The sequence below is a fragment of the Halobacillus aidingensis genome, from assembly GCF_900104185.1.
GTDB classification, from domain to species: Bacteria; Bacillota; Bacilli; order Bacillales; family Halobacillaceae; genus Halobacillus; species Halobacillus aidingensis.
The window spans coordinates 57,027-111,800 of the sequence record NZ_FNIZ01000007.1; the positions used below are offsets into that span (position 1 = coordinate 57,027).

General features: G+C 44.0%; 68 protein-coding genes, 2 pseudogenes and 1 riboswitch (2 of these 71 running past the window's edge). Of the genes and pseudogenes, 51 read left to right on the plus strand and 19 right to left on the minus strand.

Translation table 11 applies throughout. The features are described 5' to 3' along the window. The 4 genes from BLS23_RS08605 to BLS23_RS08620 all read left to right on the plus strand — a co-directional run. Positions 1–311: the 3' portion of a class I SAM-dependent methyltransferase gene (locus BLS23_RS08605; protein WP_089652144.1), read on the plus strand. Its footprint begins 451 nt before the window's first position; only the last 311 of its 762 coding nucleotides appear in the window; its start codon lies beyond the left edge, outside the window; the stop codon is at positions 309–311. A 297-nt stretch (positions 312–608) separates the two neighbouring features. Further along, the gene (locus tag BLS23_RS08610) at positions 609–3,005 is read left to right on the plus strand and encodes a M14 family zinc carboxypeptidase (RefSeq protein ID WP_208599173.1); all 2,397 of its coding nucleotides are present in this window, start codon (positions 609–611) and stop codon (positions 3,003–3,005) included. Between the two features lie 159 nt (positions 3,006–3,164). Then, positions 3,165–3,428 (plus strand): hypothetical protein, encoded by a 264-nt coding sequence (locus tag BLS23_RS08615; protein WP_089652146.1) that lies wholly within the window; start codon positions 3,165–3,167, stop codon positions 3,426–3,428. Positions 3,429–3,613: 185 nt separating this feature from the next. Further along, positions 3,614–4,324 carry a DUF459 domain-containing protein gene (locus tag BLS23_RS08620; RefSeq protein WP_167356047.1) on the plus strand — a complete coding sequence of 237 codons (711 nt, stop codon included), beginning with the start codon at positions 3,614–3,616 and terminating at the stop codon, positions 4,322–4,324. 40 nt (positions 4,325–4,364) lie between these two features. Here the strand turns inward: BLS23_RS08620 and crcB (BLS23_RS08625) are convergent, their stop codons facing one another. Both crcB (BLS23_RS08625) and crcB (BLS23_RS08630) read right to left on the minus strand, forming a co-directional pair. After that, entirely contained in the window at positions 4,365–4,733 is a 369-nt protein-coding gene (gene crcB, locus BLS23_RS08625) for a fluoride efflux transporter CrcB (protein ID WP_089652148.1), read from the minus strand. Beyond that, positions 4,733–5,107 carry a fluoride efflux transporter CrcB gene (gene crcB / locus BLS23_RS08630; protein ID WP_089652149.1) on the minus strand — a complete coding sequence of 125 codons (375 nt, stop codon included), beginning with the start codon at positions 5,105–5,107 and terminating at the stop codon, positions 4,733–4,735. The genes crcB (BLS23_RS08625) and crcB (BLS23_RS08630) overlap by 1 nt, the downstream gene beginning before the upstream one ends. A 128-nt stretch (positions 5,108–5,235) precedes the next feature. On the opposite strand from crcB (BLS23_RS08630), the gene BLS23_RS08635 reads away from it, so the two are divergent. Continuing rightward, complete coding sequence (locus tag BLS23_RS08635; protein ID WP_089652150.1) at positions 5,236–6,375, plus strand: FtsW/RodA/SpoVE family cell cycle protein; 1,140 nt, start codon at positions 5,236–5,238, stop codon at positions 6,373–6,375. 62 nt (positions 6,376–6,437) lie between these two features. Here the strand turns inward: BLS23_RS08635 and BLS23_RS21355 are convergent, their stop codons facing one another. After that, positions 6,438–6,932, minus strand: coding sequence for a hypothetical protein (locus BLS23_RS21355; protein WP_143015244.1), 495 nt, complete (start codon positions 6,930–6,932; stop codon positions 6,438–6,440). Between the two features lie 127 nt (positions 6,933–7,059). Here BLS23_RS21355 and BLS23_RS08645 point away from each other — a divergent pair, with 127 nt between their 5' ends. The 4 genes from BLS23_RS08645 (at position 7,060) to BLS23_RS08660 (ending at position 9,495) form a co-directional block, all read left to right on the plus strand. After that, positions 7,060–7,356: a hypothetical protein gene (locus tag BLS23_RS08645; protein WP_089652152.1), complete on the plus strand. Its 297-nt coding sequence runs from the start codon at positions 7,060–7,062 to the stop codon at positions 7,354–7,356. Positions 7,357–7,563: 207 nt separating this feature from the next. Next, positions 7,564–8,019, plus strand: coding sequence for a hypothetical protein (locus tag BLS23_RS08650; RefSeq protein WP_089652153.1), 456 nt, complete (start codon positions 7,564–7,566; stop codon positions 8,017–8,019). Beyond that, complete coding sequence (locus BLS23_RS08655) at positions 8,016–8,519, plus strand: GNAT family N-acetyltransferase (protein ID WP_089652154.1); 504 nt, start codon at positions 8,016–8,018, stop codon at positions 8,517–8,519. The genes BLS23_RS08650 and BLS23_RS08655 overlap by 4 nt, the downstream gene beginning before the upstream one ends. A gap of 79 nt (positions 8,520–8,598) precedes the next feature. Beyond that, a complete protein-coding gene (locus BLS23_RS08660) occupies positions 8,599–9,495 on the plus strand; it encodes a GNAT family N-acetyltransferase (protein ID WP_089652155.1) in 897 nt (298 codons plus the stop codon). Between the two features lie 103 nt (positions 9,496–9,598). Here BLS23_RS08660 and BLS23_RS08665 read toward each other — a convergent pair whose 3' ends face one another. Beyond that, a complete protein-coding gene (locus BLS23_RS08665) occupies positions 9,599–9,988 on the minus strand; it encodes a sporulation protein (protein WP_167356048.1) in 390 nt (129 codons plus the stop codon). 214 nt (positions 9,989–10,202) lie between these two features. On the opposite strand from BLS23_RS08665, the gene BLS23_RS08670 reads away from it, so the two are divergent. Beyond that, positions 10,203–10,457 (plus strand): hypothetical protein, encoded by a 255-nt coding sequence (locus BLS23_RS08670; protein ID WP_089652157.1) that lies wholly within the window; start codon positions 10,203–10,205, stop codon positions 10,455–10,457. 12 nt (positions 10,458–10,469) lie between these two features. Next, positions 10,470–10,724, plus strand: coding sequence for a hypothetical protein (locus BLS23_RS08675; protein WP_089652158.1), 255 nt, complete (start codon positions 10,470–10,472; stop codon positions 10,722–10,724). 30 nt (positions 10,725–10,754) lie between these two features. Here the strand turns inward: BLS23_RS08675 and BLS23_RS08680 are convergent, their stop codons facing one another. Continuing rightward, entirely contained in the window at positions 10,755–11,372 is a 618-nt protein-coding gene (locus BLS23_RS08680; protein WP_089652159.1) for an acetate uptake transporter, read from the minus strand. Between the two features lie 117 nt (positions 11,373–11,489). Here BLS23_RS08680 and BLS23_RS08685 point away from each other — a divergent pair, with 117 nt between their 5' ends. From BLS23_RS08685 to rpsN, 9 genes and pseudogenes are all read left to right on the plus strand, one after another. Next, complete coding sequence (locus BLS23_RS08685) at positions 11,490–12,116, plus strand: pyridoxamine 5'-phosphate oxidase family protein (RefSeq protein WP_244157137.1); 627 nt, start codon at positions 11,490–11,492, stop codon at positions 12,114–12,116. A gap of 14 nt (positions 12,117–12,130) precedes the next feature. Beyond that, positions 12,131–12,682, plus strand: a pseudogene (locus BLS23_RS08690) (GNAT family N-acetyltransferase). Next, positions 12,682–12,864, plus strand: coding sequence for a hypothetical protein (locus BLS23_RS08695; RefSeq protein ID WP_089652161.1), 183 nt, complete (start codon positions 12,682–12,684; stop codon positions 12,862–12,864). The pseudogene BLS23_RS08690 and the gene BLS23_RS08695 overlap by 1 nt, the downstream one beginning before the upstream one ends. A 9-nt stretch (positions 12,865–12,873) precedes the next feature. Continuing rightward, a complete protein-coding gene (locus BLS23_RS08700) occupies positions 12,874–13,308 on the plus strand; it encodes a hypothetical protein (protein WP_089652162.1) in 435 nt (144 codons plus the stop codon). A gap of 1 nt (position 13,309) precedes the next feature. After that, positions 13,310–13,552 (plus strand): hypothetical protein, encoded by a 243-nt coding sequence (locus tag BLS23_RS08705; protein ID WP_089652163.1) that lies wholly within the window; start codon positions 13,310–13,312, stop codon positions 13,550–13,552. Positions 13,553–13,570: 18 nt separating this feature from the next. Next, positions 13,571–13,828, plus strand: a complete 258-nt coding sequence (locus tag BLS23_RS08710; RefSeq protein WP_089652164.1) for a hypothetical protein — start codon at positions 13,571–13,573, stop codon at positions 13,826–13,828. 172 nt (positions 13,829–14,000) lie between these two features. Beyond that, a complete protein-coding gene (locus BLS23_RS21360; protein WP_143015245.1) occupies positions 14,001–14,327 on the plus strand; it encodes an MFS transporter in 327 nt (108 codons plus the stop codon). Between the two features lie 77 nt (positions 14,328–14,404). Then, on the plus strand, positions 14,405–14,944 hold the full coding sequence (locus BLS23_RS08720) for a GNAT family N-acetyltransferase (RefSeq protein WP_244157139.1): 540 nt from the start codon (positions 14,405–14,407) through the stop codon (positions 14,942–14,944). 216 nt (positions 14,945–15,160) lie between these two features. Further along, positions 15,161–15,430: a 30S ribosomal protein S14 gene (gene rpsN / locus BLS23_RS08725; RefSeq protein WP_089652166.1), complete on the plus strand. Its 270-nt coding sequence runs from the start codon at positions 15,161–15,163 to the stop codon at positions 15,428–15,430. A 362-nt stretch (positions 15,431–15,792) separates the two neighbouring features. Here rpsN and BLS23_RS08730 read toward each other — a convergent pair whose 3' ends face one another. Together BLS23_RS08730 and BLS23_RS08735 are read right to left on the minus strand one after the other, a co-directional pair. Continuing rightward, positions 15,793–16,404, minus strand: a complete 612-nt coding sequence (locus tag BLS23_RS08730) for a class I SAM-dependent methyltransferase (RefSeq protein WP_089652271.1) — start codon at positions 16,402–16,404, stop codon at positions 15,793–15,795. A gap of 99 nt (positions 16,405–16,503) precedes the next feature. Next, positions 16,504–17,028, minus strand: coding sequence for a peroxiredoxin family protein (locus tag BLS23_RS08735; protein ID WP_167356049.1), 525 nt, complete (start codon positions 17,026–17,028; stop codon positions 16,504–16,506). Positions 17,029–17,263: 235 nt separating this feature from the next. Between BLS23_RS08735 and BLS23_RS08740 the strand changes: the two genes are divergently transcribed. The 11 genes from BLS23_RS08740 to BLS23_RS08790 all read left to right on the plus strand — a co-directional run bounded on the left by BLS23_RS08740 (position 17,264) and on the right by BLS23_RS08790 (position 23,292). Continuing rightward, on the plus strand, positions 17,264–17,671 hold the full coding sequence (locus BLS23_RS08740; RefSeq protein ID WP_089652168.1) for a cytidine deaminase: 408 nt from the start codon (positions 17,264–17,266) through the stop codon (positions 17,669–17,671). 355 nt (positions 17,672–18,026) lie between these two features. Further along, the gene (locus tag BLS23_RS08745) at positions 18,027–18,398 is read left to right on the plus strand and encodes a hypothetical protein (RefSeq protein ID WP_089652169.1); all 372 of its coding nucleotides are present in this window, start codon (positions 18,027–18,029) and stop codon (positions 18,396–18,398) included. Positions 18,399–18,426: 28 nt separating this feature from the next. Next, entirely contained in the window at positions 18,427–18,843 is a 417-nt protein-coding gene (locus BLS23_RS08750) for a hypothetical protein (protein WP_089652170.1), read from the plus strand. Beyond that, positions 18,840–19,181 carry a hypothetical protein gene (locus BLS23_RS08755; RefSeq protein WP_089652171.1) on the plus strand — a complete coding sequence of 114 codons (342 nt, stop codon included), beginning with the start codon at positions 18,840–18,842 and terminating at the stop codon, positions 19,179–19,181. Before BLS23_RS08750 ends, BLS23_RS08755 begins: the two co-directional genes overlap by 4 nt. Before the next feature lie 20 nt (positions 19,182–19,201). After that, positions 19,202–19,945, plus strand: coding sequence for an SDR family NAD(P)-dependent oxidoreductase (locus BLS23_RS08760; protein WP_089652172.1), 744 nt, complete (start codon positions 19,202–19,204; stop codon positions 19,943–19,945). A gap of 11 nt (positions 19,946–19,956) precedes the next feature. Next, positions 19,957–20,898: a hypothetical protein gene (locus tag BLS23_RS08765; RefSeq protein WP_089652173.1), complete on the plus strand. Its 942-nt coding sequence runs from the start codon at positions 19,957–19,959 to the stop codon at positions 20,896–20,898. Between the two features lie 55 nt (positions 20,899–20,953). Further along, positions 20,954–21,427, plus strand: a complete 474-nt coding sequence (locus BLS23_RS08770; protein WP_089652174.1) for a GNAT family N-acetyltransferase — start codon at positions 20,954–20,956, stop codon at positions 21,425–21,427. A gap of 4 nt (positions 21,428–21,431) precedes the next feature. Beyond that, the gene (locus BLS23_RS08775) at positions 21,432–21,707 is read left to right on the plus strand and encodes a hypothetical protein (RefSeq protein WP_089652175.1); all 276 of its coding nucleotides are present in this window, start codon (positions 21,432–21,434) and stop codon (positions 21,705–21,707) included. 36 nt (positions 21,708–21,743) lie between these two features. After that, positions 21,744–22,256, plus strand: a complete 513-nt coding sequence (locus tag BLS23_RS08780; protein ID WP_244157155.1) for a GNAT family N-acetyltransferase — start codon at positions 21,744–21,746, stop codon at positions 22,254–22,256. A gap of 23 nt (positions 22,257–22,279) precedes the next feature. Beyond that, a complete protein-coding gene (locus tag BLS23_RS08785; RefSeq protein WP_089652176.1) occupies positions 22,280–22,933 on the plus strand; it encodes an alpha/beta family hydrolase in 654 nt (217 codons plus the stop codon). Continuing rightward, the gene (locus BLS23_RS08790; protein ID WP_089652177.1) at positions 22,930–23,292 is read left to right on the plus strand and encodes an ASCH domain-containing protein; all 363 of its coding nucleotides are present in this window, start codon (positions 22,930–22,932) and stop codon (positions 23,290–23,292) included. Before BLS23_RS08785 ends, BLS23_RS08790 begins: the two co-directional genes overlap by 4 nt. A 52-nt stretch (positions 23,293–23,344) precedes the next feature. Here BLS23_RS08790 and BLS23_RS08795 read toward each other — a convergent pair whose 3' ends face one another. Beyond that, on the minus strand, positions 23,345–25,108 hold the full coding sequence (locus tag BLS23_RS08795) for an ABC transporter substrate-binding protein (protein ID WP_089652178.1): 1,764 nt from the start codon (positions 25,106–25,108) through the stop codon (positions 23,345–23,347). Positions 25,109–25,205: 97 nt separating this feature from the next. Here BLS23_RS08795 and BLS23_RS08800 point away from each other — a divergent pair, with 97 nt between their 5' ends. Continuing rightward, the gene (locus BLS23_RS08800; protein ID WP_089652179.1) at positions 25,206–26,471 is read left to right on the plus strand and encodes an MDR family MFS transporter; all 1,266 of its coding nucleotides are present in this window, start codon (positions 25,206–25,208) and stop codon (positions 26,469–26,471) included. Between the two features lie 133 nt (positions 26,472–26,604). Next, positions 26,605–27,144: a hypothetical protein gene (locus BLS23_RS08805; protein WP_089652180.1), complete on the plus strand. Its 540-nt coding sequence runs from the start codon at positions 26,605–26,607 to the stop codon at positions 27,142–27,144. A 66-nt stretch (positions 27,145–27,210) separates the two neighbouring features. On the opposite strand, the gene BLS23_RS08810 is transcribed toward BLS23_RS08805, so the two are convergent. The 6 genes from BLS23_RS08810 to BLS23_RS08835 form a co-directional block, all read right to left on the minus strand. Further along, positions 27,211–27,990, minus strand: a complete 780-nt coding sequence (locus BLS23_RS08810) for an energy-coupling factor transporter transmembrane component T family protein (RefSeq protein ID WP_089652181.1) — start codon at positions 27,988–27,990, stop codon at positions 27,211–27,213. Continuing rightward, on the minus strand, positions 27,977–29,596 hold the full coding sequence (locus BLS23_RS08815) for an ABC transporter ATP-binding protein (protein WP_089652182.1): 1,620 nt from the start codon (positions 29,594–29,596) through the stop codon (positions 27,977–27,979). The genes BLS23_RS08810 and BLS23_RS08815 overlap by 14 nt, the downstream gene beginning before the upstream one ends. Beyond that, positions 29,593–30,171, minus strand: a complete 579-nt coding sequence (locus BLS23_RS08820; RefSeq protein ID WP_089652183.1) for an ECF transporter S component — start codon at positions 30,169–30,171, stop codon at positions 29,593–29,595. Before BLS23_RS08820 ends, BLS23_RS08815 begins: the two co-directional genes overlap by 4 nt. Further along, positions 30,168–30,770, minus strand: a complete 603-nt coding sequence (locus BLS23_RS08825; protein ID WP_089652184.1) for a YkoF family thiamine/hydroxymethylpyrimidine-binding protein — start codon at positions 30,768–30,770, stop codon at positions 30,168–30,170. The genes BLS23_RS08820 and BLS23_RS08825 overlap by 4 nt, the downstream gene beginning before the upstream one ends. Before the next feature lie 91 nt (positions 30,771–30,861). Next, positions 30,862–30,964, minus strand: a riboswitch (TPP riboswitch). Between the two features lie 116 nt (positions 30,965–31,080). Further along, a complete protein-coding gene (locus BLS23_RS08830) occupies positions 31,081–31,311 on the minus strand; it encodes a hypothetical protein (protein ID WP_089652185.1) in 231 nt (76 codons plus the stop codon). Between the two features lie 183 nt (positions 31,312–31,494). Then, positions 31,495–32,016 (minus strand): DUF420 domain-containing protein, encoded by a 522-nt coding sequence (locus BLS23_RS08835; RefSeq protein WP_089652273.1) that lies wholly within the window; start codon positions 32,014–32,016, stop codon positions 31,495–31,497. A gap of 169 nt (positions 32,017–32,185) precedes the next feature. Between BLS23_RS08835 and BLS23_RS08840 the strand changes: the two genes are divergently transcribed. Together BLS23_RS08840 and BLS23_RS08845 are read left to right on the plus strand one after the other, a co-directional pair. Beyond that, positions 32,186–32,827 (plus strand): hypothetical protein, encoded by a 642-nt coding sequence (locus BLS23_RS08840; protein WP_089652186.1) that lies wholly within the window; start codon positions 32,186–32,188, stop codon positions 32,825–32,827. Positions 32,828–32,935: 108 nt separating this feature from the next. Further along, positions 32,936–33,361, plus strand: a complete 426-nt coding sequence (locus BLS23_RS08845; RefSeq protein ID WP_089652187.1) for an RDD family protein — start codon at positions 32,936–32,938, stop codon at positions 33,359–33,361. Between the two features lie 93 nt (positions 33,362–33,454). Here BLS23_RS08845 and BLS23_RS08850 read toward each other — a convergent pair whose 3' ends face one another. Further along, positions 33,455–34,330, minus strand: coding sequence for a hydroxymethylglutaryl-CoA lyase (locus tag BLS23_RS08850; protein ID WP_089652188.1), 876 nt, complete (start codon positions 34,328–34,330; stop codon positions 33,455–33,457). A 16-nt stretch (positions 34,331–34,346) separates the two neighbouring features. Continuing rightward, complete coding sequence (locus BLS23_RS08855) at positions 34,347–34,988, minus strand: GntR family transcriptional regulator (RefSeq protein WP_089652189.1); 642 nt, start codon at positions 34,986–34,988, stop codon at positions 34,347–34,349. Between the two features lie 193 nt (positions 34,989–35,181). Here BLS23_RS08855 and BLS23_RS08860 point away from each other — a divergent pair, with 193 nt between their 5' ends. The 11 genes from BLS23_RS08860 (at position 35,182) to BLS23_RS08910 (ending at position 48,359) form a co-directional block, all read left to right on the plus strand. Further along, positions 35,182–36,387, plus strand: coding sequence for a CaiB/BaiF CoA transferase family protein (locus BLS23_RS08860; protein WP_089652190.1), 1,206 nt, complete (start codon positions 35,182–35,184; stop codon positions 36,385–36,387). 11 nt (positions 36,388–36,398) lie between these two features. After that, positions 36,399–37,010 (plus strand): isochorismatase family protein, encoded by a 612-nt coding sequence (locus BLS23_RS08865; RefSeq protein ID WP_089652191.1) that lies wholly within the window; start codon positions 36,399–36,401, stop codon positions 37,008–37,010. 23 nt (positions 37,011–37,033) lie between these two features. Beyond that, positions 37,034–39,088: a hydantoinase/oxoprolinase family protein gene (locus BLS23_RS08870; protein ID WP_089652192.1), complete on the plus strand. Its 2,055-nt coding sequence runs from the start codon at positions 37,034–37,036 to the stop codon at positions 39,086–39,088. Then, positions 39,085–40,854, plus strand: coding sequence for a hydantoinase B/oxoprolinase family protein (locus BLS23_RS08875; RefSeq protein ID WP_089652193.1), 1,770 nt, complete (start codon positions 39,085–39,087; stop codon positions 40,852–40,854). Before BLS23_RS08870 ends, BLS23_RS08875 begins: the two co-directional genes overlap by 4 nt. Before the next feature lie 67 nt (positions 40,855–40,921). Then, complete coding sequence (leuC, locus tag BLS23_RS08880; protein ID WP_089652194.1) at positions 40,922–42,343, plus strand: 3-isopropylmalate dehydratase large subunit; 1,422 nt, start codon at positions 40,922–40,924, stop codon at positions 42,341–42,343. Next, complete coding sequence (gene leuD / locus BLS23_RS08885) at positions 42,340–42,972, plus strand: 3-isopropylmalate dehydratase small subunit (RefSeq protein WP_089652195.1); 633 nt, start codon at positions 42,340–42,342, stop codon at positions 42,970–42,972. Before leuC ends, leuD begins: the two co-directional genes overlap by 4 nt. Positions 42,973–43,143: 171 nt before the next feature. Then, complete coding sequence (locus tag BLS23_RS08890) at positions 43,144–44,349, plus strand: CaiB/BaiF CoA transferase family protein (protein WP_089652196.1); 1,206 nt, start codon at positions 43,144–43,146, stop codon at positions 44,347–44,349. A gap of 192 nt (positions 44,350–44,541) precedes the next feature. After that, on the plus strand, positions 44,542–44,784 hold the full coding sequence (locus BLS23_RS08895) for a hypothetical protein (RefSeq protein WP_089652197.1): 243 nt from the start codon (positions 44,542–44,544) through the stop codon (positions 44,782–44,784). Between the two features lie 16 nt (positions 44,785–44,800). Beyond that, positions 44,801–46,303 (plus strand): sodium:solute symporter family protein, encoded by a 1,503-nt coding sequence (locus BLS23_RS08900; protein WP_089652198.1) that lies wholly within the window; start codon positions 44,801–44,803, stop codon positions 46,301–46,303. Between the two features lie 23 nt (positions 46,304–46,326). Then, on the plus strand, positions 46,327–47,574 hold the full coding sequence (locus BLS23_RS08905; protein ID WP_244157141.1) for an MFS transporter: 1,248 nt from the start codon (positions 46,327–46,329) through the stop codon (positions 47,572–47,574). Positions 47,575–47,756: 182 nt separating this feature from the next. Continuing rightward, positions 47,757–48,359 (plus strand): flavin reductase family protein, encoded by a 603-nt coding sequence (locus BLS23_RS08910; protein ID WP_089652199.1) that lies wholly within the window; start codon positions 47,757–47,759, stop codon positions 48,357–48,359. A gap of 176 nt (positions 48,360–48,535) precedes the next feature. Here the strand turns inward: BLS23_RS08910 and BLS23_RS08915 are convergent, their stop codons facing one another. Beyond that, positions 48,536–48,832, minus strand: a complete 297-nt coding sequence (locus tag BLS23_RS08915) for a hypothetical protein (RefSeq protein WP_089652200.1) — start codon at positions 48,830–48,832, stop codon at positions 48,536–48,538. Positions 48,833–49,263: 431 nt separating this feature from the next. Between BLS23_RS08915 and BLS23_RS08920 the strand changes: the two genes are divergently transcribed. Continuing rightward, positions 49,264–49,923, plus strand: a complete 660-nt coding sequence (locus tag BLS23_RS08920; protein WP_089652201.1) for a carboxymuconolactone decarboxylase family protein — start codon at positions 49,264–49,266, stop codon at positions 49,921–49,923. Positions 49,924–50,354: 431 nt separating this feature from the next. Here BLS23_RS08920 and BLS23_RS08925 read toward each other — a convergent pair whose 3' ends face one another. Together BLS23_RS08925 and BLS23_RS08930 are read right to left on the minus strand one after the other, a co-directional pair. After that, positions 50,355–50,831 carry a CarD family transcriptional regulator gene (locus BLS23_RS08925; protein ID WP_089652202.1) on the minus strand — a complete coding sequence of 159 codons (477 nt, stop codon included), beginning with the start codon at positions 50,829–50,831 and terminating at the stop codon, positions 50,355–50,357. Between the two features lie 686 nt (positions 50,832–51,517). Then, positions 51,518–51,715 (minus strand): cold-shock protein, encoded by a 198-nt coding sequence (locus BLS23_RS08930; RefSeq protein ID WP_035543224.1) that lies wholly within the window; start codon positions 51,713–51,715, stop codon positions 51,518–51,520. 484 nt (positions 51,716–52,199) lie between these two features. Between BLS23_RS08930 and BLS23_RS08935 the strand changes: the two are divergent. The 4 genes and pseudogenes from BLS23_RS08935 to BLS23_RS08950 form a co-directional block, all read left to right on the plus strand. Then, positions 52,200–52,496 (plus strand): annotated as a pseudogene (locus BLS23_RS08935) (carboxymuconolactone decarboxylase family protein); the annotation flags it as partial. 592 nt (positions 52,497–53,088) lie between these two features. Further along, entirely contained in the window at positions 53,089–53,541 is a 453-nt protein-coding gene (locus tag BLS23_RS08940; protein WP_089652203.1) for a VOC family protein, read from the plus strand. Between the two features lie 374 nt (positions 53,542–53,915). Next, on the plus strand, positions 53,916–54,350 hold the full coding sequence (locus tag BLS23_RS08945) for an NUDIX hydrolase (protein WP_089652204.1): 435 nt from the start codon (positions 53,916–53,918) through the stop codon (positions 54,348–54,350). A gap of 150 nt (positions 54,351–54,500) precedes the next feature. After that, a protein-coding gene (locus BLS23_RS08950; RefSeq protein ID WP_089652205.1) for an alpha/beta fold hydrolase crosses the window boundary here: on the plus strand, positions 54,501–54,774 show its beginning. Its footprint extends 281 nt past the window's final position; the window shows 274 of its 555 coding nt (coding positions 1–274); the start codon lies at positions 54,501–54,503; its stop codon lies beyond the right edge, outside the window.

Here is a 54,774-nt window from a genome sequence, read left to right on the forward strand (position 1 = left end):
GGGTTTATCGTTACTTTCCATCTGCGTTATTAGAAGATTATAAGAGGTTTTGGAGTAAGGAAGTTTTATTTAGAGAGCTATCTCAAAGAGATTTTGACGTTAGGATAGATTGTAAGTATCAAATGGAAAACATTAAAATAGCTGACTATTTAGAACTCGTGGAAAATAGGGATATATCTGTGCTTACCCTGATTGATGATGAGGAATATAACCAAGGCCTTTATCGGATGAAGCAAGACTTAAAAATATCCCCTGACAAGAAGGTGACGAATGATTTTTCAGATTTAATTTGTATAGCTCAAAAAAACTGAACTTTCGAAGAGACTGGATGTATGAGTTCCCTTAATGAATTGAAGTCGATAGAGAAAAGAGAGGGAAATCCCTCGGAACGAAAAAATCGAAGCTTGCGGAGAAAGCCAACATTTCTCCGCAAGCGTTATTTTTGGCTAAAAAAAAGAGTATTGGAAAAAATAGAAGGGATAGACTAACAGTTTAATGGATTAACGTAGTACAAAAGGACTCCCTTTAAACAGTAGAATCGGTTTATACAGTTTATTCTACTAATGGTATAAACTAGTAATTATATCTTTTAGACTAGGGGGTCAATAATGAAAAAAACAGTCATGACTGGAATGGCAGCCATTACGATGCTTGCTGCTCCTCTAACAACCGCAGCAGAGGCGCCTAAATGGCACAATGTCAACGTGAATGAAACACTGCAGGAGGAAGATGGCAGTCTTTTTAACAGTGAAAACTATGATTTTTTGAAGTACTCGAAGGTGGACGACAAATTACAGGAAATCGCCAAACAAAGTAACCGGATTACAGTGGAAAGTTCGGCGGAATCATCCGGCGGCCATGATCTTTATACGGTAACCATCTCCGATCCATCGGCCAAAGGAAAGTATGGGTACCAAAAATCGTTGCGAAAGAAAATGTTCAAGAACCCTGAAAAAGCGCAGGCATTTATTGAAAAACATCCTGACTTTAAAGTGCCGGTGATGATTAATGCATCTATACATGGCACGGAGTTTGTAGGTTCAGATGCTGCGCTGCAATTGATTGAGCGTTTTGCGACAGCCAATGATCAGCAAACGAAGGAGCTCCTTGAAAATCATATTCTTATTTTTAATGTCGTCGCGAATCCAGACGGTCGGATCGATGCGACACGTTTTAACAGCAATGGTATTGACTTGAACAGAGATTTTATTACACAGTCTCAAGCAGAAACCAAACATACCGTGGAGTTGATCAAAGAGTGGAATCCCATGGTGTTCCTTGATCTGCATGGCTATGTGAAAGGCTATGGTGGGCCAGGTCATCCAGGTTTAATCGAGCCGTGTACACCTCCGCACAATCCGAACTACGAGTATGATTTATTCTCGAAGTGGGCGCTTGATCAGGCTGAAGCCATGGAAGGAAGCATTGTAGACAATCGTACAGATTATGAAAATACGAATACTTCAGGCGTCGACTACCAATCGATGACAGGTACATACATTCCACAGCGGGATGATCAGGCGGGCTGGGATGATTATCCACCGATTTTTACACCGATGTATGCGATGTACCACGGGGCTTATGGATATACGCTTGAAGCACCGACGAATGATTGGGATGGTGTCCAATGGCATTATGACGCGGTTATGGGAGCACTTGAATTTTCCAATGATAACAAAGAACAAATGATCAAAGACCAAATCGAAGTATTCAAACGCGGCATCCAATTTGATCACCCGTACCATAAAGAAGGATTCTTCCCGCAGGCGTATATTTTACCCGTAGATGAAACAGACCCGACGGCAACCGAAAAAGCCGTTGAGCATTTGATGTTCAATGATATTGAAGTCTCTGAGTCGAAGAAAGCATTCGAATATGATGGTGTCTCGTACCCGGCGGGAACGTATATCGTAGACATGAGCCAGGCGAAAGCTGGCCTTGCAAACACGATGCTGTGGGATGGAGAAGATATTACCGACATCACACCATCGATGTATGATATTTCTGCCTGGAATTTACCAGAACTATGGGGCTTTGATGCGGTAGAGGTTGAAGCGGACAGCTCCTTCAATGTAAAGACAAACGATGTGAACAAAGTAAAAGCCGATGGGAAGTTAATCGGAAACGGTCCATATGTGATTCCTAACTCTTCTGTAAAAGCTATTCATCTTGTGAATTCCTTGGTCAAGAACGGGTTTAAGGTGACCATGGATGGTGAGCAATTCTATGTGGATGCAAACAAGTCGCCTGAATTGAGGAAACTTGTGGAAGCATCTGGCATTACCGTCAAATCGGTCGAGGGTGTTGATGGTGAACCATTAACTTCTCAGAAAGTAGCGATTCTAAAAGACGGCGGTATGAACAAAGCTCAATCCCACGCAGGCACCCTTTTAGCTTTGGAACGATTAGGGTTTGATGTTCAAGAAGTCACACCAAGAGAACTGGCAGAGCAAGGATTAGGAGATACAGATGTGTTTTTCTACAGTGGCACATCAAGCTTGATTTCATATAACAATTGGTCTGCGAACGCTGAATTCGGGCTCGAAAATGAAGCACAGTACCAGGCCTTTAAAGAAAACATCCACTCATTTGTTGAGGATGGAGGAAAATATATTGCTGTTGGAGCCGGCGCTTCCGATGCCGCGAAACAACTGGGGTTGACGGATGTGACTGTTCATAAAGGCAGCTACAATAGTAATGGGATCGTCCGAGTGAATTACGATTCTGGTTCTCTGACTTCTGGTTATGAAGAAACCGATTATGGTTTCGTCTATCGCCCTGTTTGGTATACGGATGTGGAAGGAGCAGATGTCCATGCCACTTATAAAGACAGTAGTAACTTCTTTATGGCGGGGCACTGGGAAGACCGCGCGGGTGCTCAAGGACAGCCGGTCATCATTAAAGAACAGGAGCAGGACGTAACACTCATTGGACTTGAAGCAGGCTTCCGTGATCACACGGATTACTTATTCCGCCTCTTCTCCAATGCCATTTACACTAAATAGCAGTGCGTTATATAAACCACCCATAGTCAACCAAATTCTGTATGGCTATGGGTGGTCTTTTTTGGTTTCTGCACTCAAAGAAAGGTAGGTCCTTTCTGACTAAGCGTTTATATTATTTTGTCGATTGGAATAAACTATCTCCATAAAGGAGTTGGTAGCGTGGATGTTAACGGAAAAATAATTCGAGGAGAGTTTGATCGTGTCAACGACGAGTTTGTACTAAATCAAGTGAAGCATTTTACGACTCAATCCACTCTTAATAAAGACCAATTGGATACAATTTATGAGTATTTGAATAATCATAAAGATGAAGAAGATGGCCAAATTCTTACGTTGAATGAACAGATGCTCGTTCGGTTGAGTCAAGAAGAATCGAGTCAATTTATAGAAGACTTGAACCAGATTCGTGATTTGTACCACTAAGTTCGAAAAAGGATTGTCACAAGGCAAAAGACCAAGCATAAAACCATTCACTCGGACTCATAAACGAGCACGAAGAACGGACTACAACAAGTGTATCCATTCATCGTGCTTTTGTTCTATTTCTCTTGTTTATGTTTTGGCGATTGATATGCGGGGAAATAGTGGCGTATTCGGAGGTGCAGCTTATGAAAAAACATCGGAAATGGTGGATCGGATTGCTTGTACTGGTTGCCATTGGCCTCGGAGTCTTCGGGTTCCAATCATCGATGTCACATCAAAAAGAAGAACAAATCGTCGCTCTCGGTGATTCATTGACCTACGGAGTGGGAGATGAAAGCGGCCATGGGTATGTCGAAAATCTACAACAGTGGTTCGATAAAAACCACGACGATCCGGTCACTGTTGATAATTATGCCATTCCCGGCCAGCAAAGTGATGGAATGCTCGGCCAAATGAACGAAGCAACCGTAATGAAATCGATTGAAAATGCGGACTACATTTTATTTTTTATCGGAATGAACGATATCATTAAAAGTAATGGAGGAGACCTTTCTCCATTAAATGAAGATAAAATCGCCATTGGGAAAAAGGATTATGAGAAGAATGTCAAACGAATCCTGGATCAGATCCGCGAGGAAAATCAAGAGGCACCGGTTTTGTTTCTCGGTTTGTACAATCCTTATCCGGACAAACCTGAGATCAGTGAAATCATCAAAGACTGGAACGCAACGAGTCAGTCGATCGTAGCGTCTTATGAGGGTGTCACGTTTATACCAACGAACGATTTGTATGAAGAAAAGTCGTCGCGTTATTTTAGTGATGCTGTCCATTTGAATGAACAAGGGTATGAAAAGCTGACGATGCGGATCATCAAAGCGTATGATTTCGGTGAATAAAAAAAGGGCTTCCCTGTGAGGAAGTCCTTTTTGATGGCTTTCAACCGGCGAATAATCCACCCAATTGGAAGCCGGTCCAGGCTAAAGTAATTCCAAGCGTGTAGCTGAGGACGGTGTACAAGATGAACGTTTTCCAGTTCTTTTTGAAACGGAGCTGGATCGATTCCAACTTGAAGGTAGAAAAGGTTGTAAATGCACCGAGGATGCCTGTCCCCAAGAAGAGTACCCAGAATTTCGAAAGATCAAGTCCTGTGATAAGACCGAGGACAAAAGAGCCGAGCAGGTTGACAAAAAGGGTGGCGACAGGGAGAGGGGAAACCGTACGCTTACTGATCCACTGGCTGATCCCATGCCGGAGAATCGCGCCGATAAACCCTCCGGCGCCAACAAGTAAGAGTTTAGTAAGCATCAGGAAGCCCTCCTTCGGCCGAGGGTGAATCCGAGCATAGAGAAGGCTAGACCGCCAAAAATGCTGATGGCTATGTAAAGAAGGCTGAGTAACAGGTCTCCACGTTCATAGAGAGAAACGGCGTCCATGCTCAAGGTGGAGAAAGTCGTATACGAACCGACAAGCCCTGTTCCGAGCGCTGCTTTCCATTTTGCAGAAAGGGAATACCTCTCAACAATCCCCATGGTGAACCACGCCAGGATGAAGCTTCCGGTCAAGTTGACCGTCAGCGTGGAATAAGGAAACCACTGGTCCGGATGCTTCAGCCATTCACCGATCAGAAACCGAAGAGATGCGCCAATCATCCCACCTATTCCGACATAAAAATAAATCATTCCACAAACCTCCTACAAACCTAATCGTTATTATATAGACTTTCGGAGTAATTTGAAAGGAATGCTTTTTTTACAAGGCAAGAAGCCTTATAATTTACATAATAGTACCAAACGAAAGAGGGTTACGCATGATACGCAGAATTTTGAAGAACGTTGATTTTACAATCCTATTCGCCGTATTGGCTTTATCTGCATTCGGCACAGTGATGGTGTACAGTGCCAGTATGGTCAGTGGTGTCATGGTTTATGAAGTAACCCCTGATTTCTTTTTCAAAAGGCAGCTGATGTCCTGGGGGCTTGGATTGTTCGCCCTCTTTATAGGGATCATCTTTCCTTACAAAAACTACCGCCGCTTATTCAAGCTGATTTTGCTTGGAACGGTCATCCTCCTTGCCTTGGTATTCGTATTCGGACATACGTCCAACAATGCTCAATCCTGGCTGCCTGTTCCAGGGCTTGGAAAATTCCAGCCGGCTGAATTGGCCAAGATGTCACTGATCATTTACATGGCGACGATTTTTACGAAGAAGAGTGGGTATATCGAAGATTTCACGAGAGCCTTATTGCCGCCGATCATTTTGATGATGCTGGTCGTTGCAATGATCTTAAAACAGCCGGATTTAGGGACAGCCCTGATTGCCCTCGCTGTTTCAGGACTGATCATCATGTCAAGCGGATTAAAAAAGGTTCACCTCTTTTCCATGATCGGGATTGCTCTTGCAGGGGCGATCTTCATGTACAATTTCGGTCTCAGTGAAGAACAGCTTTCCCGTTTCGACGGAGCATATCAACCGTTTGAATACGCCGATGATGCCGGGTACCAGCTGATCAATTCTTACCTTGCGATTCATAATGGAGGTTTGTTCGGCACAGGGCTTGGAGCTGGCGTACAAAAACTCGGATACTTACCTGAAGCCCATACCGACTTCATCATGGCCGTCATCGCCGAAGAATTAGGCGTGATTGGTGTCGGCGTGGTGTTATTATTACTTGGATTGATCGTGCTGCGTGGATTCTATGTCAGTATGGAGAGCCATGATACGTTCGGACGCCTGCTTGCCATCGGAGTGTCTGGTTTGATCGGCATCCAGGCGATCATTAACCTCGGTGGTTTAACCGGTCTTCTACCTTTGACCGGAGTTCCACTTCCGTTCGTCAGTTATGGTGGAACATCACTGCTCATGATGATGTTCTCCGCCGGAATCCTGATCAACATCCATGCCATTTCAAAGATTAAAAAAGGACAAGAAGAAAAAATAGCTGCATAAGTGGAAAACGTCACCGATTTAGGTGACGTTTTTTTGTGTTGGCTATGGTGCTCATCACGAGGTCAAATTAGGTGGAACGCGCCAAAGAGTGCTCGAATCGCGCCAAAGGCCGGGTGGAACGCGCCAAAGAGTGCTCGAATCGCGCCAAAGGCCGGGTGGAACGCGCCAAAGAGTGCTCGAATCGCGCCAAAGGCCGGGTGGAACGCGCCAAAGAGTGCTCGAATCGCGCCAAAGGACGAGTCGAACGCGCCAAAGAGTGTTCGAATCGCGCCAAAGGACGTGTGGAACGCGCCAAAGAGTGTTCGAATCGCGCCAAAAGCTGGGTGGAACGCGCCAAAGAGTGTTCGAATCGCACCAAAGGCCGGGTGGAACGCGCCAAAGAGTGTTCGAATCGCGCCAAAGGCCGGGTGGAACGCGCCAAAGAGTGCTCGAATCGCGCCAAAGGACGAGTGGAACGCGCCAAAGGCCAGGTGGAATACGCCAAAGAGCATTAGAAACGTCACCATAGCACGAGAGAACTGCTCAATAAAATAAGATGAAGAAAATTCTAAAAACAATTGAAACGTAACCGCATCCTCATTCGTTAGTAAGGTAAAGGCTATGATTTTTGATGGGTGATAACCTGAAAAGAACAAAGAAGATAACTAGATGGTTTTCACACCATAAAAGGAAGGAGAGGCGTTGGTGGAGATCTTTATCTTTCTCTTGCTTTTCATTCCATTTTTGTTAATTGGATATTTTGCATACCAATCATCAGGATACCAGAAAGGTAATATCGTCATGCACTTGGATGATTGGTACAAAGATTACAATAAATATGTGAAGGCTATTGAAATAGAATTAAGAGATCGAGGGAAAAAGGTAAATTACTTGGGGAATTTCCGATTTGAGATTGATGGGAAACTTTACATCCTACACCCGCAAATTGTAACGAATGCCCGCGTACCGACTCAACGTACAATACTGAAACCTGAAACATGAAGGTCACTCGTCTTTTGATAGGAGGAATTCGTTAAGGTAATCAACTGTATTGAAGTAACGTACGATTTTATACAAAGCTTTTCCAAGCTGAGCATTTAGTAAGGAGGGATCTTATGAATTTTGTTATTGCGATTGCGATGATTGTAGCACCCGCGGTGTTTTTAATTTACTGGGGAAAATCAGGGTTCGACTACGGTGGGAAAAAGAATGAAGAGTAGATGGCTGGTTCTTCTCTCTCTTTTGATCTTAATCATCATTGTAGGGAAAATGTATGAAAACCATCGTGTGCAACAGCTCAGCTGGCTGATCCCTGACGATCGAGAGACATTTGAGTATATGCATTTTTCAGTAGGAAAGCAATCACCTGAAAGTGGCGGCATTTATCAGTGGTCGACAGAAGATGAACAGGTGGCCCGGGAACTCTTGGAGTATCTTGGGGACTTTAAAGTGAAGAAAATAAACGAAGGTCGCTATAATGAGGATTTGAATCAAGGAGAAAGGTTCAAGTTCGAGATACACCATACAGGGAGGAACCCGATCATTGTGCACGGGGAAGAAACAGGTGTCCACCTATTGGTCGGTAACTATTATGAAATTGTTGAAGGCAGTATTGACCCTGAATGGTTGAGAGTCTATAGCGATCAACATGGAGGTGAAGCATGAAGATTCGAAAAGCGAAGCCTGAAGATGTTCCAGCGATTGCAAAGGTCCATGTGGATGCCTGGCTGGAAACATACCGTGGAATCGTTCCTGATCCTTACTTGAACCGCCTGAGCTATAAGAAAAGAGAGCGTCTGTGGGAGGAAAATATAAAAAAATACAACATATCTGTCATAGAAACGGAAGAAGATGGGGTTTTCGGCTTTGCCACTTGGGATGGTGGGTCCAGTGGTGGAGAATATGACTCAGAATTGAGCTCGCTTTACATACTTAAAAAATATCATCGCCAAGGGGCAGGGAGACTTTTGCTCTCTTCCACCTTCCGGGAGCTCAAGGAGAGAGGGCATAGAAATCTGGTTGTAAAAGTACTATCAGAAAATCCTGCTCGTTACTTTTATGAAAAGATGGGAGCTGAGAAAGTAGAAGAGGTTTCCATTTCAGTTGAGGGCAAAAGGATTATGGAAACCATTTACTCGTGGAAGATAGATGGTCGGGAATATTGATTTCTAGTCTTAAAGGACGGGTGCTTTCTATATAAGATAGGAAGTCGACTCGTATAAAGAATAGAGTGGGAGATATCGAATGAAAAAAATAATAAATCCTTTTATAAAACTAAAATCTATAGTAGATCAGGACGATTACGAGGATATCCTGGCCTTAAAAAATCTTTGCCTTGAAAAAGAGAATGTGACACTAAAACTAGAACTGGATTATAAATTAAGTAAAGCTGCGAATGAAAGAAAAGGGATAGATCGGATCAATGAATTTATGTTTTATGATGAAGGAACGCTTATTGGATATATTGGCATCTGTCAATTCGGTGCGCAAACATTAGAAGTGAATGGGATGGTTCATCCTGAATATAGGAGAATGGGGATCTTTACACGTTTGTTTTCCTTGGTTAGAGATGAGTGGTTGCACAGGGATTCGCAACAAATGCTTTTGTTGTGTGACCGACATTCTTCATCTGGAATTGAATTTATAAAACGGATGGGAGCCGTTTATGAACACTCGGAATATGAGATGTTTTTTACAAATGAAGGCAGCGCATCCGCTGCCATTGAAAGTATAAAACTTAGGAAGGCCCAAAACGAAGATGCAAAAGAAATCGCCAGACAAAATGCTATATTCTTTCAAGTAAGTGCTCCAGAGGACGGTTTGAAACTACCGGAAGAAGAATCGATGCACGGAGTGGATACTTTTATGGTTGAACGAAATCAATCGGTTATTGGAAAAGTCCATCTCGAAGTTCACAATGGTGTAGGAGGAATTTATGGATTAGGAGTTCTTCCGGAATATCGAAGAAAAGGGTACGGTAGAGATATCCTGATGAAAGCGGTAGAGATATTAAAAGAAAAACAAGTTCAGCAGATTATGCTTCAAGTGGCAGTGAAGAACAATCATGCATTAAATTTATACCGGTCCTGTGGTTTCGAAGAGACTTCTACAATGGATTATTATAAACTCACAAAAAAATGAGTTCATGGCAGCTTCTTGCAATAATTGACGATATATTTATTATGTAAACTCCGGGCGAGAGGTAGAAGCGGCACATGACCATAGGTTCCGCTTCTTTACAGTTTTAACGGATTACGATATGAATTTCATCCGTATCCGAAGTTTTGACATCATTTTTCAATACCAGTTTCGTTTGTAGAAGATAAGTCGTTTCCAGGTCTTCCAAATCAAGGGCTTCCGGAAGGACGAAATGGAACGGATACTCACTTTCTTCTTTTGGATCGAGCTCACGGTTCATTAAAACCGTCGTTACCGGTTGTAAGAGGGTTGGTTTTTCTCCTGGTCTTTTTTTCATCAAGTCACATTCGAGACGCTGGATGGTCTGTTGATTCAATCCACCGATTAGATGGAAGGATCCGGTCACTTTTTCTCCGGGAACATATTCTGTTTTAGAGAGAACCAAGTCGACCTTGGGCAGGCCAGGTCCGAACCAGTTAAATAGCTTCGCTAACATTGTCAACGCCTCCTTATCTCCATCGTTCAAAACGGCTGTTACCCACCTAGCCTTGAACTCTATCATTTCAATTTATAGTTGTATCATATTCGAGCGTGTACCTCCCGTCAATCATTTTTCGAAAATTCAGCAACCGACTATAAATTACATGAATAGAGGTTAATCTTGGAAAAAATCTATGATAAAGTAAATACATCAACAAGGGGGACGTTCCATGGATGGCATCATGAATTTACTCCATTACATCCTTTCCAATAAAAAGACACTCATTTATACGACATTTATTCAAGAAGAATATTATAAAGCAGCTTCGAAATTATCTGCAGATGGCGTGAAGTATCGGGTGGCTACGGTCAGCAATACGCCATCCGTCGGTTCACCTGATCACAGGTATGATTACAGCGTAGAATTCAAATTTTATGTAAGGAAAATCGAGCGTCATAGAGCGGAAGAAGCGATTCATAGTTAGGAGAAATGTAGAATGGCGAAAAAAGACTGGTGCGGTATTTTATTTTTTATCTGCGGCGTGATCCTTTTTGGTTTCACATCCGTAGGAACGGTTGTATCTATGTCCTTTTTAGAGGGGTGGGGCAATCCTCCAGGAAAGTATTGGAGTGCGATTCAACAGGGGCGTCTCATGTTTCCGATGATTTTCAGTTGGGTTCTCATGAGCGTGGGTCTCGTCTTTATTTTTTCGAACGAACTCAAGAATTTGTACATTCGACTGAGCAATTAAAAAAAGCCGGGAAGGGCTCCCGGCCTGCTTTTATTTGAAAATGCCGAACGGTTTGCCGATCGGCAGGGTGACTTTTCCGAAATGGACATTCAAAACACTTGCTGCTGAACCGTAAAAGCTCATGATCGCAATCAGTAATTCCGCTAAGGCTGCTACCATGTGTGTGGCATGTGGAGCAACTCCCAGCGTAGACAGGGAAAGGCCGATGAACAAGAAGTCGATCAAAACAAAAATGATGAACAACACTTTGTTCGTTTCCATTGCGCCCACCGTCATGAATATGGAAAAGATCAGGTAACCGATGTAGGCGATGCCCAGTTGATGGGGATCCACCGCTTGGGCCGCTGCTTCTCCGAAGACACCAAAGTCGATGAGCCAGGACGTTCCGACACCGAACCAGAAGAGTCCGAATGCAGCAAAAGCCGTCGTCCCGAACGTGTTGTTATGTTTCGCATCCTGAATGGCTGCGAACAGCTGGGCAAGACCGCCGAGAAAAATCGCCCATGGAAGAACGAAAGATACCCCGTCTGTCCATCCGAGTTTGGCTGAAGAAGCCACAAGTGTAACCATAGCGAGTCCAAAGAGTCCGATCGCGGAAGGGTCTGCGGTTGTCATTTGTACCCGTTGCGTCGTTGTTGATTGATTCATAGATGATCCCTCCTAAAAAACATACTTGTTTAATTTACATAAAAAATAGTGCCCATGCAATGAGTTTTTTCATGTAAGCGAAACTTTCATAGATTCCAAGGGATGGAGAGGAAGTGGATGATGTTCCAGCATGTGATTACAGATGAAAAAGAACTGCGCAGGATCACAGGCGAACCGAGTAAACTTGTGAACAATAAGGTGATCCACCATTTGGATGAAAACTGTGTCCAGTTCATTAAACAATCCCCGTTTTTAACATTGGCGACTTCAGATTCAGCAGGGAACTGTGATGTTTCACCTCGAGGGGACAGGAAAGGATTCGTTCATATCCTGAATGAAAAATACCTCATCATCCCAGAGAGGCCGGGGAATAAGCGTGTGGATTCGATGAAAAATCTGTTAGCTAACCCTCATGCAGGTGTGATCTTTTTCATCCCTGGACTTGAGGAGACGTTGAGGGTCAATGGAAAAGCCTGCATCATTGCTGATGAGGATCTCCTTGGGAAAATGGCTCATAAAGGAAAGGTTCCTTCTCTCGGAATCGCCGTAGAAGTCGAGGAATGTTTCATCCATTGTGCAAAAGCATTTAAACGTTCAGGTTTATGGGATCCGGGCACATGGCTTGCAAAAGAAGAACGTCCATCCGCTGCAAAAATGCTGGCGGAGCACGCCAAACTTCCTGATCTGGATGAAGAAGCGGTCACCGAGCGTTTACACGAAAGTTACACAAAACGACTTTACTGAGAGGTGTGGGGAACATGGATTTTTACGAATTAGAAACAGATCGCTTGAAGTTGGTTGAAATCACGGACGAATATATTGACCGCTACTATGCCATCATGTCGAAAGATGAGGTCACAAAGTATTATGGAATGCCTTCCCTCACAGAACGCGAACAAGCGGAAAATATTGTTCGTTCTTTCAGGGACAATTTTGCAGTGAAAAAGAGTATCCGCTGGGGAATCATCTGGAAAGAGACGAATGCGTTCATCGGAACAGTCGGACTGAACAATTGGAGTCCTTATAGTAGAAAGGCGGAAGTGGGCTATGAACTCGATCCCGCATTCTGGAGGAAAGGAATGACATCAGAAGCTGTATCCGCTGTCGTCGACTATGCTTTTCGTGAATTAGGTCTATATAGGCTGGGTGCCGTGACTTTTCCTTAAAATGAAGCTTCTTCAGGGCTTTTGAGAAGATTGGGATTCAAAGAGGAAGGGGTTTTGAGAGGATACCTCTTCCAGAACGATCACAATCATGATGCGCTCATGTTTTCCCGCTTGCGGCAAGAATTTCTGATGGAGGGATATTGATGGAGATCAACCGTTTCTTCCTCATGTTCGCTACAACGATGATGCTGATTTTTGGAGGCGTTTTCTTGATTCGATACCTTCGCAGTGGTGAATACCTCATCGCTCATCTTCTGAGCGCTTTGGCAGGCCTCCTCATTCTTGTCATCGCTCTCCTGTGGAGGCAAAAGAACAAAGAAAGGTGATTTATACATATGTGGAAATTTCTTTTTTGGGTAATAGGCGTTGGTGTTGTCTTCGGTGGAGGGTATCTCGTTGGTGTCGTCACATCTGATGAACCCTCCTATCAAATCATGATTCAGGAAGAGGGGGGAGAAAGTCAGCCTCCAAACGGTGCGGTTCTGACAGATGTCGACCAACCGGCAAAGTTGGATTCTTTGCTCGGCATTCTTCTGCAAAAACAACCTGCGGAAGGGGTCACGGTAAATATAAATGAACCCGATGCCTCCCTTAAACTGATGAGCCCGCAAAGATCGATCGGATTGACAGAGCACAGAATATGGTTCACGGACAATAGGGCGGTCTTGGCAGAGGAACGCAACGGCACATGGCAGGATGCCGTCTTTTTCACGATTTCAGAAAGAGATGCATCGTATATACAATCAATCATACAGGGAGAGGAAGAATAACGTGGAGATGGAAAGACTTCGCGGTCCGATCTATTTTCTCGGCATCTGTATCCTGTTCGCCGGCTGTGCCGCTTCAAGCGGAAATAACGGCCCTACAATCCAACAGCAAGATTATTCCTATGAACTGGAAGGCATCCACCAGGAGCTTCAGATGCTGAGGCAGGAAGTCGAAGTATTGAATGAACAGTTATCGGAGGACGACTCAAGCGAAAGCGAACGTACGGGTACAAAGCGCACGTATTAAGGATGGAGGGATTTGGGAATGAAGGACGAATTCAAACGTTATTTCTGGAAGCGGTTCTGGTTGATTTTTGTTCCTCTATATCTATTTGCCATTGGAAATGAAAGCTACATTGTCTCGAATCCTTTTTCAGAACTCGATGATTATGGATCCTTTCTTTATTTCATCGTTTTCTATTTTATCGGTTATGGAGCGATTACAGCCGGGATCCTTCATCTTTTATGGAGAGCCGGCAGGAGAATGGGAGCTCTGAATCGTGAAGAGAAAATTAGAGAGTAGATTTTTTCGATTATTCACAGGGGAGGGGACGGCTCTCGCCCTATTTCTCCTGATGTATGTTTTTATGTTAGAAAGAATAGCTCTCATTGAGGCAATCCTTTTTACTCCTTTGTCCGTATTCTGTTTTTTTCTCCTGGAATGGGTTTTACTTCAAGGGACGGTTTACTGGTTTTTGAAATGGAAAAGGATTGCTCAAAAGAAAAAGACAGAACTTCATGAGTCACAATATGACTGGTTTGGGAGGTTGAATAAGACCAACCTTGTGCTGCTTATCCTTGCTGCAGGGCTCTGGGTAACTCAATGGGTATTCACAAACTCAGCTAACTGGTGGGCGTTGTTCCTGCTTGTTTTTGCTATCGGTGAGCACATCAATTATTATCATATTCGCCTGTCTTACCAAACAACAGCTGAATGGAAAGATTGGAAAAAGAGAGGGTGGCAGCGTCCTGTACTTGCTCGCGAATTGAGTAATCATAAAAGGGTGAAGCAGAAACATTAGCAAGGAATATACTTGGCATGTGCACGACTGACCATACATAACTTTAAGACCTTAAATAAAGAGAGGAGGGGGAGGCTGTGTATTTTCCGCCAATGGAAACCGAACGCCTCAACCTGGTGAATGTGAGCCGGAAGCATACGAACTTCATTTTAAAACACTTCAGTGACAGCAGAGTCTGTGAGTTTTTATATGATGAAGAAGACTTGGAGAATTATGACCAGGCTCATGCCTTAGTCGAATGGTTCGCAAACCCCGAAGAAAAAGGATACAACCGCTGGGTAATGGAAAGTAAACAGATGGGCGGGATTCCTGTGGGGACGTGCGGTTTCCATTTGTGGGACCGTCAGAATCGAACGGCGGAAATCGGATATGACCTTTATCCTGATTTTTGGGGAAAAGGTCTGATGAAAGAGGCTTTGGTGGCCTGCATCAACAGCGGGTTTCAAAACATGGGCCTCAACCGGATCCACGCTTATGTAGCGGTTGAGAATCAACGTTCCTCCGATTTGCTAAAACGATTAGGGTTCACTTGTGAAGGTATATTCCGGGATAAACATTACTATCAAGGCAGCTATTATGACCATTATACTTATTCTCTGCTCCGTAGAGAATGGTAAGGTGAACTGATGTGAATTAGCATATATGGACAAGGGTGAAGCTGGATGATAAATAGATGAAAGCTTCCCCCTTTACAAAATCAAAATCCTGTTATAAGATGTAATTCGTAATCGTTACTATTACAACTGAGGTGTTGTTTCTTAATGAAAGAGCATCCTATTTTTTTGAACGTTTTTAAATCGTAATAATTACTATTTGTTGAAAGGTGTGAAGATATGGCTAAAAAGTCAAAAGTGGCAAAAGAGAAGAAACGCCAAGCGATGGTTCAAAAATATGCAGCCCTGCGTAAAGAGTTGAAGGAAAAAGGGGACTACGAAGCGTTAAGAAAATTACCCCGAGATTCCTCACCCACACGCCTCACAGGACGCTGTGAAGTCACAGGAAGACCACGCGGGTACATGCGTAAATTCAACATGTCCCGCATCGCCTTCCGAGAATACGCCCACAAAGGCCAAATCCCAGGCGTGAAAAAATCCAGTTGGTAATTCTAAGTGTGGAGACACCCCGGTAGATGCGACAAGCATAAGCAAAATCACGTCGTGGCGGTCTTTGCCACAGAGTGAGGTTGCTTATGTCTCGAGCATCTGGGTGGCGGAACCGGATAAATACAAATGCGCAGAGGCCTTGCTCAGCCCCGACAAGCATAAGAGGTTCAGCGGAGTGAAGTGTACGTTCTTCACGCAGCTGAAACACTTATGACCTCGAGGGGCTAGGCCTTGGAGCTGGCCGGAGAGGAAGTGTGGGGACACACTGATAGACGCGACAAGCGTTAGCAAAATCACGTCGGGCTGTCTTTGGTGGTTGCATATAGAAGATAAAAAAATAGGGACTCCTGATCAGGGAGGCCCTACTTTTTACATACAGCAACACCCAAAGGATAATAGACTCCTTCTCTCGGAGGCTCAATGGTGACACCGCGCTGATTATAGATTTCTTTTTCAGAAAAGCCTTCAAACAATTCCTCGAATTCCTCCGGTGTCAATTGAAAATAATGGAAGGGTTGCCCGGATGCGTAATCCCTTCCTTCGCCGAATGGAGTGGAAAGGATGAGCGTTCCGCCAGGGTTCAATAAATCGTACATACGTTTAACAAACAAGCGATCATTCTTCACATGCTCGATCGTTTCAAAACTGAGGATTGTATCAAATGTCCCGATTTCCTGAGGGAGGGAAGCATCCAACGCATCTCCTTGTTTGAAAGTGAGCAAAGGATGATAGTAGTTGTGAACCGCGTATTGCAGTGTTTTCTCACAAATATCCACGCCTATGATTTCATCAATTTTCTCTTTTGTTTCTTTGGCTATTTTGAGACTACCGTAGCCGGTTCCACACGCGATATCCAACACCCTTCCTTTTACATAAGGGGTGGAAAACATGTACCGCGCAATGTGCTCAAGGAGCATGTTGTTCATCGGGTCCATTTTTTTCGGTATGACCCGTTCGCCTGTATCTTCTAACATAACCCGTTCACCGCTTTGTCTGATTTTTCTTACTTCAGACCAGTATAACATAGTCTGATCTCAAAATTGAGCACCATAGGCTTACAGAAAAGGGCAGCGCTAGGATGCGCTCCCCTTTGTTTGTTCCTGACTTTTAAGGTGAAGAATCGTCCTCAACAAATCCCCTGCACAAGCCCTGCCGAATGGACCGGTCTGTTTTTGTTGATAAAGCAATTCTCCCGAGTGATTGATGAGGAAACAGGCAGGCTCACCGAAGGCGCTGATAGCTTCCTTGTGACCAGGTCTATGTTCAGTAAAAACCCCGAATGCTTCAATAATGGAGAGGAATTCATCAGCTAAGATGGGAAAGGTAAGCTTCTCGTTCTCTACCATCCTCTTCAATTCCCGCGTGTTTTCTGCTGCAATCGCTATCATCGTGACATTCTCTTTAGAAAATTCTACGAGATGGTCCTCGATTTGTTTCAACGCACGTACGCACTCTTTTGACCATGATCCTCGGAAGAAAACGATCAAGTGCCAGCAATCTTCATTGTTTTCCTTATGGGACTCTAATAAAAATTGTTCTCCGGTGACGGTAGGCAAAATAAAGTTTGGAACACGATCCCCAAGCCTCAACTCAGACATATTGCTCCTCCTTTCCTGATGGTACTCCTTCAAGATCATCCATCCGCTTCGCATTTGTGACGATAAAATTTCTCGAACGATTCCATTATATAGACTCTGAAGTGAGAAAAAGATCCTTTTTCCATAGGTTAACCAAATTTTAAGATAATTATAATAATTGAGCGGATGCTTATGAAACTTTTGCCATTTTCAGTCGTATACAAAGATAGATTGTAAATGAAAGAGGTCGATTTAAATGGACAAGGAACAACGACTATATGATGAAGCGAGAATGTTAGTTGAACATAGGTATCCAAGCGGTTGGGGAGGGGCTGCGGCGGTGAGGATTGAGGACGGAACCATCCTGACGAGTGTCGCTCCAGATGTGATCAATGATGCCGTGAATCTCTGCATGGAAACAGGGGCGATCCTTGAAGCTCACAAACGGAACCAACGGGTCACACATTCCCTGTGTATCGCTCGTGACGATGAAAGTTCTTCCTTCAAAGTGTTGTCGCCTTGCGGGGTTTGTCAGGAACGGTTGTTTTACTGGGGAGATGATGTGAAAGTCGCTGTCACACACGATGGTGAAGGACTCATGTTTAAAACACTTGCTGAAGTTCAGCCCCATCACTGGTCCAGAGCCTATGAGGGAGAAGAATGAATCTTCGGATCCGTGATCAAGATTTTTATGTGTTGAAGAGATGGACAGGTGAATCTCTTCAAGGAAACAAAGCAACAAGGATTTATCAATGGCTTTTGAGCTTTTATCAGTGAGTTTGGTAATTTTATCGGCGACTTTCGCACTTTTATCAGTCGCTTTCGCCATTTTATCGGTGACTTTCAAACCTTTATCATTAACTTCAATAATAAATCTTATATCCTATAAACATTTACAAATTATGACTATAAACCCATGTCAGTATTTTCAATTTATTCCAGACATGGTACGCTTTTAGTAATAATACAACGGAGAGCGCTGTCGTAGTGTGCTCGAATTCACAGAAAGGTGAGACATCATGAAGAAATTATTTGTCGTTCTTTTACTTTTAGTCGTGGGGTGCAGTGTAGCAGGGAAAGACGTCAATGCTTTCGAAGGTCATGTGACAGAAGTCAAGGTCGGCGGTCTGGAAGTCGAGTGCTCATCGGCAGTGGAAAATGGAGAGGTGGATGATGGGACAGAAGAAGGATGGCCTTGCCTCGTTCTCGTTCCCCATGATACCCCGGTCTATACCAATGATGGCGAGAACTTGAAAATGGAAACGTTCAGAGAACAAGCAAGAGAGGAGAAACTTCTCAAAATTCGAGTGCAGCTCAGTGAAAGTACAGAAATCACGGAAGATCCTGAAAGCAGGAAAGTGACAGCGAAGGAAATCACGGTCCTTGAATAAAGGTCATACATATAGTTGAGGTGTTTTTATGAAAAGACTTTTGTTTCATCTGGGATTTGCTGTATTTCTCATCGCCGCGATGATGGGGATGTTGAGTATTCGCGGAGGACTTGTTGATCAGGCGGAAATGGAATTCGAGGTCGTGCCTCTTATCATTTTTGATCTGGTATTCCCGGTGGTGTTTGGGATGTTATTCGCTCTTCCTTTTTTATGGCGCAGATATAGAGAACATAAATGGAAAGGTTTCATGTGGCCGGAGTTCATTGGTATCGGTGTACCGAGCCTGTTCGTAGCCGTATCACACTGGTTGTACTTCACAAATTTTCCGCTGAATCCGGTGACGAAATTTTTTGCGATGCATGCGATCAACGGTCCCATCCTTTTTGGATTCATTTTCGGCTTCACCCTGATTCATTCCATTAGAAAAAGGGAAGACGCAGAATGAAAGGCATTCTTGCCTTATTGCTTGTTGCTCTATTCCTCCTTCCAGCCTGTTCTCCTGGTGCAGGCGAAGGAGGGCTTTTGGAAAAAAAGCAGGTGCTCAACATGAATCCTGACGCTGATTATGTAGAATTGGAGAACGGAGAGGTCTACACGCATGGAGCAGAGTGGGTCTATGAGAAGAGCCTGACCAAAGGTGCAAAGATAGCAGAAGTGGAAAAAGGGATGGCGAGCGATCTACCCGTTGGAACCATCCTATATGAATCCAAAGAAATCCCAGCGATATTGATTTCAGAATATGACGGCAAAACGAAACGTTATCATTTGGCCATGGGAGAATAAGAGGAGGAGAAACAATTTCTATGAAAGAGAAAGTGGCTTTAGTTACAGGAGGCTCCAAGGTTCTTGGAAAGGGAATTGTCCAAAATCTGGCGGCCTCTGGTGTGACCGTGATCATAAACTATCATCGTGATCAGGAGTCGGCCGATGAGGTCGTTCATCATATCCGTGAAAATGGAGGACAGGCTTTCGCTATTCAGGCCGATGTGACGAAAGAGGAAGAAGTGCACCGTCTCGTGGCAGAAGCCGAACAACAAGCAGGCCGTCCCGTTAATATCGTCGTAAACAACGCCACAGGTCCTCAACCCGAATATTCTCTTGAGGAAGTGACTTGGGACGATTATCTCGATCAACTGTTATTTACGACAAAAGCCCCGTTACTGTTGACGAAAGCCGTCATTCCTTCGATGAAGAAAGAAAAGTGGGGACGGATCATTAATATCGGAAGTGAAGTCGTAGATCTCGGCAATGCGCATTTTTCCAATTATGTAACGGCGAAGTCTGCGGTCGTCGGCATGACGCGTTCGTGGGCCAGTGAACTCGGCGAACATGGAATCACTGTCAATGCTGTCCATCCTGGTTTTACCCCGGTTGAACGGCATGGAGATGTAACAGATGAGACAAAAGCTTCTTATTTAAATAATGTCCCTTTGAAAAGAATGGGGGAGCCCCAGGATATCGCGAATGCTGTACGGTTTTTAAGCAGCGATGATGCGTCATTCATTACAGGTCAGAACATCAGCGTCAATGGAGGGAAAACATTCTAGAAGGGTGTGTGATGAGGATGGACAAAGAGACGGTGGCACTTACAAGCAAGTGGATCAAAAGGAACGCACGACCACTGGAAGCGGCACGCTGGCATGCCTTGATGGAGGGCGGTTTGAAGAGTGAGGTCATCCATTACATACGCGCCTTCCAAAATGAAGATGGTGGTTTCGGGCATGACATTGAACCGGACTTTTGGCTTCCGGAATCTTCTCCGATGGCGACATGGGCCGCCGGACAGTACTTGTTCGAATTGGATGTCGCTTCTAAAGAACGCGTCGTCCTTGATATGATTTCCTACCTGCTTGAAACGTACGATGAAGAGACAGGGATGTGGCCATCAGTACTTCCTGAACACAACAATCACCCTCATGCCCCGTGGTGGCATTGGAAAGAAGGCGTCCAGCAAAATTGGATGTTCAACCCTGGTGCGGAACTGGCAGGCTTTCTCATCCACTGGTCCTATAAAGACAGTGAAGCAGCAAAAACGGGTTGGGCGAGTGTAGAAAAAGCCGTTGCTCATTTGATGGCCATCGATTTGATGGATTTTCATGAAGTCAACTGTTTTCAACGGTTGATGAATGTCCTGTTCCGTCATAAGGACAAAGTCGCTGCCCATACCCCTTTTACTTTCGAAGAAGTGAATGCCAAAACGGTGCTTCTTGCTGAGAGGTGCATAGAGAAAGATCCGCACAATTGGGGCAGCAGCTACAAACCGCTGCCGCTCGATCTCATCCATTCACCGAAACATATCCTTGCTGAAAAACACCCAGAGCTGCTGAAAGAAAACCTGGATTTTTATTTGGAAACGATGAATGAGGATGGGGTCTGGGACCTAACATGGGACTGGGGAGATGGATCCGAAGCTTCCGCCGTCAGCAAAAGGCAGTGGCAGGGGATCTTGGCTGTGGATCGCTACCAGAAATTGAAAGCCTTCGGTCGTTTGCCGGAGTGACATCGGATCCTGTCATTCAAGGGGCTGTTCACAATTGAAACAAAGGAGAAAAGAAATGAGAATCATAGACTTGAAGCACATTTCCACCGATGACAAGGTGGATTTTTTTCATACCCATTGGGGTGGAACAACGATGGTCATCTCAAGCGGTGTTTATGAATGCCCGGAGCTTGCCGGATATGCAGCATTGGAAAATGAAAAAATCATAGGGTTGATCACCTATGTGAAAAAGGAGAGGGAGTGTGAAATCATCTCCCTCGACAGTTTGATAGAAAACAAAGGCATCGGAACGTCGCTCATCAAGGCTGTAGAAGGTGAAGCAAAACGAATGGGGTGTCGTTCGTTGAACGTCATTACGACGAACGACAATATAAGAGCCCTTGCTTTCTATCAAAAGCGCGAATTCCGTATCCGGGAAATCTTTCACGATGCTGTTCAGCGAGCACGAGAAATGAAACCGGAGATCCCGGCGATCGGTGATCATGGCATCCCGATCGTTGATGAACTTTTATTGAAAAAGGAGATTTGATTGGATGCGGAAGTGGCATGTCGTAGGTTCGCTTCTCGTTGTAACCGGACCTGTGCTCATTCTCTCTGGCGTTCAGAATACACTTCTCATCCTTTCCCTTATGGTACCAGGGGTTCTGATCGTCATGGTGAATGCTCTCTTAGAAAAGGAAGAGACCAGCATAAGGTGCAGACTGGGCCTCCATACATATGAACGCGTTCGTTGGAAAGAGGATGGACCTGGGGAAATCATCGAATGTCAGCGATGTAAAAAAAGAAAAGAAGTGATGAGAGGCTTTTAAATTTGTTTTGAGAATAGGGGGCCTATATTGAGACCATTGAAACTGGTTGAACCTGACATAGTACTAGAAGAATCCTACCTTAGTTTTTATAAAGAGTGGAAAGATAGCGGGGAAACGATGATTCCATGGGTGATTGAAAAAGATCCTTCGAATTTTCAAGCCATGGTTCAGGGCTTACATAATGACGCCAAGGGGATCGATCTGCCTGAAGGGTTTGTACCGGGCTCGACCTACTGGCTCATCGATCAAGAGAACAAGGTCATCGGAGCTGTGAATATCCGCCATGCCCTGACGGAACCGCTGCGAAATGCCGGCGGTCACATCGGCTACGGCATCCGCCCTTCTGAACGCAGGAAAGGCTATGCGACGGAATTGTTACGTTTGTCTTTAGAAAAGTCCAAAGAGCTAGGCATTCCGAGAGCTCTCGTCGTCTGCGATGAAATCAACACTGGATCGATGAAGACCATCCTGAATAATGGTGGTGTGGAAGATGAAGATTTTATCGAAAAAGATGGGAATGTCGTCAAAAGGTACTGGATTGAGTTATGAGATCATCCTGAAGGGGTGAGGCGATGGAAGTACAACAGAAAGGCGTCGATGGAGCGGAAGGTAGAATCGCTTATACCTATATCCAAAATGGATCCGATCGCGTTTGTTTCATGTTTTCGGGAAGAGGATACAGCTACGATCACCCGATTTTCTATTATACGACGATGAAATTGATGGAGGATACGTGGGATATTGTGCATGTGCATTATGATTATGACTCCTCCTTTTTTGAACAACCATGGGAGGTTATAGCCAAACGGATGGAACGGGATGTCTCTTCGGTCATAAAAGATGTATTCATGCAGAGGGATTATGGCCATCTGACTTTCCTTGGGAAATCGATCGGGACACTTCCTATAGCAGAAGGGCTGATCCAAAAATACTCTGAAGCAAGGTTTGTCCTTCTGACTCCTTTATTCAAGTATGACTTCTACAAAGAACCTCTCATACATACAAACGCGGAGTTGTTGATTTTTGTAGGAGATGAGGATCATCACTATATCAAAAGTGTCGTGGAAAGTTTGGAGAGTCGGGCGAACATTCGAATGGAAGTCCTGAAAAATGCGAATCACTCTTTGGACGTATCTGGGGGGGATACGGCAAGCTCTATCGAGGTCATGAAAAGAGTCGTCGAATCCATCGGGACGTTCGTGAAAAATAGGGGGAATGACTTTTGAAAGGTTTGTTAGTGAAAGAGCCGTGGATCGACCTGATCCTGAGCGGGGAAAAGACATGGGAAATCCGTGGTACGAACACGAAGCACCGAGGAACGACCGGGTTGATCAAAAGTGGGACCGGTCATGTTTTCGGAACGGTGGAAATCGTAGACAGCCAACCATTGACGAAAGCAGAGTATGAGAGGAGCACAAGCCTGCACGGCATCCCGGAAGAAAACTGTCAGCAGCTGCCCTACAAACGTACCTATGCATGGGTGCTCCGGAATCCGTTCTTTTATGAAGAACCGATCCCCTATACTCATCCGCTTGGAGCGGTCATCTGGGTCGACTTGGATAAAGCAATGAAGGCGGAAGTTTAAAGATTTACATACTGCGAAAGCCCATCTCTCACAACGAGGAATGGGCTTTCGCTTATCGTGGAATCCATATCTTTGAAAAGTCGAAGTAACCGAATGACTGAAATCTGACGTCCTGGATCATCGGGTGGAACGTGCGGATTTTCACGGGATGGTATTGGAAAATCAACAAATTCTGCTTTCGTATGTACGTTTCAATCTCATCCATGACCTGCTCGCGTTCTTCAGCCGTATCCTGTCTTTTGAAAACCTCGAGTTTGTCATGGATCCACTGCAATCCCCAATCCGGGAAGAAGCGCCGGAAAAATAAGTTTTTATTATAAAAAGCTCCTAAAAAAGAAAGGTGTGGGTCCAGTGATGACACTTCCCCCATGAAAATCAAATCCACGTCCTTGTCCATCTCTTCTGTATAGAAATTGGAGAAGTTGAAGGGGTGGCGTTCGAAGTGGATACCATATTCCGCTCCTTTTTTCTCGAGCCACTCGGCTTCTTTCACGGCATTTGGGAATTCAAGATGAAACAGTTTCAACGGTTCCCCCTCATAGCCGGATTTTCTCAGCAGCTCTGGAATCAGCGAGCTCTTTTTTTCCAAGTGTGTTGATCTAGTAGGAACGAAACTGCTGGCCTCCACGTATTGATTTTCACCGGGCAAATCATTAGGATCACCGAAGGAATGCCAGCCAAAAGAGTCCGCCATCTCTTGGATATCCAGAATGTGATAGATGGCTTCCCGAAAATGAGGATCCTCTACGATGTTGTCTTTATGAAAATTGAACGTCAGAAAGCGGAAGCCGGTCTCGACTTCATGCTTTTGAGCAGGGTTCACATCTTCGCCGTCTTCCACCGTGAAATTAATGATACTTGCAGCTTCCTGAGAAACTTTGAAAAATTGGACCTCATCGAGTAACGGGCGTTCTTTAAAATACCCATCGAATGCGGCGAGGACGAGTTTGTGCTCCGTAAGCTCCTTCAAGTAAAAAGGCCCTGTCCCGATCCATTCGTGTTCATCGAAGGGCGTTCCTGCAGGGAGGATGCACAAATTCGATGCCGCCATGTATCTCGGGAAAAATGGATTCGGTTCGTCCAAATGAATGATGACTTTATAACGGCTTGGACATTCGATGCTCCGAATGCCCTCTGTCAGCCATGATGTAGATGCTTCCGTATTCATCGCTCTCGATAATGTGGAGTAGACATCCTCACTCGTCAGCTCTTCGTCATTATGAAACCGCACCCCTTTCCGCAAATGGAACGTCCACGTCCGAGCCGAGTCGTCCACGTCCACATGATGGGCGATATGGGGGAGGACTTCATCTATTTCAGCATCATATTTCAGCAGCGGGTCCCCGAGCTGTTCGATCATATGGGCTTCGAATGTGATGGAAACTTCAAGTGGATCAAGTGTCGTGAGCGACCGTGCAATGAAAGCATGGAGCACATCCTTCGGGCTGCTTTGTTCCCTGTAGCTGAACATTTTACGGATATCGTAAGACGCTTTGGCGATCCAGGACTTCGGAATCGGCAGGCGCAGGAGGTGGGCCGCTTCATCCAGCTCGTCCCGCTCCACGCAGGCAGTGACGAAATCTTCCACTTCCTTTTGGAACGGTTTCGGAAAAAGGAGGGTGGACGGTTTTCCGCGCCCTTTGCCGGGAATGTACGTCAGCCTTCCATTCGCTACTAGTTCTTTCAAAACTCTTTTCGCATTTTTTTGAGAGCAGTACCAAATCGTCTCAAGCTCCTGTAACTTGAACGCGATCGTTTGGGCCTCTTCCCGTTCATACAAATGGGCCCTCAATGAAAAATAACGTTCGTCGAGCATCAGCGCACCTCCTAAAAGGGGACAGATTTTTCTAAATCATACCCTTTTTACCCCTTTTTGGAAACCTCATAATAGAGGGAGCGAAGGAGGAGGTTCCATGTTCAAAGAATTGCATCCCAACATCCGGATCCGCATTTATACATCATTTCTGAGCCGGGTCGTAGGGGCGGCCGTGTTTCCATTCATGGCCATCTATTTTACAAAAGAAATCAATGCGACGGTCGCAGGCGTGCTGCTGCTGATCCAAGTCGAGGCCCAGTTTCTTACAGGTCTTTATGGCGGGTACTTGGCGGATATCATCGGCCGGAAACGCTTGATGGTGACAGGGGAGATCTTGAAGCTTACGGCTTTCATCGGCATGTTTATCGCCAACTCTCCGTGGCTCCAATCCGCATGGATGACGTTTTTCATGCTGCTGCTCATCGGAATTGCTGGAGGTCTCGTGAACCCAGCGGCCGAGGCAATGCTCATTGATGTCAGCACGAAAGATTCGCGGGCGTTCATGTATGCGATCAACTACTGGGCGATCAACATGTCGATGATGATCGGACTCATGATCGGCGGCTGGTTTTTCGAGCGGAATCTGTTCGAATTGATCGCCGTCCTCTTAGGCATCAGTTTGTTGACGCTCTGGATGACGAGTACGAAAATCACCGATACATACGTCGTGAGTGAAGAGAAAGTGAGGGAAGGATACGGACTAAAGCCGGTTCTGAAAAATTACAGCCTCGTCATGAAAGATGTCCCGTTCCTCGCATTCACAATCGGAGGGATTGCGATCTTAGGTATCGAATTCCAGCGCAACAATTTCATTTCTGTCCGATTAGAGCAGGACATCACTTCAAACATGATGGATTTTTTCGGCCTGTTTTCTTTTGAACTGGACGGCATCCGGCTGCTCAGCCTGCTGACGGTCGCGAACACGTTGTTCATCGTGCTGTTCACATCGCTTTTCTCGAAATGGATCAAAGGGAAAAAAGAAGAACCGATCATGTATGCCGGTTTCGCCTTGTTCGGACTGGGATACGCGTTCCTGGCGTTCAGTAATCATATCCCCGGCCTTTTCATCGCTGTCATCGTCCTTTCGGTTGGTGAACTGCTGTATGTGCCAACGCGGCAGTCCATCCTAGCTGATATCGTCGATGATACAAGGCGGGGAGCGTACATGGCTTTCAACGGTTTGGTCTTTCAGTTCGGAAAAATACTCGGAGCTCTAGGGATCATCATCGGTAATGTCATCGGAGGTTACGGTATGGCTGTGCTTTATGTCGGGCTTGTGTTCGCTGGGATCCACTTTTCCAGAATGGCGATTCTAAGGAGGAAATCACCTGAAGAAATCGTCCTTGAGGCGAGTGGTTCATAAGGAGAGAAGGCAGGAGAGGGAGTCCTCTTCTGTCTTTTTTTGGATCCTATGAAAGGAATTGCTAATATTTTGAAACGGCATCGTTTGCTTTTTCGTATGTAATGAGTAAGAAGAAAGAACGGAGGGGTAGTTTATGGAAATCATCAAAAAATATCTAAAGCCATTATTTTTGTTAGGAATTCTATTACTATCTGTGGGTTGCACCAGTTCAGAGGACGTAGGGAGCAACGTAGAAGAATCTGAAAGTGAACAGAACATTCGCACGGTTTTGCAGAATACTTTTACGGGTCCCAGCGAGGAACAGGAAAAGTTATTAAACGGCCCTGATGGCCAATTGCAAACGTACGCTGAGGAGTTAGGTGAGTACCACATGGAACATTTCAAACCCTATTTAAGCGATCGTTTTTTCGAGAGTTATATAGTAAACAGCAATATGGCTTTATCATTCCTGCGTTTAGCGCACCCGGACTATGAGGTGAAAGTCGATGATATAGAGATTGAAGAAAAAGAAAACTATTACACCTTCACTGTGGACTTATCGTATACAAATAACAAAAGTAACAAAACGAATACGATGAATGTGAAAGGAAACGCACAAACGAATGAAGATGATAAATTAACGAGTATTCAATATAGTAGTGACTTCGAAGATATACGCACAGCCTTAGAATGAGGAAAATAAAGCCAAGGAAACCCGCCCTTAATGGAAACTAAGGGCGGTTTTCTATGACCATTAATTTTAAAGCTGTCCATCATACCAGGAAAAGTATCCGAAATAGAGGGAAAAAGCAATCGTCACCCCGAGCATCCCGAACATCATCACAGGAAAAAGCCAATCCTTCCGCCGCACTTTCATCGGGCGGTAAAACGTGCGTTCCTTCGCACCGGTGAACCCTTTCGATTCCATCGCGATTGCTGTCCGCTCCGCTTTCCGTATCGCACCAGCCAGAAGGGGAATCGCGAAGCGCTGGTATTGAAGGAGTTTTTCCTTCCACGAATCCGGCCGGTTGACACCGCGGATTCGGTGAGCCGCACGGATCTGTTGGAATTCTGTCTTCAACATAGGCAAAAAACGATATCCTGCCATAACCCCGTAAGCGATTTTCGGTGGCAGCTTCAACTGTTGGATCAGGCTCAAGATGAAATGGACCATGTTCGTCGTGAACAAAAACAGCAGTGACAAACTGGCGAACGCAAGGACCCTGAGACCTAGAGCAGCCGCCGTCCAGATGTCTTCCGTTGGGAACTCCATCCCGAGGAATGAGACGGTTCCGGTAGTCCCAGAAGCGGTGTCCGAAAACACGATCGTCGTCCAGAACATTCCGAAAGCAAACAGCGTGAACGGAATGAAATAATACAGGTAGTATCTTTTCTTGAACGTCCCGAACAGGAAGGTGACGATCACGGTCCAAACGATGTAGAGCACTGGCGTGACAGGATCGAACACGAACGCGAGGAGGAAGACAGTACCGATGATCGTCAACGCTTTGACCGTCGGATTTACGTTATGAAGAAACATACGCAGGCTCCTTCCGCTTCAAAACGGATCGCTTCCATTGCTCTCTTGGAGGCAGCTCCAGGTGATGGTCTGCCAAATCTGAACGTGACCAGAGTCTTTCCGGCTGACCATCAAAGGTGATTTCGCCTTCGTTCATGACAAGCACCTTTGTCGCGTATTTGTCCACGAGCTCCATATCATGCGTAATCATGACGATCGTCGTCCCGTTTTCATGTTTTTCTTTCAAGAGCGACATCAAATCCGAGGTCGACTTTTCATCCTGTCCGAACGTCGGTTCATCAAGGAAAAGCATACCCTGATCCTCGACAATCATCGTTGCGACACTCAAACGCCGCTTTTGTCCCTGACTTAGAAGAAAAGGATGCTGGTCCTCCAGTCCATCCAACCGGCAGAACTTCAATGTTTCTTCAACGATCCTGGTCCATTCCGCTTCCTTCATCCCGGCATGCTGGAGACTGAAGGCGACTTCATCATAGACCGCATCCGTAATGAACTGGTGTTCCGGGTTCTGGAAAACATAACCGATCTCTTGCCGAAGGTCATTCTCTTTCCATTTCTTTAACGAGCGGCCGTGCAAAGAAACCGTCCCTTTTCCCGGAGGCTGGATGCCCGCAAGGATTCTCGATAAGGAAGATTTCCCGCTCCCGTTTTCCCCCACGATTGCAACCCATTCTCCCTCATGAAAAGTAACGTTGATGTTTCGCAAAATCGATTTCCAATGCACATCTTCTGCTTTCAACAATACCTCACCCGCAGGTTCCTCTCGATGAGGATTCGCTGGTAAATCGGCGGACGGCATTTTTTCGATGTGAAGCGGATAGGGAGGCGTCCAACCCCGTTCCAGAGCTGTCCTTGTAGCGTAAGGAAGCTGGATGCCCATCTCATGAATTTCCCGGGCGTACGTTTTCAAATGGTCGTGGAGTGGACCATCGTAGGCGAGTTCTCCCTCTTCGCTAATGATGAGGACTCTTTCCAACAAGTCCAGCCAACCCTCCAGCTTATGCTCGATCACAAGCAGGGTGAAAGACAGTTCCTCTTTCAATTTTTTCAAAAGCTGGATGAATTCCTTCCTCGCCACCGGGTCCAAATTCGCTGTCGGTTCATCGAGGATCAACACCTCCGGTTCCATCGCTAGGATGCAGGCAAGGGCGACTTTCTGCTTCTGTCCTCCGGAGAGGTCGGAGATGTTCTTGTAATCTTCCATCCCGACCCAGCTTAAAGCCTTCTCCACTTTTTCCACCATCGACTCATATGGGGTATTCAAGTTCTCCAACCCAAAGGCCACTTCATCCTCAACGGTGATCATGCAGAACTGCGTCTCCGGATCCTGGAAAACCACGCCGACGTGCTGCGCCATTTCACCGGCAGGATAAGAGACGGTCCGTCGTCCCTGTACATAGACTTCTCCATCCATGGAACCGTCGAGTTCTCTCGGGTAGAGTCCATTCAAACAGTGGGTGAGGGAGCTTTTCCCCGATCCACTCGGACCAAGGATCAGCATGTTTTCTCCCTCTTCCATGGAAAAATTCAGACGGGACAAAACAGGTTTCTTCCTTTCCTCATAATGGAGGGTGAGGTTCTCGACTCGTATCACATCTTGACTCATGCGGCTCGCTTCCTTCGGTATTCTTTTCCAAGAGCGAAGCTTGAAAGGACACCCGTTTTCGCTAAAGCGTCACTTAGGACTTTCCCTGCGACACCTGAAATGATGGCACCACTGATGATGCGGGCGATGAACATGGCGAGGACGTACCCTGTGCTGAGAGCTGCGAAACCGGATAGGAAGTAACCCCAGACGAAGCTGAACACGGCAGCCATGACACCGGCAAGCATGAGGGTGAACAGATCATAACGTTTGTACCTCGTCATGGCGAAGGCCGATTCTGCCCCGAGCCCTTGAATCATCCCAGAGACGAGGAGCATCGGACCGACCGCATTGCCGAGCAGCACTTCGACAGCCGCAGCGATCGTTTCTGACAAAAAGGCAGCGCCGGGTTTACGGATGATATAAGCCGTGATGATCGACACGATGAACCAGATGCCGAAGATGAGGTCATAGCCGATCGGTCCGAAAAAGCCGACGAGGATTTTTCCGACCGGAAGGAATGCCAGATAAACGACCGCAAAAACGACAGAAAGCACGGACATGACGACGATCTCTTTCAGTTTCCAGTTGTTCATAACTGATTATCCTTATGAGAAGGGCTGTTGGCAGAAACCGTCACAGTCATTACTGTATGGGAAGAGCCGCTCGCCTCCGTTTCCCTGAACACATCCTCAAGTCCTGTGAAAATGTCGCGTGTATCTCCGTCGAGGCGGGTGGAGTAGTGTGCGGGCGTGACTTCTACGCCTTTTTCTTTCATCGCTTCGATTTGACGGTAGATCGTGTCCATATAATCGCCGCCACCCATTGGATAAAGGGAGAATTTCGCTGCGATCCTCTGTTCGATTTCCTTGGATTGAAGCTTGTTCAACCGTTCCTCCGATTCATCCATATGGACATCCCCGGATGAATCTCCAGGGCAGCCGATGGAAAAGGTCCCTTGAAAAGCGACATGGACCCCTGTTTTCGCGATATGTAATAAAATCGCTTCGGTGACATCGAAGACATGCTCCATCCGGCCGCGGACCGTAGTCGTGACATCATCTGTCTTCATCCAGACTTTCGAGCTGTCCACCTCATTCAGGCTCGCCTTGATGTAATCCACGAATTTGTCCGACATCGGGTGCACGGAAAAAGAGCACCCCGCGATCCTTGAAGTTCCACAATTGTTTTCCATTTCTTATTCCTCCTTTTTTTGAGCACAAAAAAACTGCATCCCACGGGAATGCAGTCTACCAATCATAAAGGAAGAACCAGTCAGGTTCTTGTGAATGACGACCGCACTTCCCCACGCTAGTATTATCTAGTTCGGGTTCCAAGGGTCGGAATTCCTCCTCTCAGCCGCTTATAGCAGCTCCCCCAGTGCAAAACGCGTATGCAGTTCTTGTACGTTGCTTTCATCGTAGCGGAGAGTCATAGATTTGTAAACCATCTTTTTTGTAAAAAAACAAATGAACCGGATCGCCCTGGGGGATCCGGTTCATTCCTTATGCTTTCGACAAGCGTAACTTCATCACATTCTGATCTATGAAACAATCGATATACGGCACGCGTTCATAAGGGTAATAACTGACGGATGTCGGTTTCACTTCCATCATTTGATACAGGTCCTCTGTTGAAGCTACATCATTCAAAATCAATCGGACGTCTTCACCAGTCAACGAGGAGAACTTAGCCGAAGTGTAACCTTCATTTTTCATAAATTGGAGTAAATCCATTGTAGTCTCCTTATTATCTGACCTTGAACCATAAATTTTCCCTGAATAACAAAAACCGAAACATATGTCATAGAAATACCTTTTACGACTTCCCTCTAACTATTATTCTACTATAATAAGGGTCAAGAAGGAAGGGAAGAGTTTCGACAAAAAAACAGGCGCAGTGCCGCTTCTTGTCGTTCATCAATAATAAGGGGAAATCATCAAGTAGACGATGACTCCAGTCAGACTTACGTACAGCCAGATCGGCATCGTCCATCTCGCGATTTTGCGGTGTTTATCCACCTTCATCGCAAGCCCGCGGAACAAAGTAAGTAGAGCGAGGGGCACGATGAGCGCAGCCAATACGATATGCGTGATCAAAATGAAATAATAGATTCCCGCAATGATCCCTTCACCGCCGAAGGACGTCGACTCTGCCATTGAATGGTACGTCAGGTACGAGACGAGGAAGAGAGCGGTAGACGTAAAAGCAGCGAAAATGAACCGCTTATGCCACTTAACGTTTTTCCTGATGATCATGAACAACGCAGCAGACAGGAAAACGAACGTAAACGAATTCAAGACGGCATTCAAGAGGGGAAGGAGTTTAATGTTGAATCCGAGATCCCCGTCAATTTTCGGTAAGAATAATAGAGCCACAACGATAAGGTTGATAGCGATGGAAAGTCCCACGACCCATGGGACGTAATTGAATTTTTTCATGGTATCGATCCTTTCATACATCTTTATATAGAATCCTAGTTAAGTATAAAGAAAGTAAGAGGAGAATGCTATGACAGAAAACGCACAATGTGCACGTGTGTTATTTTCAGAAAAGTCTTTCTGTTATAAAATGGGGATAATATAAGTAATTCTGCAGGAGGTATCGCTGATGGAAATGACCTATGGGTTCAAGGCCAATGAAAAGGGAGAACAACTTTTTGTTATCCTCTTATCAGGCATTAATGAAAGTAATTTCGTCAAAATCTCCAACTTTGAATACCACTTACTTGCTAGAAAACAAGAAATCAAAGTGTTATGTAAATTTAGAAATGATTTTGCTTATTTTATCCGAAATGGCAACAATGAAAGAGAAAATGAGGAACATAGAGAAGGCAATACTGCAATGACTAGATTTAAGGATGGGACTTATCGTCTTTTTTTACGCGTAGAACTTGGCAAGAAAAAGTCATTTCGGCTGAAGCGATCCAGTTTCATAGCTGAAGTGATCTTTAAAGAAGACCAAGAATACATACAAAAGAAGGAAATGAAGAATAGAAAGTTGAAAAGAACGAAAGTCGGTCACTCCTCAAACAATAGGAGCAAAGAGCGAAATAGCGGAGAAAGCTTGAAAAAGATGAAGAAGAAAGCAGGGGTCTATCAAGCCTATAGGGAGTCTCGTGCATGTATGAATTGTATCCACTTAATCGGGAACAAATGCGTGATGCACCAATTGAACGTCAATCGAACGGAAAGTTGTCGAAAGTTTCGGGCATATAAAATTCAATATGGCGGGGGATTTTCACCACGTTGAGAAAAGAGATGGGGCAAAAGCTCCATCTCTTTTTCTCCTTCCTGGGTGAATGGGCAAACCGATGATACCAAAAACCCATAGGATATCGTACAGAAAGGAGGGACTTCGATGTCCGAAAGAAACTTGTTCCTCAGATTCATAGGCACAGGACTTGAACTCATCGTATCCGGATTCCTCGCGATCCTCTACACAGCAACGCAGAACACAGGGCGTGGCTTCGATCCGAACCCAGTCTTTTGGAAAGCATTCATCATCATCCATGTCTCGCTTCTCATTCTCATTCCGTTGCTGGCGAAAGGAAGAACACTCGGCATGCTTTTGACGAATCTCACCATCGAATCCAATTCAGGTAAGCCGCCGAACATCCTGCAGATCTTTCTAAGAGCCGTCTTAGGGTTCGTTCCGGTCATCCTTACCCAGGGGATGTGGTACTGGGTTTCATTCGTCACCGGTTTGATGGATTCGAAAGGGAGAGGGTGGAGTGAACTCATATCCTATACAACGATAAAGTGGAAAGAGCCTCCATTGGAATAAGAGGCTCAGGGGCAGGGGCAAGTGTGCTTTCCGGTATGGTATTGGGTTTATCAAAACGGATGTGTATTTATTAGTGCCGTAGTTAAACATATTTTATAATTTTGAAACCATGCCCGGGAGCTTTTTCTCCATCAATCCTTCAAGCCAATGGGTGGTCTCAACGAGTTGATCCAGAGAGGCGGATGTTTCGACACCCATTTGATGAAACATATGAACCATATCTTCGGTACACACATTCCCCACGGCTTTAGGTGCGAAAGGGCACCCACCGAGTCCTCCGATAGAGGAATCGAAAGAAGTGACACCTGCTTGGTATGCGGCTAACACATTTGCAAGTCCTAACCCTCTAGTATTATGGAAATGAAGTCTGAGACTTACTTCATCTTTGAAAGCCTCTTTAAATGAGTGGACGACTTTTTTTACTTGAAGAGGATCTGCTTGCCCGGTGGTGTCTGCTAATACCATTTCAGTACAACCTGCCTGAATGAAGTCTTCGGAAATTTTTAAGACTCTATTTATGGGCACTTCCCCTTCAAAAGGACAGCCAAAGACAGTTCCCAGAACTCCTGTCACTGGTTTTCCTTCTTCTTGTGCTTCCTTTGTAACTTGGACTAAGGCATCTTTGGATTCTTCTACTGTCCGTTTAGCATTTTTGAGATTGAAAGTATCACTTGTCGCTAAAACGGTATGGATGACGTCGATGTTTGTACTTAGAGCTCTTTCCAGACCGGATCTGCTTAGTACTAAGCCTGAATAACGAACGTCTGACACTCTTGGAACCTGTTCCATGACTTGCTCTGCATCACGCATTTGAGGGACTACTTTTGGGTTGACAAAAGAAACCGCTTCAATTTGTTTTGAACCGGATTGTATTAATCGTTCTATTAGCTCAACCTTCTTTTCTGTAGGTATCCACTGTTTTTCATTCTGCAGGCCATCCCTCGGGCCGACTTCACATATATGAATCATAACTTTTCCTCCTCATTCAGGATTCATTATTTATGTTCTTTAACACGTGGTCTCTTCCTTGGTAAATGTGTTCCTGCATAGCTGTTTTGGCTCGATCCGGTTCATTTGCCTGAATAGCGCATAAGATGGTTTGGTGCAATTCAAGTGATTTTTTTAACTGGTATTCGTTATACCAATAAAAGGACCGGAAGACTAAAGGCAGAACGGTTACACTGGTGATGTGAAACCTTAAATGTTCGTTATGAGAAGCGTTGTACACGGCACTGTGGAATTGGTTGTTCAATTCCGTGATTTCATTCAACATTTCTGTTCTCCCGTAGGTGGGATTCTCAAGCAAATCCTTAAACTGTTCATTGCATCTTTCCATAGCCTCAATATCTTCTGCGCTTCGATTTACAGCAGCTTCGGCAGCTGCATATCCCTCTAGCAACGCCCTCAAATTGTAAATCTGCCAGATGTCCTCCCTATTAAACTCACTGACTATGACACCTCTTTTTAAAGGAGAGATCAGCCTCTCTGTTTCGAGGCGCTTTATGGCTTCGCGTATTGGTGTGCGACTGATTTGTAATTCTTTTGCAAGGTTTTCTTCTGTTAAACGTGTGCCTGGTGCGTAATCACCTTCAATGATGGACTTTTTTATTCGTTCATAGGCTTCCATAACTATATCCCTCCTTGGTTCTATTGTATACAAAGGGTATCTCCGCAGCAACTAAATTGCTGTATTTTTCTGAATAAAGTACAAAAACCCGGCTTTTCATACATAATATTTGATTTTTCTGAATTTTAAGTTGATTTATTGTATACAAAGTGCTACGATGAATTCAAATTAATGGAAATGGAGGTTGTTAACAGTGGACAATGCCGAACACCTGCCATTGCAGGGGGTACGCGTACTAGAATTGGGCACGCTTCTTGCCGGTCCATTTACAGGGAGGTTGTTAGCTGATTTCGGGGCTGAAGTCATTAAAGTAGAACCTCCTGGAAAGTCCGACCCTATGAGAAATTGGGGCAAAAAGAAAAATGGCGTAGGTTTATGGTGGCCGATTCAATCTCGTAATAAAAAGTCTATTACTCTGAATCTTAGAGAGGAAGCGGGGCAACGTGTTCTGAAAGATTTAGTGAAAGAGTCGGATATCATCATAGAGAATTTCCGGCCGGGTACGATGGAAAAGTGGGGCCTTTCCTATGAAAGACTTTCTGAGATCAATCCGAAAATGATCATGGTCCGAACATCCGGATTTGGTCAAACGGGACCTTATAATAAACGAGCCGGGTTCGGAAGTGTCGCAGAAGCGATGGGAGGCTTGCGGCATGTGACTGGATTTCCTGATCGTCCCCCTTCAAGAATTGGCATCAGTATCGGGGATACGCTTGCCGCTCTCTTTGCTACGATCGGATGTTTGACGGCGTTACATGAACGTGAAAGGTCAGGAGAAGGTCAAGTGGTAGATACAGCCATCTATGAAGCGGTATTTTCTGTGATGGAGAGTACGATTCCGGATTATTTACTTACGGGTTATGTGCGTGAACGGATGGGAAATATCCTGCCTGGAGTCGCTCCTTCCAATATATATCTGACGAAAGACGAGACTTTTATTGTAATCGGGGCGAATTCGGACGGTGTTTTTATGAGGTTGTGTGAAGCGATGGGTGAACCTGAGTTAGCAGATGATGAAAAATATTCTACGCACGATGCAAGAGCTAAACATATGAAGGAACTGGATCTACGTATTGAAGACTGGACCAAATCGTTGACAGCGGAAGAAAGCCTTGCCTTACTCGAAACGCATGGTGTCCCTTCAGGAATGATTTATAGTGCCAAGGACATTGTCGAGGACCCTCATTATAAGGAGAGGGAGATGATTGTACCTGTGGAGCATCCTGAGCTTGGAGAATTTCCAATGCCTGGAGTCGTCCCGAAATTAAGCCGTACCCCGGGAAAAATACATAAACCAGGGGCTGTGAAGATGGGGATGGATAACGAGACAGTGTTTAAAGACATCTTAGGTATGACAAGTGAGGAAATGGAAGAGTTGAAAGGAAACAATATTATTTAAAGGGGGATTATATGTCTGATACTTTCCAGGGGTTTGGTGAAAGTATACATTTTGGTAAGAACCCGGCTGTTCTGGTCGTTGATTTCATCAATGGATTTACTGATGAATCCTGCGACCTTGGATCCAATTTAGACGAAAAGGTTTCTCATACCAAACGATTGCTTGACATAGCCAGGTCACGTCGACTGCCTATCCTATTTACAACGGTTGTGTACGAGCCTCATTATCTGGATGGAGGGCATTTTATAGAGAAGGTTCCTGCATTGAAATGCCTTTTACGAGATAGTGGGTGGGTGGATTTGGATAAACGTTTGGAATGGAGAGAGAATGAAGAACCGCTCATTGAAAAGAAGTTTGCTAGTTCTTTCTTCGGCACAAGTTTACATTCCATACTCGCCTACAAAAACGTCGATACCTTGATTATCACTGGATGTACGACATCTGGGTGTATCAGGGCAACTGTCGTGGATGCTCTCCAGTATGGGTACAAAGCTATTGTTCCTAAAGAATGCGTGGGGGATCGATCTGAGAAAGCGCATCACAGCAATTTGTATGATATTCAAACGAAGTATGGGGAAGTCATGGCGGTTGAGGATGTCAGGAATTACTTGAAAACCATTTAATCTAATATTCGGAGGGATATGACATGTACAGAGTTGCTGTTGATGTCGGTGGTACTTTTACTGACGTAGTGCTTCAAAATGAAAGTACAGGAAATATTATTGGTACGAAGACACCTTCTACTCCATCAGATCAGTCTATTGGGTTGATGAAAGGGATTCAAAAGATTTGTGAGGAAAACGATATCGAGTTATCACAAATCCAATCCATCATGCACGGAACCACAGTTGCGACAAACGCTGTATTGGAAGGGAAGGGGGCGAAAGTAGGTCTCATTACGACAGAAGGCTTCGAGCAAATATTGCATGTCGCTCGGTCATGGACACCTGCTCCGATAAGTGCTTGGATGGGTTTCATAAAGCCGGATCCTCTAGCAGATCTTATTTATACGCGCGGTGCTAAGGAAAGGATAGATGCAAAAGGGGGAGTTTTGACAGAACTGGATGAGGACCAAGTTCGTTCTGAAATCAAGTCCCTTTATGAAGAAGGAATTGAAAGTTTGACTGTAAGTTTATTGAACTCCTATGCGAATCCCACACATGAACAAAGAATCCGTGAAATTGCTGAAGAGATTGATCCTAATATCCTTGTCAGTATCTCCTACGATATCTTACCTGAATTCAGAGAATATGAAAGAACTCTCACCACTGTTATGAACTCCTATGTCAGACCACCTATGCAAAGGTACTTAACGAATATCCAAAACAAACTAGAGGATTTGAAATTAAATAGTCGTTTAAGCATCGTACGTTCCGATGGTGGGTTGATGAGTATTCCCGCTGCAGCTTCTCTCCCTGTGCATACAATGCTCTCTGGTCCTTCCGGGGGCGTTACTGCTGCGGCTATGATTGGATCACAAACGGGAAATCGGAATGTCATCTCCTTCGATATGGGTGGCACATCCACGGACGTATCCCTGACCTATGACGGCACGCCACGTGTATCCAGGGAAACAAAAGTCGGGGTTTTCCCGGTCAAGTCTCCTTCTTTGGAAGTGGTAAGCATCGGAGCGGGGGGAGGTTCCATTGCCCATGTTCCTCCTACTGGAGCGTTACGCGTCGGCCCTCAAAGTGCCGGTTCAGAACCGGGCCCGGCGAGTTACGGTTCAGGAGGAGAAGACCCGACAGTGACGGATGCGAATGTTGTGTTAGGGTATTTGCCTCCAAGCCTAGTAGGTGGAGAGATGAAGTTGGACGTAGAAGCGGCTGAAAAAGCAGTTCAGAGAGTTGCTGAAAAGCTGGATACGGACATATACCATGCCGCTCAGGGAATTTATGACATCGTCAATGAAAATATGTATGGAGCGACAAGGGTCGTCTCTGTCGAGAAAGGTTATGATCCGAGGGAGTTTTCATTACTGGCTCTAGGCGGAGCCGGGCCGCTCCATGCGAATGCACTCGGGAAACTGACGGGTAGTTTTCCGGTCATTTTACCTCCTACCCCAGGAGTATTATCTGCCCTGGGATTCCTGCAGTCAGATATTCGAAATGAATACTCAAGAACATATATCCACAAGTTGAGTAATCTGGATCGAGAAAATCTTATTGCAGCATTGAATGACCTCTATCTGGACTGTCATTCATGGCTAGAACAGGAGAAAGTAGAGGAAGACCAGAGGTTGATCAGATTTGAAGTCGATGTTCGTTACTTCAGACAAGGTCATGAAATTCCTATAAAAGTAACGAAAGAAGAGTTGGATAACGTCGGGGTATCCATTTTGGCAGAACGCTTCAGCTCGATACACGAGCAGATTTATGGATTCAAAATGGAAGTGGAAGTTGAACTTGTGAACATTAGGGCAATTGCAATAGGGAAAGTGGCATCTCCATCCATTCCAATGGTGGGAGAGGGAGAGGTGGATGCATCAGGAGCGATTATAGACCATGAGCATAAAGCATTCTTTAATGGCGAATTCAAATCAACCCCGATCTATGAAAGGAATTTACTTAAACCGAACAATAAAATTATAGGTCCAGCCATAATCAGTCAAAAAGACACGACGACTCTAGTTCTTCCGGGATTCACAGCAGCCATTGATAAGAACTTGAACATTCTAATAGAGGAGGGGACTTCCTTATGAAAAATATCGACACAATAACGGTGGATATTATTGAAAACGCTTTAAAAAACATAAAGGAAGAAATGGATGTCACTCTATTCAGATCTGCCATGTCACCGGTCATCCGGGAGCAGCATGATTGTTTTCCTATGATTACAGACGCTAGTGGACAAATGGTGGTTGGAAATTTTGGCTCCCACGTGCCCGAAGTGGTCAATCAGTTCCCTGAAGGTATTCATAAAGGGGATGTCATTTTTGTCAGTGACCCTTACAGTTGCGGTGGATCGATATCGCATGTGAATGATTGGATGGTAATACTTCCGATTTTTTCAGGCGAAGAACTTGTAGGATATTCTTCTATGTTCGGTCATGTGATGGATGTAGGTGGGCCTGTCCCTTCCAGCATGCCGGTTACAGCCACTTCCATTTATGGAGAAGGGGTCCGCTTTCCACCGGTCAAACTATTTGAAAAAGGTCAATTGAATGAATCAATCATCCGTATCATTAAAGCTAATACGCGTACACCTATGGAAAATTACAGTGATCTCATGGCTATCGTAGCATCTTGCCGTACAGCGGAGAAGCGAGTTCAGGAGTTATGTGAACGTTTCGGTATAGATACCTATTTCGGAGCTTTGGAAGCTCTGCTTGAGCGGACAAATACAATGATGCGTGAGCTGATCACGAACTTCCTACCAACGGAACCGGTCTCTTTCGAAGATTACATCGATGATGATGGACTTGGAAACGGTCCTTTTAAAATGAAACTCACCATTTGGCGGGAAGGGGATCATGCCTATTTTGACTGGACAGGGACGGATAAGCAGTCTCCAGGCCCCATCAACTATTATTTGAGTGAACCTATGTTCAAAATGTTCATCGGCTCTTTCCTCATTTCAGTCTTTGACCCTGCAATCAATTTTAATGATGGTTTCTATGATGTCCTTCATATTGAATCTCCAGAAGGCACTTTAATGAGACCGGTTGAACCAGCAGCACTCGGATGTCGTACCCATGCCCTCAGCCGATTATTCGATGTCTTAAGTGGAGCTCTCTCTATCAATACGCCAGAGAACAGCCCGGCAGCTGGATACGGCACGAGCCCTTACTTTATATATTCCGGCTATGATCAAGACGGTCGATATTTCAATCTCATGGAGGTTATGTATGGAGGTCTTCCGGGACGACCGATTGGAGACGGTTTGGACGGGCATTCGTGGTGGCCGGCCTTCGTGAATATTCCGACTGAGTATCTAGAAACCTATTATCCTTTACGAGTGGAATATTATCGAACAGGTAAAGACTCGGGTGGGGCAGGAATGAACAGAGGCGGAAACTGCAATGAGAAGTTATATACATGTCTGGCGAAGGGGACTATATCCATTCACGACGACCGGTCTACCTTGCAGCCCTGGGGAATCAATGGTGGAGAACCAGGCGGGTCTTCTTCTAAGACTTTAATAAGAAAAGATGGCACAAGACAGGATCTTGATTCCAAAGTGGACAATATTGAAGTGGAACCTGGTGATCAAATTCTATTCATTACAGGTGGGAGCGGGGGATGGGGAGATCCTCTTGAACGTAAACCGGAACAAGTTTGTATGGATGTGAAGCGAGAATTGGTCAGTCTTGAAAAAGCCAAAGAATCCTACGGTGTAGTTTTTGATCCATCGACGTTGGAGATCCAACGAGAAGAAACGGTGGAATTAAGGAATCAAATGCGAAGGCAAAGAGGAAACTTAGAAGCGTTCAACTTCGGGAACAGAGCGGATGTGGTAAAGGTTTGAACGGTTTAGGTCCTATCGGTTAATCCAATGTAAAGAGATCAGTCTATTCACAAGGGAGAGAGACAAGATGGGTAAAACCCTATATGAAAAAATATGGGATCGCCATGTAGTCGAGAAGCGAGAGAATGAACCGAATCTCCTCTACATTGATCTTCACTTGATCCATGAAGTGACCTCACCACAAGCTTTTGACGGTTTGAAAAAAGAAAATAGAACCGTCCGGTGTCCGGAGTTGACGCTGGCCACTATGGACCATAGCATCCCTACTGAAAATCGGGGTTTTCCATTTGGGGATCCCGTGGCCCAGCTGCAAGTGGAAGCACTCGAAAAGAACTGTAAGGAGTTTCAAATCCCTCTTTTCAACCTGGGAAGCGACCGCCAAGGGATCGTTCATGTTATTGCACCTGAGCAGGGGCTGACATTACCAGGCCAGACGATGGTTTGTGGTGACAGTCACGCCTCTACTCATGGGGCCTTCGGAGCGCTCGCATTCGGAATCGGGACGAGTGAGGTTGAACACGTTTTGGCCACACAATGTTTACAGTTGGTGCCTTCTAAAACGTTGGCGATCCAATTCACCGGACAGTTAGCACCCGGCATTACATCGAAGGATTTGATTTTGGCATTGATCGGTGCCTATGGGAATGACTTTGCCACAGGCTATGTCATTGAATACCGTGGAGAACCGATCAAAGCCATGTCGATGGAGCAGCGGATGACGATTTGTAATATGTCGATCGAGTTCGGCGCACGGGCAGGTCTGATGGCTCCAGATCAAGTAACTTTCGATTACATTAAAGATAAACCCTTTGCCCCTAAAGGAGCTGACTGGGAAAGAGCTCTCGAAGATTGGAAGGAGTTATACAGTGATGAGGAGGCCAATTTTGATAACATAATCTATTTTGATGTCACCCAAGTATCTCCACAAGTCACCTGGGGGACAAACCCTGGACAAGTCGTCAGCGTCAAAGGAGAGGTCCCAAATCCGGAAGCATCTTCTGGATTTGCGCGTTCAAATGTCGAAAACGCTTTGGATTACATGGGATTAAAACCTGGAACTAAAATGGAGGACATCCCGATCAATGTGGTTTTCATAGGCTCGTGCACGAATAGTAGAATAGAAGATTTGAGAGAGGCGGCTCGAGTGTTGAAAGGATATGAAAAATCTTCTGACGTCCGAGGCATTGTCGTCCCCGGATCGCAGCAAGTCAAAGCCCAGGCAGAAACTGAAGGGCTTCATCACATATTCTTGGAAGCTGGACTGGAATGGCGGAATTCCGGGTGCAGCATGTGTCTTGGGATGAATGATGATTTTGTCGGGCCGAACGAAAGGTGTGCTTCTACCTCGAATCGGAATTTTGAAGGAAGACAAGGAGAAAATGCAAGGACTCACCTCGTCAGCCCGGCTATGGCAGCTGCCGCAGCGGTCAAAGGTCATTTCTATGACATCAGAGACTGGGAGTACAAACTTCAGGAGGTGAATTCATGAATCCTTTTACCGTCCATGAAGGAATTGTCGCCCCCTTTAATCGGTCCAATGTGGATACCGACACGATTATCCCAAAACAGTTCTTGAAATTGATGAAAAAAGAAGGGTATGGGAAGTTTCTCTTCTATGACTGGAGATATCTTGATGGAGAAGAAGAAAATCCGGAATTCATCCTTAACCGGTCCCATTATAAGAAGGCTTCCATACTTTTGTCCAGAGATAACTTCGGGAGCGGGTCGTCGAGGGAACATGCGGTTTGGTCGCTCAAAGATTTTGGCTTTCGCGTGATCATTTCCTCATCCTTTGCTGATATCTTTTATTCAAATTGTGTCAAAAACGGGGTCCTTCCTGTAGTTTTACCACAGGAATCTATAGAAGAACTATTCGATCGAGAAGAAAAATCTGAGATATACCCACTGGAAGTTGATCTGGAAAAACTGGTGATCACCGATTTCAACGGATTTAAAGAGTCCTTTGACTTGGATCCATTCATTAAAGAGATGCTCCTAAACGGATGGGATGAAATCAGTATGACGCTTCAGAAAGAAAAGTCCATCGAAAATTTTGAAAGAAAACATCCGATTCATTTCAGTCTGAAAGATGCCGTTCCTCAAAGGAATTCTGAATGATTGTTTCCAAGAGTTTATGCTTGTATATCGTGAACCAAATCCTGTTTCTTCAGGGTTAAATAACATGAAATAAAGCATTTCTGAAAATAGTGTACAGCTTGTATATGCAACACTATTACCACAATAAAATGTTTTCAATGTTGAAAAAGTATGTCAGGGGGGAGTTACGTTATGGATAAGGACAAACAAATGCCTTTGGGTAATTTGAGAGTATTGGAACTTGGAACGTTGCTTGCAGGACCGTTTACCGGGAGGGTGTTGGCAGACTTCGGTGCGGAAGTGATTAAGGTGGAACCACCCGGAAAAGCAGATCCCATGAGGAAGTGGGGGAAAGAAAAAGACGGTGTTGGGCTGTGGTGGCCTGTCCAGTCCCGGAACAAAAAGTCGATTACGATTAACCTGCGGGAAAAAGAGGGGCAGGACTTGTTAAAAGAACTGGTGGAGGGTGCTGATATACTAATCGAAAATTTCAGGCCTGGTACTATGGAAAAATGGAATCTCTCTTATGAAACATTGTCGGAAATCAACCCTAAGCTGATAATGGTTCGAACCTCTGGTTTCGGCCAAACAGGTCCTTACAAAGAAAGAGCTGGTTTTGGCAGTGTCGGTGAAGCGATGGGTGGATTGCGTCACGTCACGGGGTATAAGGATCGAGCGCCTACGAGAACAGGTATTTCCATCGGTGATACGCTTTCTGCGTTGTTTGCGACCATCGGCTGTCTCGTAGCCGTAAATGAAAGGAACCTTTCCGGGAAAGGACAGGTCGTAGACACTGCCCTGTATGAATCTGTATTTTCCGTCATGGAAAGTTTGATTCCTGATTACATGCTTGCTGATTTCGTGAGGGAGAGAATGGGAAACATCCTGCCTGGTGTAGCGCCGTCCAACATTTATCAGACGGAGGATGAGACGTATGTAGTTATCGGGGCAAATGCGGATGGTGTATTCAGACGTCTTTGTGAAGCGATGGGACAGGAGGAGCTGGCGGAAGATCCTGATTATGCCACCCATGAAGCAAGAGGGAGGAACATGAAGAAATTAGATTTTCTCATTGAAGAATGGACGAAGAAGTTACCATCGAATGAATTACTTAGTCTTTTGGAGAAAAAAGGAGTACCATCCGGCCTTATTTATTCTGCCAAAGATATTGTTGAAGATCCTCATTACCAGGCAAGGGAGATGATCGTCACTGTTGAACATCCTGAACTAGGAGATTTCCCAATGCCCGGGGTTGTTCCGAAGCTTAGCCGTACGCCTGGTAAAGTGAAGTTCCCGGGTGCTGAGAAAATGGGTCAACATAACGAAGAAATATTTAGAGACATTCTTGATTATTCAGATCGTGACATTAAGGCATTTCAAGAGAAAGGAATCATTTAATTCACCGAGGGAGTTCAGATTAGGACTCCCGGGATAAGAAGTTTTTTGTAAGCGATTCCATTTACTTGTATAACGCTTACATATAGCACAATACCCCTATTTTTTTACGGAAGAATGAGTAAGTAAGCTCCTTTTTCTGTTACTTAGAGAAACCTTTCATTTATCTTCTCAAGAAAATTCAGGAGGTGCCAAATGGAAAAAAATGAAGTGAAAGAGCCAATCCAACAAAAGTGGATTTGGGTTGGGGTTGTTCTGATGATGCTTGCTATTGTTCCGTGGTATTTTTCAAAAGGAGGAGAAATTACAATCGTATTGGGTTTCCCTGCCTGGGCATTGGTGTCTCTGTTTTTTTCCCTTATCTTATGTGGTTATTTAAGTTGGGTTTGTGTAAAGCATTGGAACATCGTCGAAGACCTGGAGGAAGACGGAAAATAAACGGGGAGGTCATTGAATGGATTTAGCTTTTTCAGGTATGGATGGTGTCATTATTCTTGTATCTTACGCAATTGTCATGTTGTTGATCGGTTACCTTTCGGGTAGGGGGAAGAATCTTCAAAATAGTTTATCTGATTATTTTTTAGCTGGGAAAAACCTTGGGATCATCGCTCTTTTTTTCACCTTGTACGCTACTCAGTACAGTGGGAATACTATCGTCGGATATGCTCCTGCAGCTTACCGTATGGGTTTCGGTTGGCTCCAATCCATTTCGTTCATGACGATTATAATAGCAGCCTACTTGCTTTTCGCTCCCAGACTCTACGTAGTTTCGAAAAGAAAAAATTTTATCACCCCTACAGACTGGGTGCATCACCGTTTCAAGTCTAGTGCTGTAACGATTCTAAGCGTCATTTTAATGTTATGGGGGCTCGGGAACTACCTTCTCGAGCAGCTGGTGGCTATCGGACAGGCAGTCTCAGGACTTACAGGCGGAACCATTCCGTATCAGTTCGCCGTCATAGCTTTTGTTCTGGTCATGCTCGCTTATGAGTGGATGGGTGGAATGAAAGCTGTAGCATTCACGGATGTTATGCAGGGTGTCGTACTGATGATAGGGATCATCATCTTTCTTGCCGGTTCGCTGTATCTTGTAGGGGGAAACTTCGGAAACGTAACGTCTTTCATTGCGGATAATGAACCTGCGAAAGTTGGGGTGCCGCCAATGGATGCTTCAATTAACTGGATGAGTATGCTAATTCTAGTCGGATTCGGAGCGGCCATCTACCCGCATGCAGTACAGCGAATCTATTCCGCACAAAGTGAGAAGACGTTGAAAAAGTCGCTTTCCCGCATGGCATGGATGCCTCCGCTTACGACCGGACTAGTATTCGTCATCGGGATTATCGGAATTATGATGTTTCCAGGCCTAAGTAGCGGGGATTCTGAGCAGCTAGTAGGGATGATGGCAAATGAAATCGCTGCAATCAATTCCTTTTATTACTGGATCATGATTCTTTTCTTCGGAGGGATAGTTGCAGCAATTGTATCTACTGCGGATTCTGTACTACTAAGCTTTTCATCTATGATCTCAAATGACATATATGGTAGGTTCGTAAATCCGAGAGCAACCGAACATAAGAAAGTACTGATTGGAAAAGTTGGTGGAATCATCGCAGTGGCGGCTTTATTGTGGCTCGCCTGGAACCCTCCCGCCACACTGTATGAAATTTTTGTATTGAAATTTGAATTGCTAGTTCAGGTGGCTCCAGCAATCATTCTCGGCCTTTACTGGAAGAGATTATCAGCCAAGCCCGTCTTTTGGGGAATGTTACTCGGCGCGCTGCTCGCAGGAATTATGACGTTGACAGGGTACAAAACGGTATTTGGTATCCACGGAGGAGTCCTTGGCCTTGGACTTAACGTTTTCATAGCAGTCGTCGGTTCTCTGTTTATCACAACATCTGCGAAAGAAGAATCAGAAGTGGAAGAGATGACTTCCCTTAAACTAGAAGCGTAATATATAGAAAATGAGATGAGTACATGATGCAGTTATACAAAACGCTCACAAAACAATCCTTTCAATCTAATCCTTGGAAAATGTTAGTATGGCTACTTATTGCACAGATTATGGTTGCATTCCTAGGAAGAAGCCTTGGGCCATTGGGAGTGTTGATAGGAGAAGATTTCGAGTTATCTAAAGCGCAGGTAGGCTTGCTCCCATCTGCTTTATTTATAGGACAAGCGCTGGCTTCTGTACCGGCTGGATTTATGGTCGATCGACTCGGGTCAAGAATACTGCTATTGTGTGTCGCTTTCTGTACGGGGCTCAGTTTCATGGGTCTGACTCTACACTCATATTACTGGCTCCTTCTCGTTCTGATCGGCATTGGTGGAGTCGGGTACGGAGCCATGCACCCGACGACGAACCGTGGGATTGTGTACTGGTTCGAACAAAAGCGTCGGGGCACAGCTATGGGGATTAAACAAATGGGAATCACGCTCGGGTCAGCATTGGCCGGGCTGATTCTTCTACCGATGGCTGTCACCTACGGATGGAGACCAGTTCTTTTTATAGCAGCCGTTCTCCTGGTGGGAGCGGGTATGCTATCGTACTTCCAATACAGAGACCATGAACAGGCGGGACAGCACGAGAAACAGTCGCTGAAAAAATTTTATGCCTCCCTCTGGTCGATGACGAAAAATAAACCGCTACTCTATGTCAGTCTGAGCGCTTTATGTCTGAACGGGTCGCAGATGACTTTGAATACGTATATCGTCTTTTACAGTCATGAAAAACTGAACATCTCTCTCTATTTAGCCGGAATTTTATTCGTCGTTTCAGAAGTAAGTGGTTCTCTAGGCAGAGTCGGATGGGGTGTGATCAGCGACCGTTTTTTTGATGGGAGGCGCATTGTGATACTTTTAGTCATTGCTGTGTTGACGATTCTCTCCAGTACGACAGTTGCTCTCGTTCCGGAAACGACAGGGTTTGTAACGATGATTCCGATAGTCGCTGTTTTCGGTTTCGCAATTTCTGGATTTAATGGTATATGGATGAATGTGGCATCAGAGCTTGTCCCAAAAGAAAAATCAGGATTGGCGACCGGATTCAGTATTATGCTCGGGTCAATGGGAGTAATTATTATTCCTCCTCTTTTTGGTCTTATGGTTGATGTCAGTGGAGGTTATACGGTCGGATGGTTTACTATTGCAGGTCTGATGATCATCGTGCTTTCGTTGCTAATAGCGATATCGCTTCATTTGAAAAAGACAAATCATGTCTTATAGAAAATGGAAGCGAACGTAAGACTCATTTGATGAGTAGATACCTTTGGTGAGGTACTTTAGATTTTCATGGGCGAAACTGCTAATGACCAGGGACTTTGATTTGCAACTAAACATAGCTGTTTTAAGCAATAGCTAGTTATAGAATCAAAATTTTATATTTTCTGTAATAAAGGAGCATTAACATGAAGTTTATACCTGAACAAATGGAAACAAAATCTGTTTATAAGCTTTTGACAGGAGCCGTCGTCCCACGACCGATTGCATGGGTATCTACGATGTCCAGTCAAGGAACCTTGAATCTGTCCCCTTTCAGCTTTTTTACCGTCGCTTCACGGCAACCGCCAATGTTATGTATTTCCATTGGACCGGGAGTAGGAGAAAGAGAAGGAACGGTCAAGGATACGCTTGTGAACATTAGAGAGGGAGGGGAATTCGTCATCAATGTAGTACCTTCCGCCCTTGGTAATCAGATGCAAAAGACATCAGAAAATCATGCTCCTGATGTAAATGAGTTTTCTGTTGCAGGTCTGACTCCATTAGACAGTGATATTGTCTTACCCAAAAGGGTCAAGGAAGCTCCAATCAACATGGAATGCAAACTGGACAGAATCATTGAACTCGGAACCGATAATTTGATTATTGGAGAAATGGTTATGTATCACATCAAAGAGGAGTACTATTTAGGAAATGAAAAGGTCAACTTTGAAAAAATGAAGCCTTTGGGCAGATTTGCAGGAAATTATAGTGAAAGCAAAGATTTTTATACACTTCCCATTACAAAATAAAATAGGTTGAGGAAAGGGTTTTGAAATTCCTCCTATTGATCTCAAGTAGCCGTATTATTTACAAACGGAAAGGAACTTCGACCAAAAAGAAGACTCTTTATATGAGTGTGCCTAATGAAAGTGCCTGACCCACGATGAGCTAAAGTGTTTACGTGGTGGGGATCAGGCACTTTCATCTAGGCAACCGCTGCTATCCGGTATCGGAACAGGTTTGCCCCTAAAAAAATGAATGTGATCAACACAAGGATCCACATTAAATCTCGGTAAGCAGAAAAGGAGAGGGGCTGGATCCAGTCATGATAAAGTTCAATGGCAAACCAGCCGATTAAGAAGTTTGGTGCCACTTTTGCATAGGAAGCGTTCAGCACCGCCTTTCCTTCTTCCGTTTTTCCCTTCTGGCTCCAAGTAAAGCGTAGAAGATAAAAAAGCGCTATTAGAAAGCTAGGGGTCAAAAAAAGTCCTACGAACATCATTTTTCTTTCCCCTTTCTTATATGTTCGCTAATGGTTTGTTCCAAGTACTCATCCATGGGATTTCTTCCCCCCAATATTTTTCAGTCCGTTTCCGGTGAAGTAGCCGGCTATGGCGATCCCTGCGGCCAGGATGACGGCGTCTAGTAAAAATTCCATCTTTAACATCCTCCGCTCCGTTTATTATCTCTATTCTATACGCTTAGGAAAAAGTAAGGTTTCAGGGTAGGGGCTTTTTTTCAGAAGTTCCATTCATGAACAGGAAACCACTCTTTGTTTTCTCATCATTAAAGTGGACGCTCTGTATGACTTGTTTAAAAGACTAGTGAATATCTAAAAGACAGAAAATTCCCTCTTATTTCATTTACGAAGCGATCTTAGAATGGTAAAATTTATCATTGTAATGAACGAAAGAAAACAAAGGAGTGAGGACAATGGGGAACGATGTACTCTATGCAAAATCATATTTTGAGAGGCTGCCAGAACTTGGAGATTTGGCACCAGAAGCGTTCAAAGCTTTCGTAGAGTTTGATAAAAAAGCGCTCGCACCGGGAAAGCTGAATGGTAAATTAAAAGAATTAATTGCTGTAGCTGTTGCTCATGTGACGGGATGCCCTTATTGTATCAATTTGCATGTGAAAAATGTGAAAAAACAGGAAGCGACAAAAGAAGAAGTCTCAGAAGTGATCCTTGTAGCGACAGCGCTAAAAGCGGGTTCATCCATTGCACATAGTGTAAATGCATTGAATACATACGATGAAAAAGGCGATGATGCTTTATATAAAGCTTCTTACTTCAGCCGTCTCAAAGAACTTTCCAATCTTCATGAAGGGGCGTTTCATGCGTTTGTCGATTTTGATCAACAGTCAATGAAAGAGGGAGCTGTTTCCGCTAAAGATAAAGAACTGATTGCCGTAGCGGCCGCACATACAACAGGCTGTCCTTACTGCATCGATGTTCACACGAAAGGCGCGAAACAACAGGGTGCTTCAAAAGAGGAGGTAGCCGAAGCCATTTTTGTTGCCACTACATTGAAAGCAGGTTCGGCTCTTGCTCACAGTGTGAATGCGTTAAATGCATATGATGATGAATAAAGCGTAAGTTATTTCAATTATAAGTTTCCAGTAATAGAGGCGATTCCTTGATCAAGGAATCGCCTCTATTACATATTAGGTATGAAAATTAGAATGATAAATCATCATAGGTAAACTCATTCCATACTGTAATGAATTAATATGGTCAAGTGGGGGGGGCAAAGAAACAATGGAGCTTAATAATAATTTGATTTTATAAATATTATTTACTATAGATGAAAAAGTCTCAAATTCAAGTCTTCAAGTATCGGTGGCAATAGATGCGTAGTGGATATTGATGATTACAGCCACAAGAATGTTGTAGGATTGTGATTTGGATTGCGAATCGATGTGTGAATGAACATCAAAAAAAACTACAGCGATTTTACAATCGTTGTAGCTTAATAATCAAAAAACTATTTTCTCGTATAACGCATTATCTATAATTAACTTTAACTGAAGATTTTTATTTGATTTTCTGTAATCCCTTTAATTAATCTCAGTTCACTAATTAAAAATTCATGTGCGTTATCATACATTTTTTTTTCGCTTGTGTTAAGAGCTTTCTCTTTCTTCATACGCTTTAAATCACGTACGACTTCAGCACCTTCTTGTATTTTACCTGTTTTTATTTTGTCCGTGTTCACTTTAAACCTTTGTTTCCATGGCAGTAATCTATCTGATTCTCCATGCTGAAAAATGTGTATGATGTGTTTTAATGCAATTATGTCAGTAACTGGGCGTATACTTGAACTCGATATTTTACCCGTAGGAATCATGACTTGCATATTACTGATTAACATTTTTATCACATAATACTGTTGTTTTTCCCCAGAGATATCATTTTCTTCTATGGCTTTAATTATACCTACTCCGTGCATTGGATAAACAATGTTATCGCCAATTTGAAACAAAAAATCCACCTCCATATATGGTAACCTAGCTAAGCTTAACATATATGTTATTTTTTATCAAATTTAAATGATATCATAATTTAATCTTCACAGTCAACTGATTTTTCTTTAAAAATTAGAAAAAGCAAAAAAATTGGCATCGTGCCAGATCACTAAAAGGGAGGTTGATCTCCCTGCATATATTCTGAAATCTCTAATAATGTAGATCAGTTTTTCCTTGAAAACGGCTGAATCGGTCCCGTCACTTTTTCACAAAGTCACTTGAAAACAAAATCATTTATTGTACAGTATCAGTTTACTTCGTAATACAAATGTAATGTGCTCACTTAACTATACAAAAAGTAATTAGTGGTAAAACGTCAGTCATTTTATGGTGAAATTATTGTCACTTGGTGGGAAAAAGTATGGCAATGGTGGTAAAATTCATTGTCAGTACTCAGAAGATGGATAGTCCAAACTTAGAATAAAAATCTGTTTTGCATAAATGGATTCAATAATACGCTTACGTCTTACGAGTTTTTTTGCATCTATGATGATTCAGTGATGAAGTTGTTCGTTAGGATTCTCGGTTTATTTATTAGTTTTACAAAAAAAATAATCTTCGCTGTTTGGAATTAAATTCTAAATCTTATCTAAGCAAAGCCCAATGATACAAAAAAGAGACTTCCGAATTCGGAAGTCTCTTTTTTAACTAGTAACTATTATTTCTGAACGTTAGCAGCTTGAGGTCCACGATTACCTTCAACAATTTCAAAGGAAACTGTCTCGTTTTCTTCTAATGTTTTAAAACCTTCGCCTTGAATAGCAGAGAAATGAACAAATACATCGTCTTGCCCTTCTACTTCAATAAATCCAAAACCTTTACTTTCGTTAAACCATTTAACATTACCTTGTAACATAAAATGTTACCTCCTGCGTGGAACTGATCCACAATGTATTACTATTATTGCTCTGCATATTAATTCTAGACGAAAAGTGACTTACTAGTTACTTTTGCTTTCATTTTAAACGAACAAGAATAATTAATTTTTATTATACCAATAAAGGATATTTCCGTCAATGGCTCTGCTATAGTTTTTTGAGTGCCTGTTCCCAATTACGCTAAAGATTTAGCAGAATGGGGGACAAGCACCGAATTCCATTGTCTACACTCCAAATCAAATATAGTCTAACCTTCAGTTTATCCATTAAAGTAACCATATATGTATGATGAAGTTGTGGTTTATCTTATTAAAGAACGCGAAAATAGGATCACTAAACGAAATAGACAATTAATCCTAAGCACTTTGAAAGAAGGTGATATTCAAGGTCAGTTTAAAAGAAAAAGTGCCTGCCCCCCCACTTCGCTAAAGTGTTAACGTGGTGGGGGTCAGGCACTTTCAATACAGCCGTCTCAAAGAACTTTCCAATCATCATGAAGGTGCGTTCCATGCTTTTGTGGATTTTGATCAAAAATCAATGAAAGATGGAGCTATTTCTGCTAAAGACAAAGAGCTCATTGCCGTAGCTTCCGCACATACAACCGGCTGTCCTTACTGCATCGATGTTCATACGAAAGGCGCGAAGCAACAGGGAGCTACAAAAGAAGAGGTAGCCGAAGCCATTTTTGTGGCTACGGCATTAAAAGCAGGTTCGGCCATTGCTCACAGTGTGAATGCGTTAAATGCATATGATGAGTGAAGGGTAAGTTATATCAAATATAAGTTTCCAATAATAGAGGCGATTACTTTATCAAGTAATCGCCTCTATTACATATTGATACTTTTACTAAGGAAGCTTCATCTTTAATTAATGTTGCGAGAGGGAACAATTTAAGTTTAGGTCGTGTTTAGGTCAGTACGTTTATTTGGGAAGTTTTTAATATAAGTGAGTTATAAATGCATATAATTATTCAATTTATCTTGAAACTGAGTCTTAAAGAAACGAGCAGTTATCTGGAAGGCTTGAATTCAAGATATTTATAGAAAAGATATACTCTTTTTGTGGAATAAGAGGAGAATTGTTAAGCAATTAAGAGTAAACTCTTTAGGAGATACATGATATAGGAGTGGTGGGTTATTAAGATCCATAAGATAGATCATGTGGATGTAATCGTAAATGATCGTTAACAAGCAAACTCTAAAATCCAATTTCACATTTTCCTACTACTGTGACTTCTCCTTGTGATTATGAACTGTGACAAGATTTTTTATTTGAAAGGAATTTGTAGCTTTTTAATAGAAATTATGAAGATAATCAGAAAATGAATTTTTACACATAAGGAGATAAAAGAATGGAAAAAAACAAATTACTTAGAATGGATAATGTCGGCATCGTTGTAGAATCGCTTGATGACGCAATCTCTTTTTTCGAGGAGATTGGCTTGAACCTCGAAGGGCGGGCCACAGTCGAAGGGGAATGGGCTGGTCGCGTAACCGGATTGGGTTCTCAGAGCGTGGAGATTGCTATGATGGTTACCCCAGATGGCCACAGCCGACTTGAACTTTCGCGATTTCTCACCCCACCTACTATATCAGATCACCGGACTGCTCCTGTAAACGCCCTCGGTTATATGCGCGTCATGTTCACCGTTGAAGACATTGACGAAATGGTATCCAGGCTCACTAAGTATGGTGCTCAACTCGTTGGCGAAGTGGTTCAGTACGAGGACTCGTATCGGCTCTGCTATATTCGTGGAATCGAAGGGCTTCTAATCGGTTTGGCGGAGCAACTCGATAAGAAATAAGAAAGTGAAGTTTTATTAAAATCCTTCATATATCTTACTGAAGTAGAAAGGCAGTGCGAAAAGTACCTCGAAGGTGCTGCTAATGATGAATGGAAGTTGGTAAGGGAAACCGAAGAGCCAATTAATTAGTGTTTGTTATTCAATTAATGGGTTCGTTAGTTTTATTTTTCACAAATTATCTTGAGTTCAAGTCTTTTACGAAAAGGGGGCTATAGCTAAACATAGCATCCCACTTATCGTGAGATAGGAGGGTCAAAATTCAGCTCGAATTCGGTTCTTCCTTTATAGGGGGCGATAGCTTAAAAGGTGATCTCACTATTACATATAAAAAGAAGTGACTCTAGTTAAATGCTAAATATAAGGAGGGAAAATTTTTGAAGAGGGTTGATGTAGCATATGTATTATTAACCGATGAAAAGAATGAAAAGATATTGATGGTTAAAAACACTGGCAAAAATTCCTCTTACTATACCCTTCCTGGAGGTGCAGTAGAGTATGGAGAGACTCTTCAAGAAGCAGCTATGCGTGAGGTTAAAGAAGAAACAGGGTTAGAGGTTAAGGTAGGTGGAATTTTTTCCGTGATGGAAGCTTTTTTTGAAGAAAGAAATCATCATGCAGTCTTTTTTACTTTTTTAGGAAATATAGTTGGTGGTGAAATAAACATCTCCTTTCCAGAAGAAATTGAAGAAGTGACTTGGATGGACTTAGATTTGGCAGCAGAGTTTTTACATCTGCCTATGGAATTAAGAGGAATATTAAACAAAACAGCACCTTATATTCTTAGGGGAAATGTGGCATACAACAAATAATTCATCTTGACTTCGAGTCTTCTTGTATTGGGGACGATTGCTCAAAAACTATATTGTATATGGCGTTTATTCTATGTAGTTTTGGCAGTGTGTTTATTAGCAAAATAGAATAAATAACTGAGTTTGCAAATGTATAAGGGAGGTTATTAATTGAAGAAGCAAGTATTGTTTATTCACAGTGCAGGTCCACAGGGAGGAAAGCAGGGAAGTAGTCCTCTAATCGCCTACTTACAAAAATCGCTTAGTGAGGATTACCATTTATCCTGTCCGGCCATGCCAAACCCTGAAAATCCGAGTTATGCTTCGTGGAAGGCTATACTAAAAGAAAAACTTTCTGAATTGAATGGTAACGTTGTTCTGATTGGTCACTCACTGGGTGGCTCAGTCCTTTTAAAGTTTCTCTCGGAAGAGGCTTGTGATTTAT

Coding starts and splice junctions, on each gene's coding strand:
- BLS23_RS08610 (WP_208599173.1), top strand. CDS start 609: ATGAAAAAAACAGTCATGACTGGAATGGCAGCCATTACGATGCTTGCT.
- BLS23_RS08620 (WP_167356047.1), top strand. CDS start 3,614: ATGAAAAAACATCGGAAATGGTGGATCGGATTGCTTGTACTGGTTGCC.
- crcB (WP_089652148.1), bottom strand. CDS start 4,733: ATGCTTACTAAACTCTTACTTGTTGGCGCCGGAGGGTTTATCGGCGCG.
- crcB (WP_089652149.1), bottom strand. CDS start 5,107: ATGATTTATTTTTATGTCGGAATAGGTGGGATGATTGGCGCATCTCTT.
- BLS23_RS08635 (WP_089652150.1), top strand. CDS start 5,236: ATGATACGCAGAATTTTGAAGAACGTTGATTTTACAATCCTATTCGCC.
- BLS23_RS08650 (WP_089652153.1), top strand. CDS start 7,564: ATGAAGAGTAGATGGCTGGTTCTTCTCTCTCTTTTGATCTTAATCATC.
- BLS23_RS08655 (WP_089652154.1), top strand. CDS start 8,016: ATGAAGATTCGAAAAGCGAAGCCTGAAGATGTTCCAGCGATTGCAAAG.
- BLS23_RS08660 (WP_089652155.1), top strand. CDS start 8,599: ATGAAAAAAATAATAAATCCTTTTATAAAACTAAAATCTATAGTAGAT.
- BLS23_RS08665 (WP_167356048.1), bottom strand. CDS start 9,988: ATGTTAGCGAAGCTATTTAACTGGTTCGGACCTGGCCTGCCCAAGGTC.
- BLS23_RS08670 (WP_089652157.1), top strand. CDS start 10,203: ATGGATGGCATCATGAATTTACTCCATTACATCCTTTCCAATAAAAAG.
- BLS23_RS08675 (WP_089652158.1), top strand. CDS start 10,470: ATGGCGAAAAAAGACTGGTGCGGTATTTTATTTTTTATCTGCGGCGTG.
- BLS23_RS08680 (WP_089652159.1), bottom strand. CDS start 11,372: ATGAATCAATCAACAACGACGCAACGGGTACAAATGACAACCGCAGAC.
- BLS23_RS08685 (WP_244157137.1), top strand. CDS start 11,490: ATGATGTTCCAGCATGTGATTACAGATGAAAAAGAACTGCGCAGGATC.
- BLS23_RS08695 (WP_089652161.1), top strand. CDS start 12,682: ATGGAGATCAACCGTTTCTTCCTCATGTTCGCTACAACGATGATGCTG.
- BLS23_RS08700 (WP_089652162.1), top strand. CDS start 12,874: ATGTGGAAATTTCTTTTTTGGGTAATAGGCGTTGGTGTTGTCTTCGGT.
- BLS23_RS08710 (WP_089652164.1), top strand. CDS start 13,571: ATGAAGGACGAATTCAAACGTTATTTCTGGAAGCGGTTCTGGTTGATT.
- rpsN (WP_089652166.1), top strand. CDS start 15,161: ATGGCTAAAAAGTCAAAAGTGGCAAAAGAGAAGAAACGCCAAGCGATG.
- BLS23_RS08730 (WP_089652271.1), bottom strand. CDS start 16,404: ATGTTAGAAGATACAGGCGAACGGGTCATACCGAAAAAAATGGACCCG.
- BLS23_RS08735 (WP_167356049.1), bottom strand. CDS start 17,028: ATGTCTGAGTTGAGGCTTGGGGATCGTGTTCCAAACTTTATTTTGCCT.
- BLS23_RS08740 (WP_089652168.1), top strand. CDS start 17,264: ATGGACAAGGAACAACGACTATATGATGAAGCGAGAATGTTAGTTGAA.
- BLS23_RS08745 (WP_089652169.1), top strand. CDS start 18,027: ATGAAGAAATTATTTGTCGTTCTTTTACTTTTAGTCGTGGGGTGCAGT.
- BLS23_RS08750 (WP_089652170.1), top strand. CDS start 18,427: ATGAAAAGACTTTTGTTTCATCTGGGATTTGCTGTATTTCTCATCGCC.
- BLS23_RS08755 (WP_089652171.1), top strand. CDS start 18,840: ATGAAAGGCATTCTTGCCTTATTGCTTGTTGCTCTATTCCTCCTTCCA.
- BLS23_RS08760 (WP_089652172.1), top strand. CDS start 19,202: ATGAAAGAGAAAGTGGCTTTAGTTACAGGAGGCTCCAAGGTTCTTGGA.
- BLS23_RS08765 (WP_089652173.1), top strand. CDS start 19,957: ATGAGGATGGACAAAGAGACGGTGGCACTTACAAGCAAGTGGATCAAA.
- BLS23_RS08770 (WP_089652174.1), top strand. CDS start 20,954: ATGAGAATCATAGACTTGAAGCACATTTCCACCGATGACAAGGTGGAT.
- BLS23_RS08775 (WP_089652175.1), top strand. CDS start 21,432: ATGCGGAAGTGGCATGTCGTAGGTTCGCTTCTCGTTGTAACCGGACCT.
- BLS23_RS08785 (WP_089652176.1), top strand. CDS start 22,280: ATGGAAGTACAACAGAAAGGCGTCGATGGAGCGGAAGGTAGAATCGCT.
- BLS23_RS08795 (WP_089652178.1), bottom strand. CDS start 25,108: ATGCTCGACGAACGTTATTTTTCATTGAGGGCCCATTTGTATGAACGG.
- BLS23_RS08800 (WP_089652179.1), top strand. CDS start 25,206: ATGTTCAAAGAATTGCATCCCAACATCCGGATCCGCATTTATACATCA.
- BLS23_RS08805 (WP_089652180.1), top strand. CDS start 26,605: ATGGAAATCATCAAAAAATATCTAAAGCCATTATTTTTGTTAGGAATT.
- BLS23_RS08810 (WP_089652181.1), bottom strand. CDS start 27,990: ATGTTTCTTCATAACGTAAATCCGACGGTCAAAGCGTTGACGATCATC.
- BLS23_RS08815 (WP_089652182.1), bottom strand. CDS start 29,596: ATGAGTCAAGATGTGATACGAGTCGAGAACCTCACCCTCCATTATGAG.
- BLS23_RS08820 (WP_089652183.1), bottom strand. CDS start 30,171: ATGAACAACTGGAAACTGAAAGAGATCGTCGTCATGTCCGTGCTTTCT.
- BLS23_RS08825 (WP_089652184.1), bottom strand. CDS start 30,770: ATGGAAAACAATTGTGGAACTTCAAGGATCGCGGGGTGCTCTTTTTCC.
- BLS23_RS08830 (WP_089652185.1), bottom strand. CDS start 31,311: ATGGATTTACTCCAATTTATGAAAAATGAAGGTTACACTTCGGCTAAG.
- BLS23_RS08835 (WP_089652273.1), bottom strand. CDS start 32,016: ATGAAAAAATTCAATTACGTCCCATGGGTCGTGGGACTTTCCATCGCT.
- BLS23_RS08840 (WP_089652186.1), top strand. CDS start 32,186: ATGGAAATGACCTATGGGTTCAAGGCCAATGAAAAGGGAGAACAACTT.
- BLS23_RS08845 (WP_089652187.1), top strand. CDS start 32,936: ATGTCCGAAAGAAACTTGTTCCTCAGATTCATAGGCACAGGACTTGAA.
- BLS23_RS08850 (WP_089652188.1), bottom strand. CDS start 34,330: ATGATTCATATATGTGAAGTCGGCCCGAGGGATGGCCTGCAGAATGAA.
- BLS23_RS08855 (WP_089652189.1), bottom strand. CDS start 34,988: ATGGAAGCCTATGAACGAATAAAAAAGTCCATCATTGAAGGTGATTAC.
- BLS23_RS08865 (WP_089652191.1), top strand. CDS start 36,399: ATGTCTGATACTTTCCAGGGGTTTGGTGAAAGTATACATTTTGGTAAG.
- BLS23_RS08870 (WP_089652192.1), top strand. CDS start 37,034: ATGTACAGAGTTGCTGTTGATGTCGGTGGTACTTTTACTGACGTAGTG.
- BLS23_RS08875 (WP_089652193.1), top strand. CDS start 39,085: ATGAAAAATATCGACACAATAACGGTGGATATTATTGAAAACGCTTTA.
- leuC (WP_089652194.1), top strand. CDS start 40,922: ATGGGTAAAACCCTATATGAAAAAATATGGGATCGCCATGTAGTCGAG.
- leuD (WP_089652195.1), top strand. CDS start 42,340: ATGAATCCTTTTACCGTCCATGAAGGAATTGTCGCCCCCTTTAATCGG.
- BLS23_RS08890 (WP_089652196.1), top strand. CDS start 43,144: ATGGATAAGGACAAACAAATGCCTTTGGGTAATTTGAGAGTATTGGAA.
- BLS23_RS08895 (WP_089652197.1), top strand. CDS start 44,542: ATGGAAAAAAATGAAGTGAAAGAGCCAATCCAACAAAAGTGGATTTGG.
- BLS23_RS08900 (WP_089652198.1), top strand. CDS start 44,801: ATGGATTTAGCTTTTTCAGGTATGGATGGTGTCATTATTCTTGTATCT.
- BLS23_RS08905 (WP_244157141.1), top strand. CDS start 46,327: ATGATGCAGTTATACAAAACGCTCACAAAACAATCCTTTCAATCTAAT.
- BLS23_RS08910 (WP_089652199.1), top strand. CDS start 47,757: ATGAAGTTTATACCTGAACAAATGGAAACAAAATCTGTTTATAAGCTT.
- BLS23_RS08915 (WP_089652200.1), bottom strand. CDS start 48,832: ATGATGTTCGTAGGACTTTTTTTGACCCCTAGCTTTCTAATAGCGCTT.
- BLS23_RS08920 (WP_089652201.1), top strand. CDS start 49,264: ATGGGGAACGATGTACTCTATGCAAAATCATATTTTGAGAGGCTGCCA.
- BLS23_RS08925 (WP_089652202.1), bottom strand. CDS start 50,831: ATGGAGGTGGATTTTTTGTTTCAAATTGGCGATAACATTGTTTATCCA.
- BLS23_RS08930 (WP_035543224.1), bottom strand. CDS start 51,715: ATGTTACAAGGTAATGTTAAATGGTTTAACGAAAGTAAAGGTTTTGGA.
- BLS23_RS08940 (WP_089652203.1), top strand. CDS start 53,089: ATGGAAAAAAACAAATTACTTAGAATGGATAATGTCGGCATCGTTGTA.